This window comes from Paenibacillus polysaccharolyticus, from assembly GCF_900102085.1.
Lineage (GTDB): Bacteria > Bacillota > Bacilli > Paenibacillales > Paenibacillaceae > Paenibacillus > Paenibacillus polysaccharolyticus.
Map to the genome: position 1 here is coordinate 115,343 of NZ_FMVM01000017.1, position 57,671 is coordinate 173,013.

Sequence of the window (57,671 nt, forward strand, 5' to 3'; positions counted from 1 at the left end):
AGACCGCAAAGAAATGCAGAATACTGCCTGCCAGTACAAACAGATGCCAGATCGCGTGGTGAAACGGGAAACCTCTCCATACATAGAACAATGTCCCCAGCGTATACATCAGGCCTCCTGCAACCAATAGTACAATCCCCCCTGTGGGAATTGCTGACACAAGCGGTTGCCAAGCAATTACGATCAGCCACCCCATCGCAATATAGAAGATCGTCGACATAAACAGAAACTTCTTGGTGAAAAAGGCTTTGAAGATCACTCCGGCCAGTGCAATGCCCCAGATGACACCGAATAGCGTCCAGCCCAGCGTTCCGCGAACTGCGACGAATAAAAACGGCGTATATGTGCCTGCAATAAACAGATAGATGGAAGAGTGGTCAAAAAACTCAAACAAGTCTTTTGCCTTGCCCTCTTTGAGCGCGTGCACCAACGTTGAATTCGTATAGAGCATCAGCATGGTAATACCATAAATTGTAAAACTAACAACATGCCAGGCCGTGCCTTTCATACTGGAAAATACAATTAACAACACTAACGCAGCTACACTAAGTGCAGCACCGATTCCATGTGTCACGGCATTGGCGACCTCTTCACGGCGGGAATAGGTATAGGTATTGGCCATATCAACCTTCCTTTCTAACCCATTACAATATCAGTTACCTTTCATTATACACGTATTGCCGATGACATTACACGTGAGCTCTCACATGATGCAGCGGCAATACGGTGAACATGATTATTCATTTACGACCCAAGATCAGGATTGTGTATTCTCTTCTTCGGCATTCTCTGCCGGTTGCTCCTGAATTAATCCTGCGAACAACGCGTGAACAAATTGCTCAGAATCAAATTCCTGCAGATCATCAATTTTCTCCCCAAGACCAACGAGCTTCACAGGCAGGTCCAGCTCCTGACGGATTGCCACTACAATACCACCTTTGGCTGTTCCATCAAGCTTGGTCAACACAAGACCCGTTACTCCACTTTTCTCTCCGAAAAGTTTGGCCTGATTCAGCGCATTTTGTCCCGTCGTCGCATCCAGCACCATGAGCACTTCATGCGGCGCACTTGGAATCTCACGCTGAATGACACGATAGATTTTGTTCAGCTCGTCCATCAGGTTACTTTTATTTTGCAAGCGGCCTGCCGTATCACATAACAACACATCGGCTCCGCGTTGTTTCGCGGCCTGCACCGCATCGTACATCACAGCAGCCGGATCAGAACCGGATTGCTGTTTGATCACATCAACGCCTGCACGCTGTCCCCATACTTCAAGTTGCTCGATCGCTCCGGCGCGGAACGTATCTCCAGCGGCCATAATTACTTTTTTCCCTTGCTGCTTGAAACGGTGAGCCAGCTTGCCAATCGTCGTTGTTTTACCAACACCGTTCACACCAACAAACAAAATAACCGTAATGCCATCCAGATTCATTTTCAGTTCATTGTTTTGTTCCCCACGAAGCAAATCTGTCAGTTTCTCGGACAACACAGGCTGTAACTCAGCCGCATCCTCAATTTTGCGTTTCTTCACTTCTGCGCGCAGGTCTTCGATCAGATTCATGACCGTATTGACGCCTACGTCTGCCCCGATCAGAATTTCTTCAAGTTCCTCGTAAAATTCCTCATCAATTTTTTTGCGGCGAATGACCAGATCGGTTACTTTTTCCACAAGCCCTTTGCGTGTCTTTTCCAGGCCATCCTTAAACTGTTTAGTAACCGACTCCGTTTTACTTGCAATGCTGTCCCGTAGCTTTTTAAAGAAACTCATAAAGCCCCTCCATCGTGTAGATAATTAAATCGTAAATGGTCATGATTTTGTAAAATTAAATGAATCCTATTTGAAGCACACAGCAATCTCCATGCAATTAGGCGATGTCTGCTTCCTCATCATCCAGTTTAACCGAAACGAGCTTGGATACTCCGCCCTCTTCCATCGTAACTCCGTATAAGACATCTGCCTCTTCCATCGTGCCTTTCCGGTGCGTAACCACAATAAATTGGGTTTGTTCAGAGAACTCACGCAAGTATTGGGCGAAACGAACGACGTTCGCCTCATCCAGGGCAGCCTCAACTTCGTCCAATACGCAGAATGGCACAGGTTTCACGTGCAGAATGGCAAAGAGCAACGCCATCGCCGTTAAGGCCCGTTCTCCCCCCGACAACAGTTGCAGATTTTGCAGTTTCTTACCCGGTGGCTGGGCTACGATATCAATGCCTGTTTCAAGGAGTCGCTCAGGGTCCATCAGAACCAGATCAGCACGTCCACCGCCAAACAGCTTCGTAAAGACGGTACCAAATTCACGACGGATCGCGTCAAATGTAAATTTGAAACGCTTCGCCATTTCATCTTCCATTTCCTTGATAACCTGATACAGTGTCGTTTTGGCTTCCACCAGATCATTCTTCTGTTCGTTCAGGAACTCATACCGCTCATTCACCCGCTGGAACTCTTCGATTGCACCGAGATTCACATCGCCAAGAGCCGATATTGCACGTTTTAACTTCTGTACCTCAGCTTGTGTGCTCTCCACATCTTCAGGCACTGGATAACGTTCTTTGGCAAGCTCATAGCCTAACTCATATTCATCTGTCAGCTTACGCAAAATATTTTCCAGTTCAACATCCAGACGGTTCACGGAAATTTCAGTCTGACGCATCTGCTCTTCCACCGCTTTGAGCTGTGTGCGCTGCTCCTTCGTTTCACTCTCGGCCAGCTCCAGCTTTTTCGACAGTTCACTGCGCGCGGCACGTTTGAAGTCCAATTCTTGAGATGCCTGTGCCTTTTTAAGCTTGTACTCGTTTAAATCTTCAATCTGTTTTACACTTTCACTCTGTGTTTTCTTAAAATCAGCTTCCATCGAAGCGAGCAACGTACGATTCTGTCGCAGATCTTTGACTAGTGAATCAACCTCTCGCTCCAATCTCCGCAATTGCTCTTCATTTGAGAAGCGTTCCTGATCCAGCTTACCTTCCCGGACTTTCAGTTCGGTCAGCTGTGTTTGCAACTCTTCTTTTGCAGACTCATTGGCCTTCCGGGCAAACTCTGCTGCATGAATAGCGCGATGAGTTGCTTTCTCCTCTTCCTCAAGTTGCTCAAGTTTTTTCTCCGCTTCAACCCGGGATTTGTCCAGTTCCTTAATTTCTTCCGTAAAGCCGTTCTTTTCCTGACCTGCCACAGCGACCTGCTCCAATACATGGCGCAGTTCATGCTCAACCTGCTTCATCTCCATCGAGGCCTGTTGCTCTGCATTTCGGGTATCGTCACCAGACTGACGTAGCTGATCCAGCTTGTCCTGACACTGCTCCAGCTGAGCTTTGACATCTTCCACACTGCGATGCAGTTTCACAATCTGCTGCTCGGTATCCACAATATCTTGATCCAGCTGATCCAGTTGCCGCTTGCGGCTGAGCAGACTGCCATTTTTTTTGTGCTGACTGCCGCCAGTCATGGAACCGCCAGCGTTGACGACATCCCCTTCGAGGGTTACAACACGGAAACGATACTGACAACGTGCCGCAATTTTATTCGCAAACTCCAACGTTTCTGCAATGATGACATTTCCGAGCAAGCTACCGATGATCGAGGCATATCTTGAATCATACTGTACAAGTTCAGCACCGATGCCAACAAAACCGTCCATACCCTCAACCATCGAGCGTTCACCTGCACCGATTGAACGAGGACGAATAACGTCCAGCGGAAGAAAGGTTGCACGTCCCAACTGACGTTGCTTCAAGAAAGCAATAGCCTGTCTGGATACGGCCTCGTTCTCCATGACGATATGCTGTAGCGCAGCCCCCATCGCTGTTTCTACCGCAAGCTCGATCTTTTCGGGAACTTTAACGAGTTCTGCCACAGCACCATGTACTCCGTTTAGCGTCCCCTTTCGAGAAGCTTTGAGCACTTCTTTTACGCCCAGCATGAAGCCGTCAAAATCATCTTGCATTTCTTTCATCGTATCCCGGCGGGACACTTGTGCTTCGCGCTTTTGCTCCCATTTACGTACAGTACCACGGCTCTCTTCCAGGAGTTTTTGCAAAGACTGCAGCCGTTCGCTTTCCGAAATATAACCCCCACGCAGTTCACTGATTTCCTTACCTAACCGAACCACTTTTTTCTGAATCTCTGCTTTACGGCCTTCTAACGTCTCTTTCTGTTCTTCCCATTTGCCGGATTCTTCTGATGCACGGTTCATTCTGCGCTCCAGCGTTTCTTTTTGCTGGTCCACATACCGTATTTCGTTTCGTGCCTGCGCCATCTGATTCATCAGTTCCAGCAAGTTCCCTTTGAGGCTCTCCTCCTGCTGCTGACTTATTCCACCCGTAACACCGATAAGCTTAGCTTCTTCTTCAGACAAACGATTTTTTACATCAGCCAGTTCCAGTTCAAGCTTGCCAAACTTCTCTCGCAAGGCAATCAGCTCAGCTTCACGTTCCTGATGTCTCTGCTCGCTCACCGCCAGCGTTTCCCTCAGTTGCTCCTGATTCGCTTGCAGATTACGCGAACGTTCCCGAAGAAGTTCTCCATGCCCTTCGCTTTTCTCTGTTGCCTCACTAAATTGCAACAAAGCAGCCTGAAGTTCTTCTGTCTCCGTTTCCAGCAGACGCAGTGCATTGCGATCATTCTCCAGCTTTGCATCATGTGTGGATACAATCGCCGCCAATCCAACTTCTTCGTGTTTTAGCAACTCCAGGCGTTCACTCGCTTTGCTCCAGGAAGCATGAATCTGTTCAATCTGATACACATACATCGAAATTTCCTTCGATTTGAGTTCGGAACGAAGTTGCTTGTAATGCATGGCTTTCTCGGATTGTTCTTTCAGCGGGCCAATCTGATCTTCCAGTTCGGTTACAAGATCGTGAATACGTAGCAGATTTTGCTCTGTCTCATCCAGCTTGCGCGCTGCATCCCGTTTGCGGGATTTATATTTAACGATTCCTGAAGCCTCTTCAAAGATTCCACGGCGATCCTCTGAACGAGTACTCAAGATCTCCTCAATGCGTCCTTGTCCAATAATCGAGTAAGCCTCTTTACCGATCCCCGTATCCATGAACAGTTCTGTGATATCTTTCAAGCGACAGGATTGTTTATTGATAAAATACTCACTGTCCCCGCTGCGATGAACACGACGGGTCACGGTTACTTCACCGAAATCCAAAGCGAGTGCATGATCCTCATTGTCCAGTGTAAGGGAAACCTCTCCGTAGTTGACAGCTTTACGCGCATCACTGCCTGCAAAAATAATATCTTCCATTTTACCGCCACGCAGTGACTTGGCACTTTGCTCCCCGAGTACCCAGCGGATACCATCGGATATATTACTTTTACCGCTTCCGTTCGGACCTACAACCGCTGTAATGCCACGAACAAATTCCATTTCCGTTTTGTCGGCGAATGACTTGAATCCACCCAATTCTATTCGTTTCAGAAACATAGGGCTTCTCGTCACCTCCTCTTGCAAATTTCAAATAATACTTTAAGCACTTAGTTAAAAATCCGATAATGCCTCCCGAGTCTCTTTACAAAAAAAAGAGCAAAAAGCAGTCCGGCCGATTACTTCCGCCGGGGCGGGCCCGCGGGCTGCTCTTTGCTCTTCGTTTGTCTAAGCGCTGCCTGGTACAATTCAGGCCTCCGGAAGCTTCAATCGTTCAAGCGCCGCAGATGCTGCCTGTTGTTCCGCCTCTTTTTTGGAGCGTCCTGTACCTCGGCCAAGTCGTTCTTGGCCCATATGGACCTCCGAGACAAACTCACGTTCATGGGCTGGTCCCCGCTCTTCGACGATCCGGTACTCCAGAGCCCCCATATTGTGATGCTGTGTGAGTTCCTGCAACTCTGTTTTGTAATCACTCATTTGCAGCTTGCTGCCAACAACGATTAACGGAAACACATGCTGATCCAGAAATGCTCGCACAGGTTCAAGACCCTGATCCAGGTATAATGCACCTATAAATGACTCGAACACATCCGCCAGAAGAGCTGGACGTGTACGTCCTCCAGTTAACTCCTCACCTTTTCCAAGAAGTACATATTGTCCAAAACTAAGCGCTTCAGCAAATTTGACCAGGGAAGGTTCACAGACAATGGATGCCCGCATCTTTGTTAGTTCTCCTTCCGGACGGTTAGGATACAGATGATACAAGTACTCCGATACAGTCAACTCCAATACAGCATCGCCCAGAAACTCCAGACGTTCGTTATCCTGATGTTGACTGAATCGGTGTTCGTTTACGTAAGAAGCATGGGTAAACGCTTGTTTTAGAAGCTGCCTGTTGTCAAATTTGATTTGAAGTTTTTGTTGTAACTGCTTCAGATCTTCACTCAAACGAACTAGCCCCTTATGCTTCAAATTTTTTGAGAATAATGGTAGCGTTGTGACCGCCAAATCCAAATGAATTGGACATTGCTACATTCACTTTGGTTTGACGTGGAACGTTAGGCACGTAATCCAGATCACATTCAGGGTCCTGATCTTCCAGGTTGATCGTTGGAGCCAGTGTCTGATGTGTCAGGGACAATCCGCAGATAACTGCCTCTACACCACCCGCAGCGCCAAGCATATGGCCTGTCATGGACTTGGTGGAACTTACGGCAAGCTTGTACGCATGATCGCCAAACGCCTTTTTGATGGCTAACGTTTCGGAACGGTCACCTACTGGTGTTGAAGTTCCGTGTGCATTGATGTAATCCACTTCTTCCGGCTGAATGCCTGCATTGCGAAGCGCCATCGTCATACAACGTGCTGCTCCATCTGGATCTGGTTCTGTCATATGGTGTGCATCACCTGTCAGACCGTAACCGATTACTTCACCGTAGATTCGTGCGCCACGAGCCTGAGCATGTTCCAGAGATTCCAGAATCAGAATTCCGGCACCTTCACCCATAACAAATCCGTCACGACCTGTATCAAAAGGACGGCTTGCCTTTGTAGGATCGTCATTACGTGTAGACATCGCACGCATCGCGCAGAAACCTGCAAGTCCAGTTGGCCTAATGGTTGCTTCAGCACCGCCGCAGATCATCGCATCTGCATCGCCATTGGCAATCAACTTGAACGAATCTCCAATGGAGTGTGTTCCTGTCGCACAAGCGGTAACAACGTTGATGTTCGGTCCTTTGGCACCAAGTGAAATGGACATCTGTCCAGATGCCATATTCGAAATCATCATCGGAATAAAGAACGGGCTCACACGTTTAGGGCCTTTTTGCAAAAGCGCATTGTGCTGATCTTCCCAAGTTCCCAATCCACCAATACCAGAACCAATTGATACACCAAAACGTTCTGCATCAATATTTTCGTTGATTTTCAGACCACTATCTTCAACAGCTTTGAAACCAGCTGCCACAGCGAACTGTACAAAACGATCCATCTTCCGTGCGTCTTTTCGATCCATATATTCTTCCGGGTTGAAATCTTTGATCTCGGCTGCAATCTGTGTCGTGTATTCACTAACATCAAATGCCTCAATCTGAGAAATTCCGGACTTTCCTGCCATTAAACTGCCCCAGAACGTCTCTATATCTTTTCCGAGCGATGTCATTACGCCCATTCCGGTAATTACAACTCTTTGTTTCAACCGACTCACCTCTATATCGACTGCATTACGCAAGTATTTTGTGGGAATATCCGCAGACTCGAATGCAAGACGCCTCTCCAAAGATCAGCAGGCACCTTGTCTGCGGGATGTGAAAAACCAATGAATGATGAGAAGTCCCGCCTGTTCGAAAACAGGAGCGGGACTGAATTGACTTTAGGTATGAGATTGTATGTAGTTTACAACTTCACCTACGGTCGTAATTTTTTCTGCATCTTCATCAGAGATTTCCAAATCGAATTCATCTTCCAATTCCATGACCAATTCCACTACATCCAAAGAATCAGCACCCAAATCTTCTTTGAAAGATGCTTCAAGTGTAACTTCAGCTTCGTCTGCGCCCAAGCGGTCGACGACGATGCGTTTTACACGCTCCAATACATCGGACATCCGGTTCACCTCCTCCTTGGTATTATACGAGAATCGCAGGCAAAATGCCATAGAAGACATATGCGGCTCCCGGCCGGGGAACCCGGCCTTTTTCCGGCATTTCGGATCGTCCAGCGCCTGTTCCCCGACTTTGATTCAAAGCCCAGGAAATTTACATGTACATGCCGCCATCGACATGCAGTGTTTGACCTGTCATATAAGATGAAGCTTCTGATGCAAGGAATGTAACCACACCAGCAATTTCATCCGGCTGTCCCAGACGGGACAACGGAATGCCACTAAGCATACCATCGACCAGCTCCTGAGACAATTCCTTGGTCATATCGGTTTCAATGAAGCCTGGTGCAACACAGTTCACCGTAATTCCGCGAGAAGCAAGTTCTCGAGCAGAAGCCTTCGTTAAACCGATAACTCCCGCTTTGGCAGCCACGTAGTTGGCTTGACCCGGATTACCCAGCACACCAACGACAGAAGAGATGTTAATAATTCTTCCTGAACGTTGTTTCATCATTGGACGTGTTACTGCCTTCAGACAGTTAAACACCCCTTTAAGATTCGTTTCGATAACTTGATCGAACTCTTCTTCTTTCATCCGCATAATGAGGTTGTCCCGTGTAATCCCCGCATTATTCACCAGAATATCGACATTGCCCCATGCTTCAAGCGTTGTTTTCACCATCTGTTCCGCTTCAACCATCTGACCTACATTCGCCTGAATCGTAATCGCCTGAACACCTTTTGCACGAATCTCTTCGGCCACTTCCTCTGCCGCAGCCTGACTGCCCGCATAGTTTACAGCAACATTCGCTCCGGCTTCAGCCAGGGCAAGTGCAATACTGCGGCCAATTCCGCGGGATGCTCCGGTTACTAATGCATTTTTACCTTCTAACGGTTTAGACATAACCATTCCTCCTCTCCCTGAATCTACACAAGTTGAACTTCGATTATTTACACAGCCACTCCGATGACAGAATAACCTTTCAATCGCTGTTATCCCCAGGTTTTTTCTGTCCTCTCCGTTAAAGTGTAAATAAATAGTTTTGCTTATGTGATTTAATTATTATTTTTCAGATCAGCTGCGGTTGCTTCCAAGGTTTCAAGACTGTTTACATTGTATAATTTTACGGTTTTATCTGTTTTTTTAATCAAACCGGTTAATACATTGCCTGAACCAATCTCAACAAACGTATTCACACCTTGCTCAATCAGCCATGTCACACTGTCTTCCCATAAAACCGGAGAATAGACCTGGGTGGTAAGCAAGTTCTGAAATTGTCCATCTTCAGCAGGTCTTGCGGTTACGTTAGCTACCACAGGAACCTTCGCAGGTGAGAACGTCGCTGTACTCAGCTTATCGGCCAGCTTATCGGCAGCGCCTTTCATCAATGAAGAGTGGAACGGACCACTTACTTCAATTGCAATTGCGCGCTTGCCACCTGCTTCCTTCACCCGTTCTGACACGGCAGCAACGCCCTCTTTCACACCCGAAATAACGATTTGTCCAGGACAGTTAATGTTGGCAAGTTCAACTGTATCTCCGCTTTCTGACACTTCACGGCAAAGCACCCCCAGCGCTTCCCGATCCGCACCCAGTACAGCAGCCATTGCTCCCTGTCCACCTGGAACAGCTTCTTCCATATACTGACCACGTGCCCGGACAATTTGCACAGCATCCTCAAAAGAAAGAACACCCGCTGCCACTAGTGCACTGTATTCACCCAAGCTATGACCTGCAACGTAGTCTGCCTCAATTCCTTTTTCTTTGAAAGCTTCCAGCAGTGCGATACTCGCGGTGAGCAGTGCCGGCTGGGTATTGGATGTCTGTTTCAGCTCCGTGTCTGGTCCTTCGAAGATCAGATTGCTCAGCGAGAAGCCCAGCGCCTCATCTGCTGTGCGAAAAACTTCCGTGGCTGCAGGTACAGACTCATATACATCTTTGGCCATACCTACTTTTTGTGATCCCTGTCCAGGGAATACAAAAGCGATTTTACCCATTTCATTCATCCTCCAGCTGTCTAGTTTACCATACGAGTACGGATGCGCCCCAAGTCAAACCGCCGCCGAAACCAACCATCAAAACAGTATCTCCTGCTTTCATACGGCCTTCTTCTGCAGCTTCAACCAGTGCAAGTGGAATGGATGCCGCCGACGTGTTCGCATACTTGTCTACATTGACAACCACTTTCTCCTCTGGAAGTTCCAGTCGTTGCATAGCCGATTGAATAATCCGAACATTCGCCTGATGTGGAACGAACAAATCAACATCCGTGCGATCCATGCCAGCTTTGCGAAGAACTTCAATCGTTGCTGTACCCATGACACGAACAGCAAATTTAAACACTTCACGGCCGTTCATATAGATATAATGCTTTTTGTTCTCAATCGTTTCCGCACTTGCTGGCAGACGTGAACCACCGCCTTCAATGTTAAGAAGACTGCCTCCTGCCCCTTCTGCACCGAGATCAAATGCTTTGAAACCACGGCCTTCCGGAACTTCACCAACAACGACAGCTCCTGCTCCATCACCGAAAAGAACACAAGTGTTGCGGTCTGTGTAGTCTGTAATACGTGACAAACAATCTGCACCAATAACAAGCGCGTTGTTGTACATGCCGCTTTGAATGAAACTGGTTGCCGTTGCAAGGCCGTATACAAACCCGGAACAAGCAGCAGACAAATCAAATGCAGCAGCGCCCTTGGCTCCCAGTTTATCTTGCAGAATGCAAGCTGTCGACGGGAAAGAGGAATCCGGTGTAATCGTAGCAACGATAATCAGATCCAGATCACTGCCTGTCATGCCAGCAGATTCAAGCGCTTTTATTGCTGCCTCATAGGCTAGATCAGAAGTAGCTTGATCCGGTGCAGCGATATGCCGCTCCTTAATTCCTGTACGACTGACAATCCACTCGTCATTCGTATCGACCATTTTTTCCAAATCACTGTTTGTCAAAATTTTCTCCGGCACATATTTACCTGTACCAATAATCCCTACCGGGCGCAAATTATTCATATCGTCACTCACTTCCCACTAATTTCCTTAGATATGCTCTCCACCAACTGGTTTTGTACTGCAATCCGTGCCTGACGCACGGCATTTTTGATCGCATTGCCGTCAGCGGAACCATGGCTTTTGACGACCAGTCCACTCAAACCTAACAATGGGGCACCACCGTGCTCCGTATAATCAAGTTTGCTCTTTAACCCACGCAATTCTGGCATGAGTACCGCCGCAGCCAATTTATTTTTGAAGGATGAAGTAAATTTTTCTTTGAGCAGACCAAATATCGCTCCTGCCGCGCCTTCCAGTGATTTCAGCAGGATGTTGCCGGCAAACCCGTCACACACCAGCACATCACAGGCACCAGTCAGTACATCACGAGCCTCTACATTCCCCACAAAACGAATCGGAAGCTGTTCTAAGAGCGGATAGGCATGTTTGGTCAACTCATTTCCTTTGCCCGGCTCTGTGCCCACGTTGAGCAACCCCACTCTCGGGGAGGCAATGCCTTGTACTTTTTGCCGGTACAAACTGCCCATCAGCGCGTATTGTGCCAAGTGTTCCGGTTTAGCATCCATATTCGCACCGAGGTCTAGCGCAAGCACACCTACATCATCCATCGTGGGAATCATGGGGGCAAGTGCAGGACGTTCAATTCCGTCCATCCGGCCTACAACAAGCAAACCAGCCGTCATTAACGCCCCTGTATTCCCTGCCGAGATCATGGCGTCGGCTTCCTTCTCTTTGACCATACGTCCGGCTACAACCATGGAAGAATCCTTTTTGCGCCTTACTGCCTTTACCGGCTCATCATCTGAACCAATCACTTCTGAAGCGTGCCGAACGCTCAAATTGGCCGGTCTTGCTCCTGACTGACTTAAAAGAGGTTCAATCTTGGTTTCATCGCCAACCAGGACGATCTGTGTATCCGCCCATTCCGTAGCTGCGGCAATAGCCCCTTCTACGGTTGACGCAGGAGCATGATCTCCTCCCATGGCATCAATGACGATTCTCATTCCATATGACCTCCTTCTTTGCTGTCTTCTCCACCTGAATGATAGATCACAAAATTACCTTGGAACACCATTTCTTCACCAACATAGGTGAACACTTCAACTTTGGCTTTCCCCTTCTGACCGGGAATTGATTTCACATAAGCTTTGGCAATACACTTTTCTCCCAAACGAACAGAACGAACAAAACGTATATCTGCCGAAGCAGTTAACGCAATCTCATCATTAATGACAGCGACAGCAAGTGAATTCGCTTGTGCAAAGACATAGTGCCCACGGGCAATACCTGTTCTTGAAAAAACATGTTCCTCTTTGATCTCAAATAAGGATATCCCGCTCTTGTCCAGCTGTAAATCCACAATGTCACCGATAATCTCATGCAGGGGCAGTGATCGCACCTGATCATACGAGCGCTCCGCCATCAGTTTCATCCGTTCCCGAAGCTCCGGTATGCCAAGTTCCAGCCTGTCAAGACGGATCGTCTGGATACTTACCTTCAATTGACGTGTAAGCTCCTGATCGGTCACAAACGGATTCTCGTCTATCATTTTGGTTAACTGCTGTTGCCTCTGTCTCTTCGGTAAACGCTCGATGCCTGACACCCCCCGCTGTATCGTTTCCAGAACCTGCCTTTAGGTCAAGTTCGTTCTTTCAAACCTTACTTCATTATATGCTGTAGCCCTGCTTATTCAGGGAGCTTCTAAATAAAAGTGTATGATGATCTGTATGTAACGTCAAATCTTAGAACCTGGTACTAAACTATAGTATATCTCATCCTGTGTCAAAAAGAAAGGCTAGTATAACAAATTCACATCACTTCATCAAAGTGCTGATGAACATGTGTAACAAGCATACATACCCGCTTGAACAAGCTTATGCGTTCGCTTTTCTTTACACAAAAAAGCAACACCTCATCGAAATGAAGTGTTGCTTGATGTGTAGCTATTATTGAGAGATGATCTCTCTTGCTTTGTACGTTCCGCACACTTTGCACACGTGGTGAGCAAGCTTCAATTCGCCGCATTGTTCACATTTCACCATGCCCGGTACAGCCAATTTAAAGTGAGTGCGACGTTTGTCGCGACGCGTCTTGGACGTTCTCCGTTGAGGTACTGCCATTATTCCCACCTCCTTATCAAAATCAACCTTTGCAGGTAGTTGTTACGTTCGATTTTCAATCATGCTCATTTAAAAAAATCCTTGAGTCCTGCAAGCCGCGGATCAATAACCTGGTTATCGCAACCGCAGTCACCTTCGTTCAGCTCATGGCCACACTTGGGACAAAGTCCTTTGCATGTCTCGCTACAGAGCGGTACAAACGGAAGATCCAGCAGAAAAGCTTCCTCGGCATAACCTTTCAGATCAACGCTATCCTCATCCACATAGAGAGTATCGTCATCTTCAGATAATTCCTCTGGTTGTTTTCCCTGCTTGAATTGCTCATGAAAATCAATATGAAAATGTTCACTAAGCGGCTTGAGACAACGGGAGCATAACATGTCCACCCCTACTGTCAGTTTGCCATGAACATCCACAACGTTCTCCTCTCTGATCTCTGCAGACAAATCTGCAGTCAGCGGAGTAACGGCTGTGATATCTTGTCGGTTAGAAACCAGATGTTTGATATCCCACTGTTCGTTAAAGCGCAGGGGGCGATCACTGGTTGCCACTTTGCGAAATGGCATTATCATGTTCTATCACTCCAAACGAAACCAATTTCATAAATAGTTGTCTAACGAATGGCGGCAGTATACAGTTCAAGACGATCCTAATATGTGCGTTCATTCCTGACTGTATGTATGCTGTCTGTCACTCACAAAAGATTTATGAAACTGACTTAACAAACAAAAATCATTATACCGATTTTCCAAGAGGTTTGTCAACACTTTTAACTTTACACCCCTTTTGGAAAATGATCACTCCGATTCAACCGTCACATCTGATCTATTATAGACCTACTCCATCATAACTACAAGTCATCTATAGGATCTATACTTACGATTCTATCCCTTACTTATATCTGATGCTCTCCACTCCTTACATCGGTCACCAATCGTTAACGAATGGTGTGATCTATGTCACACAGGTCGCTAGACCTGATGCCTATACTTGTCGTAGATTCAATCACAAAGTAACTTTCACAATTATTTTTATAACAATCTATTATTGATATTCAAAGAAACTCGGGAGGGAAATTACATGTTAAGCCAACAAACGATTGACGTAATCAAATCTACTGTACCCGTACTTGAAGTTCATGGAGAAGCTATTACACGCCATTTCTATCAAACGATGTTTACGGCTCACCCGGAGCTATTAAACATTTTCAATCACGCAAATCAAAAACAAGGCCGTCAGCAAGCCGCACTCGCCAACATGGTTTACACCGCGGCAATGCACATCGATAACCTCGCGGCTATTTTGCCAGCCGTTCGTCAGGTTGCTCACAAACACCGCAGCCTCGGCATTGTACCTGAACAGTACGCTATCGTTGGCACTTATCTGCTTCAAGCCATCAAAGATGTACTCGGTGATGCTGCAACCGATGAAATTTTAGCCGCTTGGGGCGATGCTTATCAAGTGATTGCAGATGCCTTTATAGGCATTGAGCAGGATATGTATAGCGAAGCCGCAAATCAAACGGGTGGATGGGACGGTTTTAGAACCTTCAAAGTTGCGAAAAAAGTACAAGAAAGCGAACTCATCACTTCGTTTTATTTGATACCGGAGAATGGCAAGTCTATCTCTTCATACAAGGCAGGACAATATATCAGCATTAAAATCCAGCCTGCCGGACAGGAATTCACTCAGATTCGTCAGTATACCCTTTCCGACGCACCTGGCAAACCCTATTATCGTATATCCGTGAAACGTGAATCGGGTGGAACGGATCGCCCTGACGGAGTAATTTCCAATTATCTTCACAATCATATTACAGAGGGGAGCCTGGTCGAACTCTCCGCTCCTGCGGGTGATTTAATATTGAATATGGAAGATCCGCGTCCTGTTGTGCTGTTAAGCGGAGGTGTAGGGATAACCCCTATGGTCAGCATGCTGAATACAATGTTGGAGTCGGATAATCAGCGTTCCATTACCTTTTTACATGCTAGCCCGAACGGATTATCGCACGCGTTCCGCGATCACGTAAGTCAACTGGCTCAGGAGCATGTTAATCTCAACGCACACTATTGTTACACTTCGCCTGCTGATTCCGATCTGGAAAATGAGCTGGCTTATAAACAGGGATACATGGATGCGGCATGGCTTCGTCAAGTCATTCAAGAACCGGATGCGAACTATTATCTGTGCGGCTCTGTCACGTTTATGCGTTCGGTATATGCAGAACTTCTGTCCATTGGTGTTGCAGAAGATCGTATCCATTATGAATTTTTCGGGCCAAAAGCCAGTCTTGCTCCTGCTACGGAGAATGTGTGAGCATAAAATACAGTCGGAGAGCGTATAGAATTCATCTGGAAGGTACAAAAATAGATTCAGGGAAAGTGGCGCTTACTTCTTAGGTAGCTTCTTATGAAAGATTTTCTTAAAGATAATCAGGGCTATACTTCAGGTACAGGCAGCATCTGCGGATGCTGGTTCTGTGCCTTTTTTCATCATTTGCTCTAATGCCAGCTCTACTCTATGATGAAAGAGGTAAAATGCACTTTGCAGGTGAACAGACTAATTTATGCTATCCCTTATTGTAAAAATGTCATGACCCGCGTGATTAACGACCCAATGGGAGATTTCAACGCGGCAGGAAGGAGTAACGCTCATGAAAGCTGTAGGCGTTATTGTGGAATATAACCCGTTGCATAACGGACATGTGCATCATCTGAATGAATCGCGGCGGCTTAGCGGAGCAGACGCCGTTGTTGCCGTGATGAGCGGCCCTTTTCTCCAGCGTGGCGAACCCGCCATCGTTGGTAAAAGGGCACGCACCGAGATGGCGCTCCATGCTGGCGCCGATCTCGTGCTTGAACTGCCGGTTGCCTATGCGGTTCAACCGGCGGAGTGGTTTGCCTTTGGTGCGGTATCCTTGCTGCACCGCACCGGAGTTGTGGACTCGCTCTGCTTTGGCAGCGAGTCCGGCGACATCGACAGCCTGCAGCGCATTGCGCGCGTGCTGGCTGTTGAGCCCGCAGGGCTGCGCGAGGATATCGCGCGCCGCCTGCGGGAGGGCGCCAGCTACCCCGCCGCGTACGCAGGCGCGGCGGCAGCGCTGGCGCCCGGCGGCGTCGATGCTCACGACGCCGCGGCACTGCTGGAGCAGCCCAACAATTCGCTTGGGCTGCACTACCTCATCGCGCTGCAACGGCTTGGCAGCGCGATCCAGCCCTTGACGACGGCACGTACCGGTGCCGCCTATCATCAGGCGACGCCCGGACCGGGGGCGATCGCCAGTGCCACAGCTGTCCGCCGCCTGCTGCTGGCGGACGGGCCTAAAGCCGCCGCACCATATGTGCCGGCGGCAACCCTTGCCATTCTGCATCGCGAATGGCAAGAAGGACGCGCTCCCATGCACTGGGAGCGCTTTGCCCAGCCGCTGCTGCACATCGCGGCCACCCGCCGTGCCTCCGAGCTGGAACGTATCGCCGAAGTCACGGAAGGACTGGAGCATCGGCTCATACGTGCACTCGCCCAGCTCCCCGAGCCTTCAGTCGAAACTCTCCTGAATGCGCTCAAAACCCGGCGTTACACGCGCACCAAACTGCAGCGCATGCTCGCCCACCTGCTCCTGAACCACACAAAAGAAGAGTGTTCACCAGAGCGATTAGCCACCGGACCCGGATATCTGCGTATCCTCGGCTTTACTTCAACAGGCCAGAGTCTGCTCAAACAGATGAAAAAAACAGCCACCCTGCCTGTTGTAATGAAACCCTCAACGTTTGAACATGCTCAACTGGAATTGGATATCCAGGCGCAAGCCGCCTATGCTCTTGCCCATGACCAACAGGATTCGCGCAACATATCACGCATAATGTATAGCGACTACTACGAATCACCCGTGAGAATCTGACTCATCTCGCCCTACAAACTATAGAACCAGCAAAAAATCCCCTGTGTCCAGCCTTTGGCTGTCATCACAAGGGATTTTTTCATTTCGTTTTTTTAAAAGCAACGTCTTACACATGTATCCTACCAATGCATAACACTTATCGTATTATTCAACCTGACCTGAACACTTAATTTACATCCCTTTTTCTCATTGCTTTCTCGCTCTTTTTTATGAATCTCCTATAACTGTTTTTCCGAGCAATACCTTCTTATTTTAAAAGAGGTCACTGCCCAAGCTCTTCTAAGTCCAATCTTCTAGTAAGATACTCTTATTTCACTTAAGACTTCACAGACAGAGTTTTCAAGAAGGCTAACGCATCATCGAGTGTGCTTACGGGCACAAGCTTCATTGGAGTGTTGATTTCTTTTGCTTTGGCCTCAGCTTCTTTGTAGTTGTCTTTAGGTACAAAGAAGATTTCTGCCTTTTTACGGTCGGCAGCGACAATTTTATGTTGCACACCGCCAATGGCTCCTACAACACCATCTTTCGTAATCGTACCTGTACCAGCAATCCGATGTCCCTTGGTCAGATCACCAGGAGTCAACTGATTATAAATCTCCAACGTGAACATTAACCCGGCAGAAGGACCTCCCACTTGCGTGCTTGAAAATGTGATTTGTTTGTTTGGGTCTTCCGGCTTCACCTTCTGCACCGCACCAATCATCACCCCAAGTCCAGTACGCATCTTGCCTGTCTTGCTGTCTTTCACCTCAACCAGCGTGATATCCCGGCTAATCGTTTCACCGCCGCGCTCCAATTGCATCTCCACCGTATCCCCGGCTTTTTTTCCTTCCAGCTGTTTGGCAAGCACTGTATTATCCGGTGTAGCTGTACCGTTCACACCCAGAATAATGTCTCCGGGTTCAATATCTCCATCCGGTTTGGGATTTTCCGAAAGACCAAACACAAAGATGTTTTCAGGCACAATGGAGTATGCAATACCCGCTTTCTCATAGGCCGCTTCCATGGCAGAGGATTGCGAATCACTCATGAACCAGACCTGTTCAGCGGAGTATTCCGCCTCGCTTTTGCCACGCAGACGATCTTCTTTTTTATCCACCTGTGCATTTTTATCAAAATACGAAGTGCCTAGCAAAAATAAATTGGCATACGTTGCCGACACGGTGGTCATCATGAATACGCCTTTTTCATCTTTGTCACCGTCCTTCACGGTAACCATGGGTTTAACTTCATCCGCACTGCCAGGTTTATAAATAATATACGGCGTTGGCATGTACACCGTAAGATAGACAATAAGAGCCACCGCGATCACGTAGATCGAAGCTCTGAAACCACCTGTTTTCCGGAACCGATTCATCTCATGAGCCTCCGTTCTTTATCTCTATACAAGCTGAACCCACTCCACAAGAGTTGCTTTGTGTAATTCATTTAGCTCATCTTATTCCATATGATTACAATCCAAGTCTAACACCTTGTTGTTCCTGCATACAATGGTACAGGCCGGATAGGCCGCAGGATGATTCGCCGTCTATCCGGTCAAGGCCGAACCGTTTACGAACGTGATTCGGCCGTCCACTATAATCCCAATGCCCAAGGGGCGTTAATTGATATGAGGTGAAACGATGACCGTATCCAGTGAGGTTCGAAGTCCGGGTTTGGTACGAACCGTATTCCTGAGCACCAGTGCATTCATGCTGGTTGTTGCAATAGTTGCATCTCCGAAAGAAGCGTTCGACGCATCCATTCAAGGACTCGACATCTGGTGGAAAATTGTCTTTCCTGCCCTGTTGCCGTTCCTGATGTTATCCCAAATGCTGACCGCGTTTGGCTTTACCCACGCCCTGGGAGTTCTGCTAGAGCCCCTAATGAGGCGTTTGTTCAAGCTACCCGGCCATACCGGCTTCGCTCTCGCTGTGGGCATGTGTGGAGGTTTTCCAACCGCCGTAGATGCCGTATCTCGATTACTCAAGGATCAACAAATGACCGCCAGACAGGCGGTTATTATTACGGCAGCAGCTCATTTTGCCAACCCTATGATGATTCTGCTTGTTGTTGGAGGTGCTTTTCTTCATAATCCTGCCGCTGGATATTTTCTCCTCATTTCACACTGGATCAGTGGCTGGATTGCAGCCGCCGTTGCCATTCGTTTTATACCTGCATCCCGCAAAAAAAAACTTGTACCAGACTCTATGTCACCTAATACAGATGTCCATTCTCTCTCCCCAGCCCAAGATCACACAGAGACAGAAAAGAAACAATTGCCTCCCTTAGCTCCAGATTCTCAGAAACTCCGCATCGGTTCGCGCATGTTGCGAGCCGCTAGAGAAGCACATAGCCGGGACGCACGAGGGTTTGGAAAATTACTGGGGGACACCGTATCTCAGGCCGTACAAATTCTATTATTAACTGGAGGATACATCATCGTTTTTGCTGTATTTATCCGGTTACTCTCACTCTATCTGACTCCCGGTATTTCAGCTGCAGTTTGGCCTTCTGTGCTGGAGCTTCACCTGGGGACATACCACATTAGCAAAACAGCAATAGCACCCGCCCTACTGATGGCATTCCTGGCAGGTGCGCTTGGCTGGGGAGGCGTATGCTCGCATCTACAAGTCTCATCGATGCTAAGAACAGCCATCCCCGGACTGCAATCCATGCTCTTTTTCATTATCGTTCGATTAGGACATGGGTTAACCGCCTTTAGCCTTACCCTCTGGTTGTGGGAACCATTCAGCCGTTATAGCACAGAAGTATCGACCACGTGGCAGACCACTGCAGTAGAGCGCTCAAACTCTTTATTCTATTGGCCGTTTCTGCAATTTCCAGACACCACAAGTACATGGCAACTCATCTGGAACAGCTTCCCTGTAGCAGCCCTAAGTCTCGCTTTACTTCTTGGGGTAATGATTAGTCTCTCGGGCCTTACCTTATGGATTAACCGCCTTTTTTCTCGCTGATCTTCTGACGAAGTGCAGCTTCAACTTCAGGCGATACCAGATCCGTTACATCCCCATGATAGTGGGCGATTTCTTTAACGATACTGGAACTGAGGTAGGAGTATTTCGGGTTGGTCATCATAAAAATCGTTTCTGCATCCGGGTTCAACTTGCTGTTGGTTGACGCGAGTTGCAACTCATACTCGAAATCGGTTACGGAGCGGATGCCGCGAACGATAACCTGCGCTTCCTTTTGCCGTACATAATTAGCGGTCAGATCACGGAAGCTATCCACTTCCACATTCGGCAGGTGGCTGGTTACAGTAAGAATTAACTCTTTGCGTTCCTCTACCGTGAACAGCGGATTTTTACTCATATTGTTCAACACAGCGACGATGACACGGTCGAACTGTTTCGACGCTCTCGCAATAATGTCAAGATGCCCCATCGTTACGGGATCAAAACTACCTGGATATACGGCAATGCGTTCCTGCCGCTGAATCATTTCAGTCATGAGGAGCCTCCTCTTCTGTGATGCGGTTTTCTTGCTCATCTTCTGCTGCATCAGCTACATATTCGTATATGGATACCGCAGTCTCACCGTACACTGCTTTGCGCGTTTGTTCAAACGGGCCAAATTGCTCCGGGTATTCATGTTTGGATTCATACTCAAGCACCATGGTTGCGCCCTCTTCAAGCAGTTCCAGTTCGTGCATCGTCAACATTAACTCGTGTCCGTTCTTCATGCGATAGGGCGGATCGAGAAACACCAGATCAAAGGTTGTGTTACGTTTAGCCAGCGCTTTGAGCGCACGACCTGCATCATTCCGATATACAGCCGCCTGACCCTCCAGCTTCGTTGCCTTCAGATTTTCGCGGATCACTTCAATACTTTTCGGTTCCAGATCAACAAAAACAGCCTTGTCCATGCCGCGGCTCAGCGCCTCAATTCCGAGACCTCCACTGCCTGCAAACAGATCCAATGCTGCTCCGCCCTCAAAATAAGGACCAATCATACTAAACAACGCTTCCTTCACTTTATCAGTGGTCGGTCGCGTACCTGTGCCGGGAACAGCCTTCAGCGGCCTGCCCTTTGCACTTCCAGATACCACTCTCACGAATACGTCACCTTTTCTCTCTATGTACATATATTTATTCTTTAACCTATCCTAACACACTCCAGTTCCGTTTGAAAAACACTGCTTCTGCCTATACAAAAAATTGTTGACGGATTGTTGACAGATATGTATAAAAAGGAAACCCTTGGGCCATTCTATAATTATCGACATCACAAGTGTCGTAGACAACCGCGGAGAAGACTTACGTTTCCCCATAAGCTCTTCGTCCGGTTTCTCCTCTCCCATGAAAAAGAAGCTCTCGAAAGAGGGCTTCTTTTTGTTGAGCAATTTATCGAGAGAAAAATTGGGTTAATGTGAAAAGTACAGACCATAAAATGATCCCAACAAAGATAAAAAACAGGAAAACTTTAAAAGCATCGAAAACAGAATGAATCGTAAACCAGCCACTTAACAGCAGGATCGGATAAATGGTCACAAGCATTACAGTAAAATGGATACCGCTTTTTTTCGCCAAAGTCCAATGTTCTATGTTATAAATAACAGTTGCAGCACCGACAAAAAGAGCAATCAGACTTGCAACAAATGTGCCTTTAGCGTCAGCATATTTTCCTTGAGAATAAAGGATCAGAGCGATACCGTTCATAATCACGAAGGGTATTCCACCTCTTAATAGTGCATTCATCACCAAGATTTCCAACCTTCTTTCTCAAAAGAACTAGATAATAATCCATTTTGGATAAATTGCTGGCCATTTTCCATCTTTCTTCTTTATACGGTAATCATTCCTTACAATGATTTAATGTCCTCTTCAATTTTACGAACCGGAATCCATACTTCAGTGATGAAATCCTTCTCCCGTTCATCCACCCAGTAATATTTTTCTATACAGGGTCCTTCCACTTGTTCAAAATTCGTTGACGGGAACCACTCGGTGTAGATCCGTTTCCAAATATCCTGAATGCTTACATCAATTTCGACATCATCTGGCATCGTCCCTCGGCTGTCAAAAACAGCATAAGTTTGATCAGGTATAGGAAGGACAGTAAATTCATCCGGTACCTGAATGCCCTCTGGCACTTCTGCTCCCATCAAATACCGCCTCGAACCATTCTCAGCAAAATCATAATGATACCCATATAACAATGATCCATCCGGTTTCTCTAACAACTTGAGTATCTGACCATGGGTCCCATCTTTCCAAATGCCCTCCACAAATACGGGTATCTCTTTATACGCATCTTCATGGATAGTAACGCTTTTCCCAAATACAATAGAGCCTTTTTCCTCGACAAATCGATAATTCATCTCTGATTCCCCTCTAACCTGAATTTGAAAGGAGATTCGAGGAAATGCTTTAAGTTTCACATTCATTTTCTTCGCCTCAAGAGGTGTTACCCCATGCATCCTTTGGAACGCTTTTGTAAAAGCTGCTGGACTTTCATAACCATACTTAAGTGCAACATCAATAACTTTACAGTTTGTTCCTGCTAACTCCTGAGCCGCAAGTGTGAGACGTCTGTTTCTTACGTACTGGGTAACCGTTACGCCGGTTACTGCATGAAACATTCGCTGAAAGTGATACTTCGAACTCATGCCTGCCCTAGCAATATCTTCAATCTCAATTGGCAAATGAAGATGTCGTTCCACATAATCAATCGATTGGTGAAGCAGTTTAAATATTTCCAGGATCTCTCATCTCCTTTCTTTTACAGTGTAAAAGAACCCTCTGGAATCTTCTTGCTCAGAAATGCTCTGATTTGTCTATTATTAAAAGAACCGACTAATCAGTCGGCCAGATACTGCTATTTTGACACTTAACTTATTTCTTATAGGTTACTCTAAGAATGATTGAACTCACCCGTTTCTACTCATACTTCTCCTGCATCTCATTCAACTCTGCTTCCTCTTCCGTCTGCAACCATCCAATTTCTTTAAGCCACGCACCCATATCTGCAATAAATGCATCCCTATCCAGATGATCTATCTTATACTTCTTCATCTTGTCGCTCACAAACGTATAAAACGCATGGCTTAATGCATATCTCTGTTTACTTTTGCTCCAGGTCTTATAACGGTCTTCACTAACCGTCATATCGAAATAGATTACCTTTTCTGCCTTCACATGTCTGACGTTTGATTTGCGCCCATATTCATCGGGAAGGCAGCGGAACACAAAGTACAGTTCAATATCACACGAAGCATATTTTTCAGTGGCTTTGTCGAAAACAGGCTGCAATTCATCAGATAGGTCAACAACTTGTGTCAGCCCTGACGTATCGCTTGTTTTGTCCAGAATCAAAGTACAACCTCCTTGTCCCGACAACTCAAGTACATTCCTGTTTAACACGTTCTCTTGCTTTTCGATTCGAGATTCGCATATTCATTAACGTTATAAAAAGTAGGACAGACGGCAAGAACATAGAAGATGATCCTGATCTGATCGCGTAGAAAGCAAAAAAAGTCAGTGCAAGCCAAGTTATGATTTCAATTATCTCCAACTTCGTTAACGTCACTTTAAAAGTCTTTTTTGATATTAAACGAATCAGGAGGTAAGCAATTAAACTATAGAAAGCAACCATACCCAGCAAGGAAAGAGCAACGATTAACATCATCATTCTGAATCACTCAATTCTCATACTTTTCCTTAATTTTACTACAGAAGTAGAATTATGTCTCCTGATCTATCTACGTACTATGGATCACCAGAGTACCTGTCACTTCACTTCTCTTCACTTCTCCTCGGTCACAATCGTAGCATTGTAGATCACAACCCGTTTCCCGTTCAGGTCAAACAGTACTTTGTTGCCATACTCCGTATCCTGTACGTCAATCTTGCCTTCGTAAGTCTGAATCAGCTCACCCGAATTACTATATACCTTAACTACACGTTCCAAACCGCCAGCATTATTTGATCTCATCGTTTTGAGTGCACGTTCACCTGAAGCCGTATTAAAATACCATATAAATGATCCAACAATGATGCCCAGAACGGCGATCACTGTCACCCATACCCCTGTTTTTGCTTTTCTGCTCATCCTGTCCCCTCCTCAGTATCTTTGTGCAGTACTCTACGAGAATGAAGCGAGAACGGTTTCAATAAGGGAAAGCAAAAAAACAGAGGCCCCCATCCAAGGGAACCTCTGCCTCTGATATAATCACGTTTCAATTGAAGTTACCACTGCATTGACACGGGTGGCAACATCACTTGTTGTTCTTACCGTATACTTCCCTTTTACAGTGAACGAATAACGAATTCAAAGCTCAGTTCACCATTGGAAGGAATTTGATATTCCGGATGTACCGGAGCGCCCCAGCTATCGTCACCGCCAACACCCATTTGTTTACCGGCTACCGTAACGACAGTGTAATGCACTGGTGGCAACTCATACACATGCTGCGCATTCTCCAGTTCAAACGCTGTATATGGTGACACATTCAATTCAACCGGTGCACCGGAAGCTTCGATTTTGAAACCACGTCCTGCATTGTCCGTCAACTTAGCCCAGCGTACCCCTGTACGGTTACCCGACTCTTGTGGTACAAGATATGGAGCCATCGTATCTGCAACCTTACTACCATGGATACCCAGACGAGCGCCAAATGCGCGATCCGAATAGTTTTCCTCTGGTCCCATTGCCAGCCATTCCACGTTCTCATAATCCGGAGACGTTCTGAACGACAGTGCGTGGATCGGCAAGTTTGGCAATCCTTCGGTACCTTTGTACGTGTTATGCACATGTACACTTCCATCAGCAAGCACAGTATAGATCACTTTCACCTCTACATCGGCCGAGATGTTCAATTTATAGGTGAACTCAATCCGGTACTGATCCGATTTTTGTTCATGTTTCCATTCTACAGAACGTGGCAACAGGCTGGCAGCATACCATGCACCAAGCTCGAAGCCCATTGCTGTACCCTTATCATTGTCTGTCGTTGCACGCCAGAACAGTGGTGCAGGTGGGATCGCAATCGTTTCACGACCGGAGAATTTCAGGGAAACGAGTGTTCCAAACTGCTTGGAGAACAACGCATGCGTTTGACCAACGCGAACGCCGATGTTTACGTCACCTTCAACCACCCGAATATCGCTCACAATGTTTTTATCCGTTACAACAGCCGCTTGGCTACCTTCTTGTGTGAAAATAAATTGGCCAAATGCTACTTCGTCACCTTTGTCAGCCCACAGCGTTGCTTCTTTCAGTACAAACGCCACGTTAACAGCATATTCGCCACCTTCAAGAGCCTTTGCATTCAAAGGAAGTTCTACCACAGTTTCACTTTCCGTAGCAACATTTACATCCAGTGTACCGCGCAATACTTCATTTCCTTCGCGCTCCAGGCTGTACACCAGTTCATACGCGGAAGTGTCTGCGAACAGGTTCTGGTTCACGATTTTAACACCGTCAAGGCTTGGGAACAGTTTAATGTTTTGATACAGGAATTTAACCTCCTGCATTTTAGCTGTCACTTTACGATCTGCGTGCACAATCCCGTTGCCACAGAACGAATAGTCTGATGGACGATCCCCGAAGTCCCCGCCGTAAGCCAGATACTCTTTACCGTAACGGTCTTTTTTGTAGATCGATTGATCGATGTAATCCCAGATGAATCCACCTTGATACATCGGGTACTTATCTTCAAGTTCTGTGTATTTATGCATACCGCCAATGGAGTTACCCATCGCATGCATATACTCACAGCTGATATATGGTTTGGTCGGGTTATCGTTCAGGAATTCCTCGATGTCAGCCGGTTTTGCATACATCCGGGATTCCATGTCACTTGTGTCATTGAAACGGCGGTCGTGGAACACACCTTCGTAATGAACCATACGTGTTGGATCTGCCGATTTGAAGTATTGTGATACTTTGTAGATCACTTCACCACCATGGGACTCGTTACCACAAGACCAGATCAGAATGGACGGATGGTTTTTGTCACGCTCTACCATCGAAATTGCACGATCCATAACAATATCATGCCATTCCGGCTTATCGCCAGGGATTACCCATGAAGGCTCAACAGCCCCAAGCTTTTGCCAGGAACCGTGTGTTTCCAGGTTCATCTCATCAATCACATAGAGTCCGTACTCATCGCAGAGCTCATACCACAAACTTTGGTTCGGATAATGTGATGTACGAACAGCATTCATATTGTTTTGTTTGATCGTACGCACGTCCCACAGCATGTCTTCCTTCGTTACAGCACGACCACGGCGCGGGTTGAACTCGTGACGGTTTACGCCTTTGAACACAATACGCTTGCCATTAATGTGCATCACTTTGTCGATCATTTCGAATTTACGGAAACCGACGGCTTGAGGAACAACTTCCACAAGGTTGCCTGCTGCATCATATACACGGATGTACAGACGATACAGATACGGAATCTCTGCACTCCAGAGGTTAACTTGGCCAATTTCTTCACGCAGTTGTACCAGCCCATTATCAACTACATTACCGCCAAAACTTTTGACTGTATTTCCGTTCTTGTCCAGAAGCTCGGCTTCGATCCGTGCACCTGTTGCCGCTTTTCCTTCCAGTTTCAGATCGAGCTCCAGTGTACCGTTTGTATATGAAGCATCCAAATCGGTACGAACATGAACATCACGGATATGTGCAGCCGGAACTGTGTACAGATATACATCTCTGAAGATACCGGAGAAACGCCAGAAGTCCTGATCCTCTAACCAGCTACCTGTGCTGCGTTGGTACACTTCAACCGCCAGTTTGTTCTCTCCATCTTGAAGGAACGGTGTCAGGTCAAAGTCAGAAGGTGTGAAGCTGTCTTCCCCGTACCCTACGAACTGTCCGTTCAGCCATACATAAAATGCGGATTCCACACCTTGGAACGAAATGTATACCGGATTCGCTTCCCAGCCTGCTGGCAGATGGAATGTGCGAATGTAACTACCCACCGCGTTTTTATCCTGCGGCAGAGCTGGCGGACGAAGTTCATTCAATCCATCCCATGGATATTGCGTGTTCACATATTGAATCTGTCCGTAACCTTGAAGTTGGATATGTCCCGGTACTTCAATATCATCCCAGCCTTCGCTGGAGTACTCGGATGTATAAAATAGTTCAGGACGGCAATCCGGACGGATTGAGTAGTTGAATTTCCATGTTCCATTCAGATCGTAACGAAGTGCCATCTCAGCGGAAGCCACAGCTTCTTCCATCGTTTGATAATAGCGGTGATCGGAATAAGCATGAAGACGGTTTACCTCAAATACACTTACGTCACCTAACCAGTTGATATCTGCCTTTGTTGCTTTCATCGGCTCTCTCTCCCTCTGTAGTACGAATTTCGTGATAAATTTGCATCTATACAAAAAAGATAGAGGTACGCCTGTACAGGCGTCCTCCCTTCTTTCCTGCATTCGTCCAGTTGGACGTGATATGCACTTATACTTATTTTACGGAACCAACCATACCTGCAACAAAGTGTTTTTGCATGATGAAGAACACCAGTGCAGTTGGAAGTGTTGCGATAACAACTGCTGTCATAATAACGCCGTAATCTGGAGCATAACCTGCGCCCAAGTTGGAGATCAGGAGCGGAATGGTTTGCTGATCTGGCGTTTGCAATACGATGAGTGGCCATAGATAGTTGTTCCAGCTGCTCATGAATGTAATGATCGCTGCTGCTGCGTATGTTGTTTTCATCGTAGGCATGTAGATTTTCAAGAAAATACCCAGCTCGCTCAGACCGTCAATCCGACCTGCTTCCAGCAAATCTTTCGGGAACATTTTGGTGTTCTGACGGAAGAAGAAGATCAGGAACGCTGTTGTGATGGTCGGGATAATAACCGAAGCCATCGTGTTAATACCGATTGCCGGTGCTGCACTCGAAATGGTTGCAAACATCCGATAGAGCGGAATCATAATCGCTGCAAACGGGATCATCATCGACATGAGCAGGATGTTAAACACGATATCGCGGGATTTTGTCCGAAATACTTCAAACCCGTAACCCGCCATGGAACCAATCAAGAGAGCAAGAATGGTTGACACGATGGAGATAATCGCTGAGTTGCTCAGTGCCTGAATCAGATTCGTAGTGTCGAGCAATTTGTTGATGTTTTCAATCAAAGCGGAGCCCGGCAGCAACGTGCCTCTAGTTACGTCTACTGATTTGTTTGTAGCGCTGACGATCATCCAGAAAAATGGGAAGATGGAAATAAAAGCGACGAGGGACAGGAAAACATATGTGAAAATGCGTTTTGCTTTTGAATTAGCCATTTTTATTATCACCTGCCACTTTGAACTGGATGATGGACAAAATAATGATCAGAATTACGATGGAATACGAAACGGTTGCTGCATAACCGAAGTCCGGTGAATATTTGAACGAAAGGTTGTAGATGTATTGTGAGATCGACATGGTCGCGTTACCTGGACCACCTTTGGTAATATTCATAATTTCATCAAAGATTTGCAATGTACCAATCGTTGATGTAATGGACGTAAAGAGAATGATCGGTTTGAGCAATGGTACAGTAATCTTGAAAAATTGAGTGAAAGCATTGGCTCCGTCAATCTTCGCTGCTTCATAGATCGATTGATCGATGTTTTGCAAGGATGACAGATAGAAAATCATGTTATATCCGGTCCAACGCCAAGTAACGGCGATTATGATCGTAATTTTAGCCCAGAACGGGTCGGTAATCCATTGAATTGGTGTGCCGATAATGTGTAAACCCAGCAAAGCTTGGTTCACCATACCATCCGGTGCAAACAAATATTTGAATACAACCGAGTAAGCAACAAGTGAAGTTACACAAGGCAAGAAAATTGCAGTACGGAAAAAACTCCGGAAACGCAGTGTGCTGTCATTCAGCAATACGGAAATGAACAAACCGAGAATGATCATTAAAGGTACTTGAATGATTAAGTAAATGAACGTGTTTGATAATGCCGTACGGAACGTGGTATCAACGAGCAATCTTTTGTAGTTCGCTAGGCCCGAAAACTCAAGGTTGGCACCTTTGCCTGACTTGAATGATAAGAGCAGCGCTTGAATCATCGGATAGAAGTAGAATGCTACAATTCCGACAACAGCCAGCAAAACAAAAGCCCATCCAGTCAAATTATTTTTCTTTTGGAGACTGTCTCCTGTATTTATGGCTTTCACAGTATGGCTCCTCTCTCTCCATGCAACATGGTCAGAACCTACAGAGCCTCTCGCCATGTCCAGCTCGACTTGCGCCAGACAAGGGAGACGGCTCCGTTGTTTCCTAGGTTCTATAAGTTACCTTGGGATATTAGTTTAATTGTGCCTCAGCTTGTTTTTGTGCATCATTCAGAACGTCATCGATTGATTTACCGTTCAGGTATGCTTGCATTTCAACAACCAAGATATCTTCGATTGCATAAGTGTTGCTACCATAGTTTACTTTTGGAATTTCTTTTGTCCAGTTAGCGAAATCAGCGAAGATTTTTTGACCGCTGAAGAACTCGTCTGGTTTGTTGTATGCTTCACCATCAACAGCCGGCGTGTACGTACCGATTGCACCGATTTTAGTCAACAATTCTTGATACAACTCTTTGTCGGAACCGAAAGTTTTAGCCATAAAATCAGCCGCTTGATCTGCACCAGGAACATCATTCATGATGTACCAAGAGCTACCACCCAAGTTGGATGCGTGTACAGAGTTTGCTTGACCAGCCATTTTCGGCATTGGAGCTACAGCCCATTTACCGGATTGGGAAGCTTCTTGACGAACGGATGGTGAGAACCAGTTACCTGTAGGAATTGTTGCTACAGCACCGTTATTGGCGTTGGCAACGAATTGGCTCCAGTCGGAATGCAATTTAACAATGTTAGCATCCATCATTTTTTTGTATGTTTCGAACGCTTCTTTCAATGCAGGGTTGTTGTTCAGATCAGGTGTTTTACCATCTTCAGCTGTGTACCATTTACCTGCAGTTTGGATCATCATACGGATGATACCCAGGTCGTTCGGGTCAAGAGACAGAAGCTCTTTACCTGTTTTTGCTTTTACAGCTTCACCGATTTTGATGTAATCATCCCACGTGATATCTTGCAGGTCAGCAGCTTTGTAGCCTGCTTCTTCAAGCAAGTCTGTTCTGTAGTACAAACCAGCTACGCCGGAGTCAAACGGAATACCGTATTGTTTACCTTCGTAAGAAGTTGGTCCAATTTTATACTCTGCAAAATCGGATGCTTTAATTGTTGAAGACAAATCTTTGAACGCATCTGGATAAGCGCTCAGGAAGCTTTGTGCACGATAGTCTTCAATCAGAACTACGTTTGGCAGACCGCTGCTTGTTCCGGAGTTCAATCCAGTGTTCAGCTTCTGAATGATCGCATCTTGAGCATTTTCAATGATGTTGATTTTAAGATCAGGGTTTTCTTTTTGATAAATGGCTTTAGCTTGCTCCAGAGCAGCAACGTTAAATGCTTTATCCCAAGCCCAGATCGTAATTTCTTTTGCTTTCTCGCCGCCACCACCGCTAGCAGCTTCTTTACCTCCACCGCCGGATGAACATGCGGACAACAGCAATACGGTTACGAGCATCAATACCCACATTTTTTTCAAAACATTCAACTCCCCTTCGACCTCTTTGTTTGTAAATTTGTTTGCGTTTTCTGAAAGCGGTTGCTTCCGATGTATTCATCTTATCATTCCCATTTCTCCATTCGTTAGTAAAAATTTTGTGCAGATTTGTCTTCTTATTGCCACAATGAAAACCTTTACAGAAAACGGTTGCACTTAATTTGGTTTTTTGTACTTTCTTTTGATTTTGTACTATTTTGAGCTGAAAATTTTACAAATATGCAGTGAGTCCGTGATTTTGCATATGAAAAACCCCTCATCTCCGGGGATCAGAAATGAAGGGTTGTTGTATTTTGAGACTTTTTGTTATCTTTTTCAACTCGTAATCAACGGCAACGTTACAGTGACTCTTGTCCCCTCGCCAACGTTGCTCATAATCGTCACACCATAAGGTGAGCCGTACAACAACTCAATTCGATCATGCACGTTTCGAATACCTATGCCACTGAACAGTTGACGATTATTTTTCGGATTGGGTAGTGCTCCTTCTACATTAAGTCCTGCAATACCATCTCCATTATCCATGATCTCACACACTAATGATTCTCCCGCGCGGGAAACCATCACATGAATCGTGCCCGTTTCTTTTTTGATAAACCCATGGAAGAAGGCATTTTCGATAAAAGGCTGAATCACCAGCTTGGGAACCTGATAGTGTGTGCAGTCCGGAGCTACGTAAAAGGCCGCTTTGATCCGTCCTCCATAACGTACATGGTTGATGAAGACATAATTTTTCAGGTTCTCGACCTCTTGCTCTACCGTCACCGTTTCCCTCACATCACTGATCGTATTTTGCAATAAACCAATCAGTGCATTAATCGTCTCGGCGGCCCGATCTTTATTGCCTTGTTGTACCAGAACTTTGACAGAAGCCAGGGTGTTATACAGGAAATGGGGATTAATCTGGCTCTGAAGCGCCGCAAGCTCAGCATTACGTTGTTCCCGTTGCGTCTGTACAAGCTGATCCACGTAATCATGCAATTCATCTAGCATGTAATTGTACGCATGACCTAACTGCCTGCTCTCATAACTGCCGCTGATCGGGATATAGTTATCCAGATCACTCTTCGTAATGTTGGACATCTGTTTGACCAGTCTGCGTAGCGACTTCGTCATCTGACTCGTAATCAGGAACACCAGCAACAGAGCCGCAAACACAATCGCAGCACAGATCAATGCGACCGTCTTCATATCAATGAGCTGTCCCATCGCAGATTCCTTATCCACGATGTTTACCATATACAAACGGTAAAATGGTAAATATTCAGATAATATGATGCTATCCTGCCCCATGACTCGTGCATTGATGTTTTTGGGTGCCGTTTCATTTATGGTTTCGGCATATGATAACAGTTCAGATTGAGTCGTGCCAATCCAGTCTTCCCGGTTAGAGGATACGATCTCCCCTTTTTCATTCATAATGACGACATCATTGCCCCGGCTTGTAAAATTGGCGTAGAACTGACGGAATGACTCTTCCCTCATCGTGATATAAACCGTACCATAGATTTTGCTCCGCGTTCGATCCGTCAGCGCTTTTGTTGCAGAGATCATTCGCAATGTGCCCTCTTTGGTCTGGGCCTGGTAGTCATCGAAGATCAGACGACTCGGTGACTCAGTCGCTGCCTTTGTGATCTGATCCTGTTTTAATTCGTCGGCTGTTTTCTGGATGTATGAGGGATTGGTCGAAAAACTTCGTCCATTTACCCCCGCGATCGTAATACCCACTTCATAAAACTCAATGATGGACTGAACCCGCTTCATCGTTTCCCGCATACTATAGTACGATTTGGACATGGTAACCGAATCCCCATCCCCATCCGATAGAAACCCTCGAATAGCCCCACTTTGGGCCACATTGTTCGTCACCGCAGCGATGGAGTCGTTAAACGCATCAAAATTCGTTTTGATCTGGCTCAGCACCTTCGAATTCGTGATGCTGAACGTTTCAGTAAACAGATTGGTTGACATATGAATTGTTGTCCACAATATAAGCACTGACACCAGGACTATACTGACAACCATAACCAGAATTAGCTTGGGGAATAATCCGAGACGCGACAAGCCATTTTTCCACTTTTTCATGAAGTAATCTCATCCATTTCTATTTTAAGCCCAAAATTTACGCCGATAGCGACTTGGAGATAGTCCTGTGAATTTTTTGAACACTTTACAGAAGTAACTGTGATCTGAATACCCCACCATACTGCTAATTTCAGATATCGTGACATCATCCGATCGTAGCAATTCCTCCGCTTTCTCAATGCGAATCTTGTTCAGATATTCATTAAATCCTTCTTTTTTATGTGACGAGAAGTAACTGGATAGATACGACGGGTTAAAATGAAAATGTTTGGCCACTTCGGACAGCCCCAAGGGCTGGTCATAGTGCGCATGCATGTAATCCAGCAACATGGTCATATTCGGATCACTTCGTTTGCCTCCTGAACCGGAAACACATTCCTGAACCTCCGTCATGAATTGATCCAGAACCAGCATCACTTCGGTAAGCGTCGAGGCTCCATCCACATTTTTAAAATACGTATATTTACTCTCTTCAAGCCCCGCTGACTGCACATCCATATCTGCCAGGGTAATCGTGACATTGAAGATCAAGTTACCCAGAAATGATTTGATCTCGAACACATCAGCAATATAGTCTCTCCCAAGTGTCGCGGCATGTTCATGCAAATATTCTTTGGCTGTCTCCACCCGATTGCGTTTTACATGTTGCAAAAACATATTGACGTTGAATTGATACCCTGCAGGATGCATTGGCGGAAGCTCGCCATCAATCAGAATTGCACGATTCGTATAATAGAAGCAAAACTCCATTAATTTAAGCAAGCGCTCGCGATAGATGTCTCCCATCTTTTCAAAAGAAAGAAATCTCTCACTAAGCACCCACACCGGAGCATTCTGTCCTGCCCCTGCTTCCGCTGCCCATTCCCTGATCTGCTCAACCTTAGCTTCATCTTGCTCAGGTTTCATGTTCAGCAACATAACAGACAATCGGCTTTCTGCTGGTAAAATAGCACATTCAATCTCAGGCAAGCGTTTTCGAACCTCAGCTTCAATCTGATCCTGATTTTTCAAACTACTTTCAGTAATCTGAAATGCGAGCAAGCGAAAAGCGCCTAACGGGAAGTTTTCCCGAATAACAGGCATTTCGTTGTCTTCGTCCAGCGTGAATCCGGATAACATTTTCTCCATTAATTGACCAAGCCGCCAGCCATCATGGGATGGCTCGTATTGAAGCTCCGGTATTTTGCCGGCCGTACGTCTTAACACTTCCAGAAGTTCATTCGTATCCAGCTTGGGCTTCAATATGTAATCTGCCGCTCCATGCTGCAATGTAGATCGAACATATTCGAATTCACTGAAACTGCTCAGCACAATGACCTCAATATGCGGATAACCCGCTTTGAGTGTACGAACAAAAGTTTCACCGTCCATAACAGGCATCACGATGTCGGTAATGACGATATCCGGTTTTAACAACTCCACCTGTTGCAGACCTTCTTCGCCATTGGATGCTTCCCCTACAATATTAAATCCTTCTGCTTCCCAGTTCATGTGGTGCTTAATACCCTGTCTAACCAGAAATTCATCGTCAACAATCAGCACCTTGCACAACCGGTTCATGATCGCGACCCCCCTGTCTCTTCTATCACTCTATATCTATACCGTTTAACCCTCTATATGTTGGTTATTGAAGTTGTTCTTGTTAGCGGTTACATGAACATTATAATAATCGTACATATTGTTATATCTTAAATCCTATGTTTAAGCAATAGTAACTACTTATAGTTTACACTATATTTCGACAAAACAAGAAGTCCCAAAAACGCCACGACCTACTCAGGCATCTTGAGACCTCTTGTTCATTATTATTTTCTCAATTCAATCATGAACCGAATGTTACGGCTCCATTCCCCATTCAAGTTGACCCGCAACATATCCAGTTACTTTGGACCAGTCAGCATAAGAGGTATGCGTTCCTTCAAAGGAGTAATCATCCGTTTGAGTGTAATTGGTCCAATTGTCTTTGGAAAAGCGAGTCTGGATTTCCGTGCTCTGTCCTGCGTTTAACGTTCCCGCAGTTGCCTTGAATCCAACCTCTAACACATGATCCGCTCCTGGCAACGCAGGATTAATGGAACTGAACGTACCGGTAACATTGGCACTTCCCACAGCAGCCCAATCGCAGAAGAAATTTTGAGGTTGACTACCGTCAATCGTATAGTAATATCGAATTTTCACATCGGACAGATGTAGTGGAGTTGTACCGGTATTGGTCAGTCTGAATTTGGGAGTGATGGAACTGCCCGTAGCTGCCGTTGTTCCATTGTACATCTCGATACGAATTGTTCCACCTGGGATGACCACAGTTGTATCCTTAACGGTCAGGTTCAGCACCGCAGGGTTGCCTGCACTGAACTGAAAAGTTAACACAGCTGCACCTTTAGACAATGTGGCTAAATAATTTTTGGACAGCACAACCTGATTACCCGCAACGGTATAGTCGGTTCCGGCTACAAGTATCGCGTTTCCGTTGCGAATAGAGGTCAGTGTATTGCCATTAAGTGTTAACGTGACAGGAATATTGGCCTGATGATCCACATTCAGATCAAATTGAGCCGTTACCGGGGTGATGGTCGAATTAGGTACTGTAGGTGTGCCCCCATTGCCATTAACCGGGTCCGCATAGAGTATTCCGCGTCCGTTGGTACCTAGATATACTCTGCCATAAATACGTGGGTCACCTGTAATTGTGGTCACACGGGCGTACTGATGCTGATCATCGTTAATTCGCACCCAGTTCGTGCCACCATCATCAGAACGGAAAAATCCGCGAGTCCCATCAATCTGTGCAACGGCATACAAAGCGACAACACTCTGCCCAGGAGCTGCTTTACCAAAACCGATGCTGTCCGCTTCTTCTACATTGGCGAGCTTCGTAAAGGTCGCTCCAGAATCTGTTGAGTGCCACAAGCCGTAGGGCCCTTCTTCTTCATTGCCTCCAGCAAACCACAGTTCTCCTTCCACACCTGGCACAGCGTCGAGGTCTGAATTACCTGAGGCAGGAAGCCCAGTAGCTGGAGATACAGTGAACGATGCTCCACCATTAACACTGACGTAAATTTTCCCTGCAGCGAAGCCATAGAACTTGTTCGGGTTAACTCTGTCGGAAATGACTTTGGCACCTGCTGGTATGCCCGTACTTGCCGTCCAGGAATTACCGCCTACAGAGTGGAATACCCCGCGATCCGATGTGCTCCAGACCAGACGGTTTCCTGTCGCCGAGATGGCGACGGTTCCGCCTCCGGCAGTACCTGACGGCTCTGCGCTTGCTTTATACCACGTTTTTCCTCCGTCGCTGGATAAACCAATGGATCTCGCATTGGGATCAACCGTGTAATCTGCTTTCCCCACCCGTACCATGGTGTTTGGGCTCAATTCGGCAAAATCAATACTCTCTGTTGAAGGATAATTCGGATTCGTAAACATCGTTGCTGGAGCTTTGGTGAGATCATCATGACGGAACCCGGCAACATCACCGAGTGCACTAAGCAGATTCGCTCCGCTTGGCGGGCTAATCAAATCCATGACATTGGTTTCTTCAATGCCTTTGGCCATAACGGAAATGTTAATTTTCTTATCCTCGTCCCAATCCGTCAGATTGTTGGTTCCGTAGATGGTTGCCCCCGTTCCATACATCAATCGGTCGGAATCAAACGGATCAATCTCCAGAGCAGCAATCATCCAGCCCAGCTTAGGCGAAATTTCCGGCGGTGCAGGATTCACACCGAAGGTTAACCAAGGCGCCGCGGAAATATCCTGCGTATATCTGAATTTTCGGTCAGGATACCCTTCAAAGTCCCATATTCGTGTCCAGGTATCTCCACCATCTTTACTACGGAACAGAATAGCATCAGGCCACCAGGAATTCAGCGTTGCGACCATTATCGTTCCAGGCTCCTGTGCATCAATAGCCAAGCCGCCATAACCATAATAGTTATCCGAACTGCTGCTCGGAACTGGGCTGATGTTCTTCCATACTCCGGTTGCTGTGTTTAGCTTCCAGACATCCCCTTTCGTTCCGTCGTAGGGTCCCGCACCATTACTGTAGGTAATATACAAACTTCCATCTACGTCCATTTTCCCATGATGAGGCAGATAACCCGTAGGTTGTCCGGGAACAGCAGTCCAGGTCAAGCCGCCGTCGGTACTGCGATAGATGCTTTCACTTTTATCAGCTACGCCGACATAAATGGTTTGTGAAGCCTGTCCCGCAGAGCCGCTTGTTTCATCAAAAGTAATCCAGGCGAGACCTATAATGTCACTTGTGTATTCATTAGCAGGGTTCTCAACATAGTTACCCGGATTCGGAAAACTGGTTACTTCACTCCAGGTTACGCCAGAATCTGTACTTTTCCATAATCCGTTACCACTGCGGGCTCCGAAATACAATATGCTGTTATCATTCGGGTCCACAACCAGACGCTCACCCATGGAACGTCCGGGCATGTTTCCCCCTACCTTGAAGGGTAGCTCGGTTTTCTCCCACGTATCTCCGCGATCCGTGGAACGGAAGATATATCCGTTGTCCTTCACCCATGAGTTCGTATACGTCCCTACAGCCATGTACACCCGATCTGGATCAACAGGGTCGGAGGCGAGCGCATCTACCCCGTTATTGTTCCAGTCGTCCCAGCCTACAAAGTCAGTAAGCGGAGTCCAGCTACTATCCACCGGATTCCAGCGATAAGCTCCACCTATATCAGTGCGCGCATAGATCAAGTCCTTTTCAGATTCATTAAAGATAATGCCGGGTATAAAACCTCCGCCTCCGCCAGTAACGACGCTTTTCCATTCGTAGGCCTCACTCGGCGCAGCCTCTGAAGTTCCTGCCATCCCCAGACCACCCAGTGAAGCCGTAACAATAGCCACACTTAAACTCAGGATTCGTAACTTGCTCATCCACCTTTTCATCTCAACTACTCCTCCTTTTCGCGTTTGTACATTTTGGCAATTCGTTCTATCCCCGCTGTCTCACCTGCTGATGATGGCGTATCAGACGAATCCATACCTTCTCCCTTAGAGGAGATCCACCTCCCTTCAATTTGTGGTTAAGCGCTTACAAAATTTTTCGAACGCCACCACAAAATGGATAATACTTTCAATAATAACATTCGATAGAAAACGTTTTTCCCCTCTGTGTAAATATCCACTTTTCAAAAAAAATTTGTAATCCTCTGGTAAAATAAAAAAAGATGCTGTTCACACAGCACCTTTAAATCCACTATGATTTTTCCTGCTCACTTTGCTTACGCTTTTCGTCCGTAGACATGTGTTTCCTGCCCTTTAACACCCGGCTTAACGACAAATAATGCACCTGCTTGCGGCGTTTCCTGCAAGCGCTCTTCCTTAATTCCTATACGTGCAGTAGTAATATATAAATCTTCGAGATCCGGGCCGCCAAAACAACAGGAAGTCACCTGATCTGCAGGCACTTCGATCTGCTGTAACAGTTCCCCTGTCTCCGGGTTCCAGCGGGTGACTCTTCCTCCACCCCAATGGGCAACCCACAGCATACCTTCAGCATCCACAGTCATGCCGTCCGGGAATCCCATGTCTTCCGGCACTGAGATGATACTCATCCGATTGGAGATCGTACCCGAGGCCAGATCAAAATCAAAACGATCCACGGAACGTGTCGGCGTATCGATGTAATACATGAGCTCACGATTCGGGCTCCAACCCAGACCGTTGGAGGTGGATACTTGTTGCACCATATTGCGTACAGGCTTCCCTTCCTCCAGACAATATAATGATCCAGCCTTTTGTTCGTTGTTCAGGCTCATCGTACCGGCCCAAAAACGTCCGTATGCATCACATTTTCCATCATTGAACCGATTGGTAGATTTGTCTTGTTCAGGGTCCGCGATCGCTTGCTTCTCACCCGTGAGCAGATGATATGTATAGAAGCCGCTTCGGAGTGCAACGATCACTTCATCCCCACGATAGGGCACCACCGCTCCGACATGTTCACCCACATCATAAGCCTGATCCTCACCTGTCTCGGGATCGTATGCATGTACTTTAAACCCTTCAATATCTACCCATAACAAACGACTATTTTCCGCATCCCAGCTTGGTCCTTCTCCCAATTGTGCTGGTGTATCCACAACTACAGTTACATGACTCATATTATCGCTCCTTCTTAGGATTTCGTATTTCTCGTCCATTCAAATCCAATCGCATCTAGAAAAGCTTTGCTAAGTACCATGTGACCCGTAGCATCCGGGTGTACTCGATCATGTGTGAGAACCGATGTATAAAAATGATCCCACAGTGGCGCAAATGCTGCCTGCGTATCTACAAACAGCGCGTCATATTCCGATGCTACTCTGCGAACCGCTTCTCCGTAGATGTCCATCGTCGCCCGCATCGGATCTTCCGGGTTCGCTTCCAGATAATACGGGGTCATAAGCACAAGCCCTTTCAGATTCGGGCGCACGGATGCGACCAGCTCACGCAATGTTGCCTCGTATTCCTCCAGAAACACCTGTGAGTCAGCCAGCGGGTGATCGAACTGCCGCCACACATCGTTAATACCGATCATAATTGTGAGCCAGTCCGGTTTTAGATCAAGTACATCCTGTTGCCAGCGTTGCTTCAAGTCACGAACGGTATTCCCACTATTACCCACATTCTGCAATCTCAGCATCAGTTCGGGATAAATGGACCGCAATAAAGCATACACCTGTGCCACATACCCATGTCCCAGCCCTGAACTTCCTTCACCTACAGGATGTGCTCGTCCGCAATCGGTAATGGAATCCCCGATAAAAAGAAGTCTGTCATTCTTTTGCAATTTCATGGCGTTGTTCTCCTTTGCTCGATATTGATCCGTTAGTTCACTGGCAAAATAGAGTTTGTGCCGTTGCCGACGTCACCAACCTTGATTTTTAAGCCAAGTGAGACATAGATCTGACCACACTCGAACCGTAGCATCATGCTCCGCCAGTCCTAACCCATGTGGACCTTTTTCAAAGATGTGAAGATCATATGGAATCCCATGTGCACCCAAAGCCAAAGCGTACCGTAAACTGTTCTCCACGGGTACAGCCTGGTCATCACTCGTATGCCAAATAAATGCTTCAGGAGCATCTGCTCTAACCTGTCGCTCTGCACTGAACGCTTGAACCTGTTCTTCGGTTGCATCCTCGCCTAGCAAGTTGATACGCGAGCCTTCATGTCCATAAGACTCCATCGTGATAACCGGATAACAGAGAATGACACGGTCCGGCCTAGAGCTTACCTGTTCAATCGGATCCTCATGGCCCGGTTGTCCATCATCATACTGCGTACCCAATGTTGCTGTGAGATGGCCACCTGCCGAAAACCCAAGTACTGCAATTTTGGACGGGTTGATCCCATAGTGTTCCGCGTGAGCTCTTACATAACGGATTGCACGTTGCCCATCCGCCAGAGGCGCCGGATGACTGTGCGGTGCTACTCGATATTTGAGTACAAAAGCACTAATGCCAGCACGATTGAGCAACTCAGCAACGGGCGCACCCTCATGGTCAGCGAGATGGCCATAACCGCCCCCTGGACATACAATGACAGCGCTCTCGGAACCTGGTTGAATAAAAGGAATCAGATGTGGCATTTCGTTTTCATGGCCTGTAGCCGCGTATGGGGCCACCTGCTCCCACAAAGGAATAATTGAACTCATGATCGGACTCATCCTCTCTCATGTATATGGAATAGATTCGTTTAATCGTTTTCGATTCTAGGATTCGATACCATCATAACGGCAACAGGAAGAAGCATCAATACCCTTCTGCATATCTTTTTGTTCAACCTTGGCGTAATTAGTACAAGTTGCGAAACTGTTCAGGTGTGACCCCTTCAATCCGGCGAAATGTGGCAACAAAATGACTGGCATCCCGGAACCCGGCCCGTGCCGCAGTCTCCTTGATCGTAAGTTCCATACTGCCCGTCAGCATTTCTTTGGCTTTACGTATGCGAAGCAAAATGAAGTAACTGTAGGCCGTTATGCCGAAGGATTGTTTAAACAGCGTATTCATATGCCTGGATGAGATTCCGATAATGCATGCCATTTGTTCTAGCCCGATGTCCGGGTCGCCGTAATGTTCCTCCATAAAGGCAAGCAGCGGAGCAAGTCTTGCTACAGCTTGGGAGATGGAGGAGCGATTGCCGGTCATTCCGTGTTTTTTAAGCAAAATCAAAAAACGATACATGTCCGCCGAGGCTTCCAATCCGGATAAATCCTGATCACTCCCGATCGAACTCAGCACATGCTGACCATAATCGTTTAGTGGACTATCTGTCTCCCACTGGCGAATATCGGCCTCACCCAACCCAAGTGAATCTACGATGGCGGCACACTGCGAACCACCAAATGTAATATAAATGGTCTCCCACTCGTTTTGAACACGAGCATATTCATGAGGCAGGTTTGGGGGAAGCAAAATACCCGAGCTTTCGCCAACAATTGCTGAAGTCCCTGACAGCTTGAACTCTCCTGCTCCCTTGACCGTTTGCAGCCAGTGGTAATACGGATAACCCGCAGTTCTGGAGACTTTTTCCTGATTTCCGTTATAGCCTATACTCTCGATATATAGTGGGAGCGGCTGATCCCGCGGTGTCATAAAAAAACGCTGATGCCCCGGTGAGATGAGCATGATAACCTCCTTAAATACAATAGAATCCAGTTCCATATTCTTATATGCATCATCACTTTTATTATATTTTAAAAGTCATATGTATCATATAGTATAGGATTATTCTTATACAAGAGGTGAGCACATTGATCAGCAACAAATTACCCAAAATGTTTTATGGAGGCGATTACAATCCTGAACAATGGGATCATGAGACCCACCTGGAAGACCTCCGCATGTTTAAACTGGCGGGCATTGATATGGCCACGATTAACGTTTTTTCCTGGGCACTAATTCAGCCTGACGAGGTGACGTATAATTTTGAATATCTGGATCAATTAATTGATCGTTTGTATGAAAATGGGGTTTATATCTGCCTTGCCACAAGTACCGCCGCGCACCCAGCATGGATGGCCAAAAATTACCCCGATGTCCTGCGCGTAGACGCGGACGGACGCAAACGGAAATTTGGCGGACGGCATAACTCTTGCCCGAACAGTCCGACCTACCGGAAGTACTCCGAAATCATCGCAGACAAACTGGCCGAGCGATACAAAGATCATCCCGCAGTCCTTGTCTGGCATATTTCCAATGAATATGGCGGGGATTGTTATTGTGAAAACTGCGAAAAAGCATTCCGTGTATATCTCAAGAAACGTTATAAAACCATAGAACAGGTCAATAAAGCATGGAACACCAACTTTTGGGGCCATACGTTCTATGATTGGGACGAGATTGTGCTTCCAAGCAATCTGAGTGAACATTGGGGTCACAACAGTTCATCATTCCAAGGTATCTCACTGGACTACTCCCGTTTTAACTCGGACAGCATGCTCGAATGTTATCTGCTGGAGTACAATGCCGTTAAAAAGCATATTCCCGATTCTGTCGTCACAACGAATTTGATGGGCTTTTTCAAACAGATTGACTATTTCAAATGGGCTAAATATATGGATATCGTGTCCTGGGACAGTTATCCCGGTCTTGCGACACCCATCAGTTATACCGCCATGGCTCATGATCTCATGCGCGGTCTCAAAGACGGTCAGCCGTTTATGCTAATGGAACAGACACCCAGTCAGCAGAACTGGCAACCGTATAACTCACTGAAACGCCCTGGTGTCATGCGTCTATGGAGTTATCAGTCTGTCGCACACGGCGCGGATACCGTGATGTTCTTCCAGCTTCGCCGTTCCATCGGTGCATGCGAGAAATACCATGGTGCCGTCATTGAACATGCAGGACACGAAAACACAAGGGTGTTCAGAGAGGTCGCACAGCTCGGCAAGGAACTGCAGATCCTCGGCGACACCACGCTTGATGCCAGAGTTCAGTCCAAGGTAGCGATTGTATTCGATTGGGATAACTGGTGGGCAATTGAAAAATCAAGCGGGCCAACGGTGGCTCTGAAATACGTCGAGCAAATTCACAAATACTACGCGGCATTTTTCCACCGCAACATTCAAGTGGACATTATAAGTGTAGACAGCGATATAAGCTCATACGATCTGCTTCTTGCGCCTGTGCTATATATGGTCAAACCAGGCTTTGCTGCAAAATTGGAGCAGTTCGTTGCGGCCGGCGGCACCTTCCTGACCACCTTCTTTAGCGGAATTGTTAACGAGCATGATCTCGTGACCACTGGTGGTTACCCCGGTGAGCTTCGAAACCTGCTTGGCATCTGGGTCGAAGAGATTGATGCTCTCCTACCCGAACAGAAGAATAGCATCGTTCTGAAGGAAACATGGGGCGCACTTGAAGGCGTATACGAATGCGGTATGCTGTGCGACCTCCTTCACAGTGAAGGTGCAGAAGTGATTGCCGAGTACGGTGAAGACTTCTATCAAGGCATGCCTGCACTTACATGTAATACCTTTGGTCAAGGGCAAGCCTGGTACGTCGCCACTGATCCGGAAAACATTTTCCTCGAAGGTTTACTCGCAGAGCTTGCGGCCGAAAAAAATATTAAACCTTTGCTCGAAACCACGCAAGGTGTAGAGGTAAGCGCACGTACGAAAGACGGGTTAACTTATCTTTTTGTCATGAACCACAATGCTTCCCCGCAGTCATATGATCTCGGTGATTCAAGGGTCCGTGAGTTGTTATCAGGCAAGGAATACACTGGAGAGATTAGTATTGAAGCCCGCGGAGTGCACATTTTAGAACGCACAATGTAGCGGTATAATCTATATTGTTGCACCGCTTCGCGTGCATAAGACTTCGAAACGAAATAAAAAACAATCCGGCAGTTTATTACAACTCGCCGGATTGTTGTCTTGTTTTATTTTGCAACACGTAGATGAGGTTTAGAGAATAACTCCGTCTTTGAAGATCGCGATCTCCCGGAAACCATGCTGTTCGCTAAGAGTCTGCGCACGTCCTGAAGCAATGTCAATAATCTGGCTGAATAATTGCTCTTTGACCTGTTCCATCGTCTGTCCTTCAAGCAGCTGACCGGCATTAAAATCAATCCAGTGCTTTTTACGGTTCGCCAGGTCCGATTGCGTTGCAATTTTGACCGTAGGTACCGGACCGCCAAACGGTGTGCCGCGTCCTGTCGTAAACAGCACGATATGTGCTCCTGCCGCAGATAAAGCCGTCACGGAAACGAGGTCATTGCCGGGTGCCTCTACAATGTTCAGGCCCGTCTTGGTTACTCGTTTACCGTAGCGCAGCACATCAACAACGGAGGAACGTCCTCCCTTTTGGGTACATCCGAGTGATTTCTCTTCGAGTGTTGTAATTCCGCCAGCTTTATTGCCTGGTGAAGGATTTTCATAGATATTTTGACCATGGTTTACGAAATATTGTTTGAAGCCATTCACCAGATCCACCAGATCGTTAAACACCTTCTCATCTGCAGCCCGGTTCATCAAGATCGTTTCCGCTCCAAACATCTCCGGAACCTCAGTCAGAATCGCTGTTCCACCCGCAGCAACGAGCAGATCTGCAACAGCGCCTACGAGCGGATTCGCTGTAATGCCGGATAAGCCATCTGAGCCTCCGCATTTCAATCCAATTTTCAGTTTGCTCAGTGGCAGAGGCTGACGTTTCTCTTGCTCAGCAATCTCAACCAGCTCTTCCATTAAACGCAATCCTTCTTCCAACTCGTCCTCGGTCTCTTGCGCTTTGAGGAAACGTACCTTCTCCCGATACTCCGGTGCGATGCACTCACGGAACTGATCCACCTGGTTATTCTCACAACCTAAACCAATGACCAGCACACCACCAGCGTTTGGATGCTCGACCAGTGAGGCCAGCAACTGTTGAGTATATTTCAGGTCGTCCCCCAGCTGTGAACAGCCGAAAGGATGCGGAAAATGAAACACACCGTCCACCCGACTGCCAAATTGGGACTGCCCCATCCGTGCAAGAGCTTCACACACCTTGTTAATGCATCCAACGGTATTGACGATCCAGATTTCATTGCGAATTCCCGCTTCCCCGTTCGGACGCAAATACCCATCGAACGTTCGCAAATGTTCAGGAGGCATGTCTATCGTCATCGGTTGTCCTGGCTGATATTCATATTCAAGCAAACCATGCAGACCTGTCTTCAAGTTATGGCTGTGTATCCAGCTCCCCTGTGCAATTGCTTCCTGGGCGAGGCCGATGGAAAAACCATATTTCATCACATCTGCTCCCTGTGCAAGATCATGCACAGCGATTTTGTGCCCTTTAGGTACATCATCTTGCAGTGTGAACGAGTGACCATCCGGCAGATCAATACGCTCTCCCTTCACATAATCGCGAAGTGCTATGATGACATCGTCCTGAGGCTGGATCGCAATCCAGTCGTTGATTGTGCTTGTTGTACTCATTTCACTTCACCTTCCAGTTTACTGATTTCATGTACGAGTGCTGCTCGCAATCCTTCTTTGGCATCCAGATTCTCTCCCCAGATCACTTCATCGGAGAGAAGCGCAGCAACCCTCTTCTCCAATTCAGCCGTTCCACTAGTCAAGTGATCGTATCCTTCCCAATGAGTAGCCAAAGCTGCCAGTACATCAGGGTCATCTCTTAGTGGAATCGTTTCTCCGCTCAAAAGCTGCGCTCTGTAGCCCTCTTGCGTCTGCAATGGGCGATATAAATAGAGGAATCCGGCAAAACCTTGTATTAACCGCTCAGGCCAGCTTCCCTGACTCTGTTCATAGGCGAGCAGGGTTGGCAGTACACGTACTTTGAATTTACCGGCCGTATTCAGTGCAATGTCCTGCAACTTGTGATCAATATATGGATTTAAGAAACGTTCAAAGACTTCTTCCGCATATGGCTCCAATCCCAGCTCAGGCATATCCATGGCAGGCACAATCTCTTCAAGCACCGCCTGCCTAATCCAGGAACTAAACTGCGGATCTTCCATGGTTTCTCTTACATGTTGTTTACCGCGAAGCAAGCCCAGAGAAGACATCAGTGTATGTGAGCCGTTCAGGATGCGCACTTTACGAAGCTGATATGGCTTCAAATCTTTAACCCAGTGCACATTGAGCCCTGCTTGTTTCAATGGAAGGCGCTTGTCCAGTGACTCCTCGCCTTGTATCGCCCAGAAATGATAAGGCTCTGCCGTATTAATCAGTTGATCCTCATAACCCCAGCGTTCCGTGAGTGCATCTGCCTCTTCCTGAGTTGGCGCACCCGTCACAATACGATCTACCAGATTGTTCAGGAATTGATTGTGATGTTCGATCCAAGAGCGGAAGCTGTCCGAGAATCCGAAATCTTCACTATGACGGAGCACGCATTCTCGCAGAACATCACCATTGCCCTCCAGCAATTCACATGGCAGGTGAATGAGTCCTCTCGATGGATCTCCAGCAAAACGTACATATCTTTGATGCAAGAAAACCGTCAATTTACCAGGAAAAGATTGAACGGGCTCTCCTGGGATATAGTCTGATTGGATATATTTCAAGCCGGATTCTGTCGTATTCGAGATTACAAATTCCAGCGATGGCAACTCCGCAAGTTCCAGAAACGTCTGCCACTCCTCGTATGGATTAATAAATTGAGAGAAGACAGAGACCATTTCCGTACGTTCCACACGTTTCCCTTCAGAGAGACCACGCGTAATCATTGTATATAATCCATCCTGATCACGAATCTGCTCCAGTTTGGCCTTGCCCCCAGGCCGAGGCTGTGTCACGGCTACAGAGCCGTGAAATTTGCCTTGCCGAGCACTCTCATGAAGCATCCAGTCTGCGAATCCCCGTAAAAAATTACCTTCCCCGATCTGCAAAACTTTGACGGGACGTTCAATCATTTCTTTGCATTTGCGCTGACTATCATTGCCGAGCAGATGCATCTTCAATCTTGGCCGCTTTGTGCTTGCAGACATGGACACTCACCTCACCGATTATTTGCGAACTCAGAATGCGAACAGCATATGCTGGCATCCTTTTATTGTAAACGCTTTAAATTCATTGTATCATCAATAAAAGGAAATTAAATTGCTTATATTGCGTTAAATATACTGTTTTTTGATCAGAATTGACATCTTATCTGAGACATTTGTCTCCCAAAGGAGTCCCAATGGAACATTCACCAGTTCGCACCACCATTCAGACCGAATCGGGCATACCGTTCCGCCTTGTCTATAGTGATACGAAATCTCCACAAAATGAATTACCGGATCATCTGCACGACTGGCATGAAATTATCTATGTCTATAGGGGACAGGGAAGTATTTTTATCGATGCAGGTCTCGAAGATATGCAGGAGGGAGATTTATTTCTTATTCCAGGCAGTACCGTGCACCGTGCATTGCCTGATGCAGGTAATCCGGTTACCTCTTCTGCACTGTTCTTCAGTCCGGGGTTACTGGCTTCAACCGCCGGAGGCATGTCCTCCTCCTTGCTACACCCATTTGAACGCTGTCGTAAACGGCGAATATACAAAAGGCATCTAAACCATGCCGAGCAGGCACAAGTGTCTGCCTTCATTGATGATATTCATGCCGAGTTCCGTTCCGATCATCATCTGAGTTCTCACGCCGCACTGCTCCGATTGCAGCTCTTGCTTATTTTCCTTGAACGTCTGGATTCAGCTACCGGTCCTGCCCTTGCTACATCATCACTACCTACTCCGTCATGGCTGTCCTCCATTCTGTCTGACATTGATCTTAAACTGCGCAATCGATTGACTTTACCTGAACTTGCACAACAAGCTGCCGTATCTCCTGCTCATCTTAGCCGGGCATTCAAGCGTTACACCGGAATGACGCTAACGGATTATGTACTCGCTCGTAGAGTTATTATGGCGAAGGAGCATCTTCTGAATGGGGATGAAACGATGGCTGCTGTCGCAGATGCTTGCGGATTTGATAGTTTGCCTCATTTTTACAGACAGTTCAAGAAACTGACGGGTACGACACCGGCCGCATATCGCAGAACGATGGTACAACATCGCTAGGATGTGAAACGGAGATATGCACACACATATTATTCCAAGAGAGGATATGGTATGATATTCAAGGTTTGCGCAACACGATTATATTGTTACTGGAGTTGAACCTGTGATTATTAAATTTCTTATTTTTGGCCTGCTCTGGCAGATCGTTGGCAATCCGTTCATCGCCATTCTGATTCTGCTCGTCATCCTGTATTTCCTGGATCGTCGTTTTGTCGGCGTATTTCCAAGCTTCACCAAACCCCTTAAACGGTTGCGTAACATTTCCAGGTTGAAACAACAGCTAGCGCTGAACCCTAACGAAGTATCTTCCAAGCTGGAACTGGCCCGATTGCTCATTGAACGCAAACGTTACAGTGAGGCACATGCCTTTTTGCTTGAACTGGAACGCCCTTACGAACAGTCTGCTGAGTACTGGGAAGCTTTGGGCACAACTGAACTGTATCTCGGCAAAATCTCGGAAGGCGAACGTCATATCTTGCATGCACTTGAGATTAACCCCAGAGTCAAGTACGGACAGCCTTATCTGAATCTGGCTACAGCCTTCAAGGATACGGATCGTGACAAAGCCCTTCATTATGTGCAGCAGTTTCAGGAAATCCATTCTTCCTCCAGTGAAGCCTTTTATCTGCTTGGCTCGGTATACCGTTCGCTAGGGCGTAATGAAGATGCCAAACAAGCATATGATCAATCCCTGAATGTGTATCGTTCCTTGCCCAAATATAAAAAACGTCAGGAACGGCGCTGGGCTGTCCGCAGTTGGTTCCGCAAACGTGCTTTGTAGATTGAACTACCTTCGTATATCAGCAAGCATCCTATAAAAGAAAGATAAATGTGCTGGTTCTGCTCTTTTGTCCGTAGCAGAACCAGCACACTTATTTATTTGCCACGCATGTTAATTCGTTAACAATTGACGTAATTGATTCTCATGCCGCCCCATCCAGTCCATTCGCTGTTTGAGTTTCACAATTTGCTCTGTAGCCACCTCTGGTTTATCCGTCCCTTCCAGCATCCGGCTGATAAAATGCATAACCACATCCAGACTTCGCAGCAAAATCAGCTGCGGGATTGCTTTCAGTTCGTCAGCGGTGAGTTCAACCTCTTCTCGAAAGCCCTGCACCAGATTAGCCTGCGCCTGCCACATCCATTCTTCGCTCTTGTCCATGGTCAGCATGTCAGACATCGGAACAGCCAGTTCCATGACTCGCAGATCCCAGGTGGCAAACTCAAAATCAAGAATCGCACTCATGTTGCCTTCTGGGTCTACCAGCACATTGGATGCGTTCACATCACCATGCACGATTTGATGCGGAAGTTGCTCCATTCCACGCAATGCTTTGAACAAACCTGGCAGTTCAACCAGCAACTGCTCTAACTCCTCGGCACAAACCTTCAGCGTTTCCGGTGGCGAAGCACACATTTCCAGTAAACGTTCTGGTGAACACAGTGGATAAGCCTCGTCGATCCGGTAATATGGCGGATATACCGGCTTAAGTTCCAATTCGAGCTTGGCAAGAGCTGTTGAGAGATTTCCCGCTGCCCGCCCCAAAGGACGCAATTGCTCGGGGGAATCCCATACCGGATTTACGCCTTCCAAATAACGAAACAGAGCCACGACTTTAAAAGTTCCCGTGATATGATCTTGTACAAGCTGGTAAGTCTGCCTATTCTCCTCATTAGAATGGTTACTTTCCTTCGATTCTTGATCCGCTGTCTTGCCGCTACTACTAGATAATGAAATGACTGGTGTTGGCGAATGAAGTTTAAAATCTGTATTGGACAGTGCGATAAGCACGCCATGTTCAAAAGCTATTTTCGCTTGATCATTATGTGTTTCGTATTGTCTCATAACATAGTCTGCATCACGGGTGTGAAGTACAAAAGTAGAGTTATTCATACCTCCATTGCTGCGCTTACCTTGCCAATCCGATCTGAAGCCGTATAAGGCTAACACTTCAGAGATTAATTGTTTTTCCTTTGGAAGAAGAGAATTTTGCTGTTTGTTAGACACCGATTTGAACTCCTCTGTTACGATGATTTGAATGAACTCTTTCATCATATCGGAAGTTGTAAGGCGGGTCTAGTTTTCTTCAGGCTTCAGGCAAAAGGAACATAGCCCGTTCGATTCAACTGCTCCGCGATAATCCGGTACCCTCTTGCGTTTGGATGGACTCTGTCCCAGAAAAGCAATTCTCGCTCACGTCCTTCAAACTTGTCGTACACCTGAGCACATGCATAGTTACCTGAACCTGCACCATTCAGATAAGAATTGTACTGTCGCACCCAGTATGCAGCCTCGGTTGATTGTGGATACGGGTTGTACAATCCAATGGAACGAACAAAGTACTTCTGATCCCCTTTTAACTGCCGAATTTGTCGCATAACCTGAGATACATGATGACGTGTTTCACCAAGCACTTGTGTCATTTTCCCGGCATTTGGAATACCTCCGCTAGCTTTAAATGTACGGATCAGATCGTTACCACCAATGGATACCGTAATCATATCTGCTTCACGTATCGCTTGACGCACCCGAGGATGTCCGTTAATCATCTGCTGAAGTTCTGCCGATGTTAGTCCGTTCACACCCAAATTGTCCATAGATACAAATGTACGAAGGTTCATTTCCGCCATACGGCGATAGATTGGAACAAATCCGGTTCCGAGCAAAGCTCCTGTACCTACCGTCAAGGAATCCCCTATAGCTACATAACGATATACCATCCCGCCGCCCCTCTCTCTGCTGATCTCCCTGATCATTCATGAACTCCCTATATCCTATGAAGATCGATTCGACAAAGCGCGGGATAGTGTCCTTAGGCAAACACCAATCTTTGTGTCCATGATGAGTATTATAAAAAAGAAAGCCCCACCACATGATGCGGCAGAGCTTCCCTTCCATATGAAATATCAACATCAATGAGAATCACATACCAACGGTATGATTCGATTCGGAAGATTCCGACTGTTCCTTGTTGCGGAACGGCCACCAATTCGCCCGCCCGAACATCTTCACCATTACAGGTACGAAGAATGGCAGGAATAACAGGGAATACAGAATCAGACCGCTAAGCACAACGGTAGCGATTTGCATCATCGAGAGTACCCCGGACGGATACATCGCCGCAAACGTCCCGCTTAGAATGACCGCAGCGGACAAGATGACGGTTCCCATGTTTTTCATCGCGTATAACATCGCATCCTGTACTCTCATTCCTTTGTTTTCGTTAAATCGATCCATAAGGAAAATGCTGTAATCAACGCCAAGCGCAATCAGCATAACGAATCCAAAGAATGGCGTAACCCAACTGATTCCGGCATAACCCATGATATTCACAAAGACCACTTCCGTAAGTGCCATCGATGTGAAGTACGCAAGCAGAAGTGAAATAATGAGATAAATCGGCATGATGACGGAACGAAGCAGGATTACCAAGATGATAAATGTTCCTGCGAGCATCAGCATAACGGTACGTGTGTAGTCTTTGTTCGAGATCGACTGCAAATCGGCAAACGTGCTGGTTACACCGCCTACGGCAACATCGGCTTTTTCAAGCGCACTGCCCTGAATTGCACGATGCACTGCCGCTTCGATATCCGGCACACGGTCAATCGCTTCTGTACCATACGGATTCTCTGCAAAAATAACATCCAGTGTCATCGTCTTGCGATCCTTGGACAGATACGTATCGAATACCTTTTTGAAGTCCTTGTTATTCAAGGCTTCTTCAGGAACGTACCAGCCTGCGAGATCGGAATCCGGTGAATTTTGCAGTTGTGTCAGATAATCCTGAGCGGAATCGAGACCGCCCGACACCTTCTTGATTCCATCCACACTTTGATTCAAGCCATCTGTCAATTGTGTTAATTGACCACTGAGATCCGAGAAGCCCTTCTGGATCTTCTCCTGCCCTCCCTGAAGCTGACCCAGACCATTCTGGATAGAAGGGATTTCTTTGATCACTTTACCCTGACCATCGGCAGCCTGTTTCAATCCTGTCTCCAGTTGACCTATACCTGCTACAATCTGACCCAGACCATCGGCCAAAGCCTTCTGTCCGGATGCTGCGGAAGCAAAACCTTCATTGGCTTGATTGATTCCAGCCGCAGCTGAACTCAGATTCGTCTGAATTTGGGAAAGTCCCTGCGCAAGCTGCGCAGTGCCTGAACCGGTTTGACCAATCGTGCCTTTGATGCGTTGATAGTCAGCATCTTGCTGCAACTCAGGGAAACGCTCTTCCAGAGCAGAGAAAGATGCTGTAAGACTCGTCAATGCTGTTGAGACACCTGTCAGTTGCTGCTCCAGTTCCTTCGTTCCATCGCCCAGTGCAGCAACACCTGCTCCTGCCTGACGGTAGGCTTGCAACAACTGATCATTCGCTTTGGCAAGCTGGTCTGCACTGGTTTTGGCTTGTTGAAGTCCGGCTTTGAGATCCCCTGCACCAGACGATCCGTCCCGAATCCCTTTTTCAATGCGCTTTAGTCCGTCGCTAAGCTGCGTAATACCGGATTGCAGCTGGCTTGTTCCCTTGGTTAGCTGACCTGCTCCGTTTGCTGCCTCTTTAAGCTGTGGTTCATTTTTGCTCAATTCATTACTTGCTTTGCTAAGACCATCGCTGATTTTATCCAGACCTGTCTTGCCCTCACCCAGACCATCCGATAGTGTACCTACCTGTTTGGTTACTTCAAAATCTTTGATCTCATCCCCCGTTGGACGTGTCATACTACGAACACCCGCAACACCGGGAACCTTCTCTACTTCGCGGCTGATCTTCTCTGCCACAGCCATATATTTGGCATTATCCATCGTTTCGTCATTCTGAATGACGATCTGACCCGGCAGGGATTCTCCTGGCCCGAAGCTATCTGAAATAATATTAAAAGCTTTGACCGAATCGTATTTGTCACCAATCTCATCCAGACTGTTGAATGATAATTTCCCGTCATATGTTGACAAAAGAGGCACCGTAACTGCGGCAACTATCAACAGAGCTGCCCACGGACGTTTAAGTGAGAATTTACCTGCTGCACCGTAGATTTTGCTCTCGGCATGTTCGAGCGATCCTTTGGATGGCCAGAATAACTTTCTGCCCAGTACAGCCATAAAGAACGGCACAATCGTCACGAGTGCCAGCATCATCACGGCAATCCCTACAGCGACAGCGACCGCAGAACGGTACAACATAAACTGGGCGAAACCGATGGCCACGAATCCAACCAGCACTGCCAGAGCAGAGAAAAATACTGTTTTACCTGCGGTGCGATATGTAGCTATAATGGCATCCCATGTGTTCTCATGGTGCGCAAGTTCTTCCTTGAACCGGCTGATCAATAGAATGCAGTAGTCTGTACCGATCCCGAACATAACTGCAACCATAAAGATCTGTGTGAACGTAGAGAGCGGGAAGTTAACCCCATCGACCAGGAACGCAACAATCTGTTGGGATACGATATAGCTGATTCCCACCGTCAGCAGCGGTACAAATGGTGCCACGAACGAGCGGAACACGAGGAACAGAATAAGCAAAATAAAGACAACCGTAATGTATTCCGATTTCTTGAGTCCTTCCTGAGAACTCTCAATCGTATCTTCATCAATTAACCCTTTACCTGTAATATAATGCTCCACATTTACTGATTCCAGCGCATCATTCAGATCGTTCCGCATTTCCTTTACCGTGCGGTCACCCATCTCAATGGAGAGTGAAGTCAGAATGGTTTTACCGTCCTTCGAGATCATTTTGTCTGACAGTTCTGGCTGTGAGAATGGTTCCAGAACAGACAAAATGCCGAGTTTTTGTTTATCGGCCTCAAGCAGTTTAACCGCCTTTTCTGCCTCTTGTTTACCTGTTGTGCCAAGACCATCTGGATTATAAAACACCAGTGCAATAGAAGTTCCTTTTTGTTCTCCATTTTGGGCTGCGGCTTCATTCAAAATTGCCGCTGCGTTTGTGGAAGAGTACCCCTCCGGCACGGAAAACTGTCCTTTTTCACGAATTAATTCACTCATGTTTGGCGCGGTAAACATCAATACAGCTGCGGCGACAATCCACAGCCCCATGATCCACCAGCGTCCTTTTAATATCGCTCTCATTACTTCTCCAGCCCTTCTTCTTGTGTTAGTAACGCTGCAAGCTTCTCAAAAGATTCAATAAAGTTCTGGACCGCTTCTGGTGTAAAATGTTTCAAGTAAGGTTCAAGAACCTTCTGAATTTCCAGCTCAGTCTCCTTGTAAATCTGAAGACCAGCCTCGGTCAGAGTCAGATAGATAACACGACGATCACGTTCATCCCCTGCACGATGCACCAGATTCCGGTCAGCCAGCTTGTTGACCAGAGCCGTAATGCTACTCTTGCCCACACACAGGAGCTCCGCAAGATCCGACGGGGTGCAGGCAGGCTTTTCATGTATGAGGCGCAGTGCACAAAACTGATCCGTTGTGACCGTTTGCCCTACCTTTTCCCGTATCTGGGTATCAAATCGCTTGTTAACCAGGAAAGATGCATCCAGATAACGATTCACCAAACTTTTGGCATCTGGGATGTTCATATATTTTTCTCCTTTCAAAACTAGTTCACATAACGAACTATTCATCAGTAAAACTATTCTATAATGAAACTATGTTGAGAAGCAATACTTTTTTCCTACTCCTTAAACAAAAAAACAGGACATCTGGCTCAGCACTTTTGCCAAGCCAAATATCCTATCTGATTTAATCGTATATGATTATACGCAAAACGTTTTAAAGTACATCCCTTGCTAGGCTTCCTGCTCATCGTCCTCTTTCTCAAGCACACAGCGGAATCTCTCCACGCCTGGATACAGTTCACCGAGACTATAGACGACAAATCCCGTGTTTCGGTAAAACTCCACCGCTTCCTGGTCCGTTTCCGCAATCAAAGTATCTGGATTGTACTCTGCAAGAAGCTGTGAAATCATGCCCCGCCCGTAATTTTTGAAACGGTTCTCGGGCAGAACTGCAATGTGGCGAATGGTAATTTCGTTCGCTCCCGTATGTTCATAGCCAATTAGGCCAACCAACTGTCCTTCATCCTCATATCCTGTCAGAAACAGGTTACTCTGTGTCACATACTGCTGTACCGCCTGATTGACCTGATCAGGGTCAGGAAAGACAGCGTAAGAGAGCAGCTCCTGGACTTCCGGCTCCTGCAATCGTGGCTTCAAATTTTTCAACAAAACAATTCCTCCAATATAAGTACTTAGTCTTTCTGCACAGCAAACCGAAGCAACTCGCAACGAAACTCTGTCGGTTCATCATACTTCTCTTCTTGGATCGTCTGGGTTACATGCTCCTGAAACAAAATGTTCCAGCCCTCGTAGGCCTGTTCCAGTAAAGCCATGACTTCGGATGTCGGCAGGTTCAATTCAATCAATGGCTCAATCTGACGGCCTGTCTGGATTTCTTTTTCTTCCACACTGGTACTCATCATAATACAATGGATACCTCCGAGCCGGGTTCCCTCTTTTAATCGTTCCACTGTTTCAAGAAAAGCCTCTTTGCTAGATGTGTGTTCCAGACAGGAACAGGCCGCAATAAAGTCAAATGCTTTCGGTTGAATCCGGTAATGCTCAACATCTGCTTTTTCGGCCTGAACGATGTGATCCACCTCATACTGTTTCGCATACTTGCGAAGTCCGTCTACCGCTTCATCCAACAGATCCACGCCAATAACCTCGCTGTTTGTATCTGCCAGACGTTGTGCAATCGGAATCGTATGTCTGCCCACACCACATCCCAGGTCAAGTACACGTAATTCCTGTTTATGAACAAGCAAACGTTCCAACATCTCCATCACCATAGGCATGGGTCTGGACATCCATGTTCCGTCTTCAAACAATTCATTGTTTTTATAAAAGTTAGAATGATATCCCGCTTCGGCTTGACGAGCAGCCTCAAATTGTTCTTCCCGCATTTAGTTACCTCCTGCAATGGATTTAGACCTTTACAGTAACGTTCACCTAAAAACGAAGAAAAGAATCATATAAATTACTATCATAATTAAACTGGCCGTGACAAGTATTTTCCCCGCATCCCGTTTACTGGCATAGTCATTAAACAACAGTATTCCACCAATGGTCATCGCAATGGGCGCAAAAAATATCGTCATGATCACGAGCAGCACCATAGAATAACGATCCAATGTCGATTCTTCATACTCCGACATATATGGCTGATCTGGCTTGGCCGTTTTGGTCGTTACCATATTGCCGCACGACTTACATTTGAATTCATCTTCTCCCATAGGTTGATGACAATACGAGCATTCTCTTGAAAAACGTGGCATATCTATCTCCCTCCATCGGTGAACCGGTCTCAAAGTGGCATATGTTTCTGCAAAAAAGCTCCCAGCACCGCTTTATATTTCTCGCGATCAACCTGAAAGGCCGTTCCGTGACCTGCACGAGGAATCGTCAGCAGTTCCTTCTCTGACTTACACACTTCGTACAAGCGATACACCATTTCCGTTGGTACAAACAGGTCCGCCTCACCATGGATGAAGAGCACCGGTACGTTAACTTTGGCGAGTTGCTTCAGTGCAGATGCTTCTTTAAATGAGTATCCGGCCTTCCATCTTGTAATCAAGCTGGTCACCGGAATGAACGGAAAAGGCGGTAGCTTGTACAACTGTTTCAATTGGAATGTCAGTTCTTCCTCAACCGATGTATAGGCACAGTCCGATACAATGGCTCTGACCTGATCAGGCAGCTCTTCCCCGCCTGTCATCAGCACAGTCGCACCTCCCATCGATATGCCATGCAGAACAATATCTGTATTTAGTCCTACATGTCCCAGCACCCATCCGATCCACTGAACATAATCTTTCCGATCTAACCAGCCAAATCCGATGACCTCTCCTTCACTCTGACCATGTCCGCGATCATCCGGCATTAATACGTGATAACCCAGGGTTTCAGCGTAAAATCGGGCGAAGCCCGCCATTTCTCTGCCTTTCCCCGAGTAGCCATGAGCCAGAATAACTGTCTTTGCAGACTTGTTCTTTGAAGGAAGCCAGATGCCAGAGAGTCTCAATCCATCTTGAGACTGGATGGTCACCGTCTTGGTATCCTGAGCATCAAGCCATTGTAAATCACCAACAGTACTGATCAGTTCATCTTCCACTTCCGTTTTAAGATTCGGATTATCCGCCAAAAATGTTTTCGGCGTACGCCGAATCGCTGTCTTGAAGAAATAAAGTCCTCCAACCCACAGCAGAGCTATGATGATGATGATGAGAGCCGCCAGCCCGTAAAATATCATGTAAAAAATCCTCCATTTCAGTCTATGAGTTAAAGCGACTCCATATTTAAATCAATTATAATGCCGTCATAACCTAGCATGCTTCAACTTTTATTAGCCTGCTGCAGCGCTCCGCAAGCAGCCTGGTACGCGGGAAGTAGCTTATCAAGCAGTGGTTCTGCTTGATGGGTTAGTTCCTGTTTCGCGTATTTCTCAATCTGGCTGAACAACGTTGAGAGATAACTAATTCCGAGGCTTAGACTTCCTGATTTCAAGTCATGGGCAGTCTCGGCCGCCGCCTTATGATCGGCTGAAACAACATGTCTGCGCAAGTCCTCAATTTTACCTGGCGTCTCCGCCCGGTACATCTCCAGCAACATACTGAGCAACGTTTGGCTCCCATCCGTATTTAATTCAGCAATCTCACGGACAACGTCCATATTCAGAATCTGTACAGGTTTCGATGCCGAGTGCCACTTCCGAATGGTCGTATCGAGCACCTCTAAGGTAAATGGCTTACCGATAAAGTCATTCATTCCAGCCTCATAACACTTGTCCTTCTCACTTTGCATTACATTGCCTGTCATTGCAATAATCGGCGTAGCTGGACGCATCTCATCCTGCTCTATTGCACGGATCTGGCGTGCAGCTTCAATCCCGTCCAGAACGGGCATCATACTATCCATCAAAAT

The 57,671-nt window shown here is 46.7% G+C and carries 48 protein-coding genes (2 of these 48 running past the window's edge); 6 read left to right on the forward strand and 42 right to left on the reverse strand.

The window, feature by feature from the left end:
* From trhA to BLQ13_RS22435, 13 genes are all read right to left on the reverse strand, one after another.
* On the reverse strand, positions 1-622 hold the 5' portion of the coding sequence (gene trhA, locus BLQ13_RS22375; RefSeq protein ID WP_090923898.1) for a PAQR family membrane homeostasis protein TrhA. The gene continues 26 nt to the left of window position 1, outside the view; 622 of the gene's 648 nt are visible here — the first part of the coding sequence; its start codon is at positions 620-622; its stop codon lies off the left edge, out of view.
* A gap of 135 nt (positions 623-757) precedes the next feature.
* A complete protein-coding gene (ftsY, locus tag BLQ13_RS22380) occupies positions 758-1,771 on the reverse strand; it encodes a signal recognition particle-docking protein FtsY (RefSeq protein ID WP_090923899.1) in 1,014 nt (337 codons plus the stop codon).
* 97 nt (positions 1,772-1,868) lie between these two features.
* Positions 1,869-5,438 (reverse strand): chromosome segregation protein SMC, encoded by a 3,570-nt coding sequence (smc, locus tag BLQ13_RS22385; protein WP_090923900.1) that lies wholly within the window; start codon positions 5,436-5,438, stop codon positions 1,869-1,871.
* 189 nt (positions 5,439-5,627) lie between these two features.
* The gene (rnc, locus tag BLQ13_RS22390) at positions 5,628-6,326 is read right to left on the reverse strand and encodes a ribonuclease III (protein ID WP_090923901.1); all 699 of its coding nucleotides are present in this window, start codon (positions 6,324-6,326) and stop codon (positions 5,628-5,630) included.
* A 13-nt stretch (positions 6,327-6,339) separates the two neighbouring features.
* Positions 6,340-7,578 carry a beta-ketoacyl-ACP synthase II gene (gene fabF / locus BLQ13_RS22395; RefSeq protein WP_090923902.1) on the reverse strand — a complete coding sequence of 413 codons (1,239 nt, stop codon included), beginning with the start codon at positions 7,576-7,578 and terminating at the stop codon, positions 6,340-6,342.
* 174 nt (positions 7,579-7,752) lie between these two features.
* Positions 7,753-7,986: an acyl carrier protein gene (gene acpP, locus BLQ13_RS22400; RefSeq protein ID WP_024630176.1), complete on the reverse strand. Its 234-nt coding sequence runs from the start codon at positions 7,984-7,986 to the stop codon at positions 7,753-7,755.
* Between the two features lie 151 nt (positions 7,987-8,137).
* Entirely contained in the window at positions 8,138-8,887 is a 750-nt protein-coding gene (fabG, locus tag BLQ13_RS22405) for a 3-oxoacyl-[acyl-carrier-protein] reductase (protein WP_090923903.1), read from the reverse strand.
* 152 nt (positions 8,888-9,039) lie between these two features.
* Positions 9,040-9,981 (reverse strand): ACP S-malonyltransferase, encoded by a 942-nt coding sequence (fabD, locus tag BLQ13_RS22410; protein ID WP_090923904.1) that lies wholly within the window; start codon positions 9,979-9,981, stop codon positions 9,040-9,042.
* Positions 9,982-10,006: 25 nt separating this feature from the next.
* On the reverse strand, positions 10,007-10,996 hold the full coding sequence (locus BLQ13_RS22415) for a beta-ketoacyl-ACP synthase III (RefSeq protein ID WP_090923953.1): 990 nt from the start codon (positions 10,994-10,996) through the stop codon (positions 10,007-10,009).
* A gap of 8 nt (positions 10,997-11,004) precedes the next feature.
* Complete coding sequence (gene plsX, locus BLQ13_RS22420; RefSeq protein ID WP_090923905.1) at positions 11,005-12,000, reverse strand: phosphate acyltransferase PlsX; 996 nt, start codon at positions 11,998-12,000, stop codon at positions 11,005-11,007.
* Positions 11,997-12,545: a transcription factor FapR gene (fapR, locus tag BLQ13_RS22425; RefSeq protein WP_244159423.1), complete on the reverse strand. Its 549-nt coding sequence runs from the start codon at positions 12,543-12,545 to the stop codon at positions 11,997-11,999. The genes plsX and fapR overlap by 4 nt, the downstream gene beginning before the upstream one ends.
* 397 nt (positions 12,546-12,942) lie before the next feature.
* On the reverse strand, positions 12,943-13,116 hold the full coding sequence (gene rpmF / locus BLQ13_RS22430; RefSeq protein WP_090923906.1) for a 50S ribosomal protein L32: 174 nt from the start codon (positions 13,114-13,116) through the stop codon (positions 12,943-12,945).
* Positions 13,117-13,181: 65 nt separating this feature from the next.
* Positions 13,182-13,688 (reverse strand): YceD family protein, encoded by a 507-nt coding sequence (locus tag BLQ13_RS22435; RefSeq protein WP_090923907.1) that lies wholly within the window; start codon positions 13,686-13,688, stop codon positions 13,182-13,184.
* Between the two features lie 508 nt (positions 13,689-14,196).
* On the opposite strand from BLQ13_RS22435, the gene hmpA reads away from it, so the two are divergent.
* Together hmpA and BLQ13_RS22445 are read left to right on the forward strand one after the other, a co-directional pair.
* Positions 14,197-15,432 carry an NO-inducible flavohemoprotein gene (gene hmpA, locus BLQ13_RS22440; protein WP_090923908.1) on the forward strand — a complete coding sequence of 412 codons (1,236 nt, stop codon included), beginning with the start codon at positions 14,197-14,199 and terminating at the stop codon, positions 15,430-15,432.
* A gap of 337 nt (positions 15,433-15,769) precedes the next feature.
* On the forward strand, positions 15,770-17,014 hold the full coding sequence (locus tag BLQ13_RS22445) for a nucleotidyltransferase (protein WP_090923909.1): 1,245 nt from the start codon (positions 15,770-15,772) through the stop codon (positions 17,012-17,014).
* A gap of 316 nt (positions 17,015-17,330) precedes the next feature.
* Here BLQ13_RS22445 and BLQ13_RS22450 read toward each other — a convergent pair whose 3' ends face one another.
* Positions 17,331-18,371, reverse strand: coding sequence for a SepM family pheromone-processing serine protease (locus tag BLQ13_RS22450; protein ID WP_090923910.1), 1,041 nt, complete (start codon positions 18,369-18,371; stop codon positions 17,331-17,333).
* A gap of 265 nt (positions 18,372-18,636) precedes the next feature.
* Between BLQ13_RS22450 and BLQ13_RS22455 the strand changes: the two genes are divergently transcribed.
* Positions 18,637-19,971, forward strand: coding sequence for a nucleoside recognition domain-containing protein (locus BLQ13_RS22455; RefSeq protein WP_090923911.1), 1,335 nt, complete (start codon positions 18,637-18,639; stop codon positions 19,969-19,971).
* Here the strand turns inward: BLQ13_RS22455 and coaD are convergent.
* The 17 genes from coaD to BLQ13_RS22545 form a co-directional block, all read right to left on the reverse strand.
* Positions 19,949-20,455, reverse strand: coding sequence for a pantetheine-phosphate adenylyltransferase (coaD, locus tag BLQ13_RS22460; protein WP_090923955.1), 507 nt, complete (start codon positions 20,453-20,455; stop codon positions 19,949-19,951). The two genes, BLQ13_RS22455 and coaD, sit on opposite strands and share 23 nt — an antisense overlap.
* Before the next feature lies 1 nt (position 20,456).
* The gene (gene rsmD, locus BLQ13_RS22465; protein ID WP_090923912.1) at positions 20,457-21,068 is read right to left on the reverse strand and encodes a 16S rRNA (guanine(966)-N(2))-methyltransferase RsmD; all 612 of its coding nucleotides are present in this window, start codon (positions 21,066-21,068) and stop codon (positions 20,457-20,459) included.
* Between the two features lie 289 nt (positions 21,069-21,357).
* Positions 21,358-21,711, reverse strand: a complete 354-nt coding sequence (locus tag BLQ13_RS22470; RefSeq protein WP_338060891.1) for a DUF3021 family protein — start codon at positions 21,709-21,711, stop codon at positions 21,358-21,360.
* A gap of 104 nt (positions 21,712-21,815) precedes the next feature.
* Complete coding sequence (locus BLQ13_RS22475) at positions 21,816-22,658, reverse strand: AraC family transcriptional regulator (protein ID WP_244159418.1); 843 nt, start codon at positions 22,656-22,658, stop codon at positions 21,816-21,818.
* Positions 22,659-22,893: 235 nt separating this feature from the next.
* On the reverse strand, positions 22,894-23,328 hold the full coding sequence (locus BLQ13_RS22480; RefSeq protein WP_090923914.1) for a hypothetical protein: 435 nt from the start codon (positions 23,326-23,328) through the stop codon (positions 22,894-22,896).
* Positions 23,329-23,758: 430 nt separating this feature from the next.
* On the reverse strand, positions 23,759-24,064 hold the full coding sequence (locus BLQ13_RS22490; RefSeq protein WP_090923916.1) for a hypothetical protein: 306 nt from the start codon (positions 24,062-24,064) through the stop codon (positions 23,759-23,761).
* Positions 24,065-24,261: 197 nt separating this feature from the next.
* Positions 24,262-27,312 carry a beta-galactosidase, LacZ type gene (gene lacZ, locus BLQ13_RS22495; protein ID WP_090923917.1) on the reverse strand — a complete coding sequence of 1,017 codons (3,051 nt, stop codon included), beginning with the start codon at positions 27,310-27,312 and terminating at the stop codon, positions 24,262-24,264.
* A 133-nt stretch (positions 27,313-27,445) separates the two neighbouring features.
* A complete protein-coding gene (locus tag BLQ13_RS22500; RefSeq protein ID WP_090923918.1) occupies positions 27,446-28,276 on the reverse strand; it encodes a carbohydrate ABC transporter permease in 831 nt (276 codons plus the stop codon).
* Positions 28,269-29,168: a carbohydrate ABC transporter permease gene (locus BLQ13_RS22505; protein ID WP_090923919.1), complete on the reverse strand. Its 900-nt coding sequence runs from the start codon at positions 29,166-29,168 to the stop codon at positions 28,269-28,271. The genes BLQ13_RS22500 and BLQ13_RS22505 overlap by 8 nt, the downstream gene beginning before the upstream one ends.
* A gap of 130 nt (positions 29,169-29,298) precedes the next feature.
* A complete protein-coding gene (locus BLQ13_RS22510; protein ID WP_167375818.1) occupies positions 29,299-30,597 on the reverse strand; it encodes an extracellular solute-binding protein in 1,299 nt (432 codons plus the stop codon).
* A gap of 333 nt (positions 30,598-30,930) precedes the next feature.
* The gene (locus BLQ13_RS22515) at positions 30,931-32,700 is read right to left on the reverse strand and encodes a cache domain-containing sensor histidine kinase (RefSeq protein ID WP_090923920.1); all 1,770 of its coding nucleotides are present in this window, start codon (positions 32,698-32,700) and stop codon (positions 30,931-30,933) included.
* A gap of 24 nt (positions 32,701-32,724) precedes the next feature.
* Positions 32,725-34,260 (reverse strand): response regulator transcription factor, encoded by a 1,536-nt coding sequence (locus BLQ13_RS22520; RefSeq protein WP_090923921.1) that lies wholly within the window; start codon positions 34,258-34,260, stop codon positions 32,725-32,727.
* A gap of 276 nt (positions 34,261-34,536) precedes the next feature.
* Entirely contained in the window at positions 34,537-37,611 is a 3,075-nt protein-coding gene (locus tag BLQ13_RS22525; RefSeq protein ID WP_090923922.1) for a X2-like carbohydrate binding domain-containing protein, read from the reverse strand.
* Between the two features lie 335 nt (positions 37,612-37,946).
* Positions 37,947-38,828 (reverse strand): SMP-30/gluconolactonase/LRE family protein, encoded by an 882-nt coding sequence (locus BLQ13_RS22530; protein WP_090923923.1) that lies wholly within the window; start codon positions 38,826-38,828, stop codon positions 37,947-37,949.
* A gap of 14 nt (positions 38,829-38,842) precedes the next feature.
* A complete protein-coding gene (locus tag BLQ13_RS22535; RefSeq protein ID WP_090923924.1) occupies positions 38,843-39,502 on the reverse strand; it encodes an SGNH/GDSL hydrolase family protein in 660 nt (219 codons plus the stop codon).
* A gap of 72 nt (positions 39,503-39,574) precedes the next feature.
* On the reverse strand, positions 39,575-40,363 hold the full coding sequence (locus BLQ13_RS22540; RefSeq protein WP_090923925.1) for an alpha/beta hydrolase: 789 nt from the start codon (positions 40,361-40,363) through the stop codon (positions 39,575-39,577).
* A gap of 139 nt (positions 40,364-40,502) precedes the next feature.
* Positions 40,503-41,336, reverse strand: coding sequence for a helix-turn-helix domain-containing protein (locus BLQ13_RS22545; RefSeq protein ID WP_090923926.1), 834 nt, complete (start codon positions 41,334-41,336; stop codon positions 40,503-40,505).
* Positions 41,337-41,461: 125 nt separating this feature from the next.
* Between BLQ13_RS22545 and BLQ13_RS22550 the strand changes: the two genes are divergently transcribed.
* The gene (locus BLQ13_RS22550) at positions 41,462-43,492 is read left to right on the forward strand and encodes a beta-galactosidase (protein WP_090923927.1); all 2,031 of its coding nucleotides are present in this window, start codon (positions 41,462-41,464) and stop codon (positions 43,490-43,492) included.
* Positions 43,493-43,621: 129 nt separating this feature from the next.
* Here the strand turns inward: BLQ13_RS22550 and BLQ13_RS22555 are convergent, their stop codons facing one another.
* Together BLQ13_RS22555 and BLQ13_RS22560 are read right to left on the reverse strand one after the other, a co-directional pair.
* The gene (locus BLQ13_RS22555; RefSeq protein ID WP_208606819.1) at positions 43,622-45,136 is read right to left on the reverse strand and encodes a UxaA family hydrolase; all 1,515 of its coding nucleotides are present in this window, start codon (positions 45,134-45,136) and stop codon (positions 43,622-43,624) included.
* Positions 45,133-46,650 (reverse strand): tagaturonate reductase, encoded by a 1,518-nt coding sequence (locus BLQ13_RS22560; RefSeq protein ID WP_090923928.1) that lies wholly within the window; start codon positions 46,648-46,650, stop codon positions 45,133-45,135. Before BLQ13_RS22560 ends, BLQ13_RS22555 begins: the two co-directional genes overlap by 4 nt.
* Before the next feature lie 194 nt (positions 46,651-46,844).
* On the opposite strand from BLQ13_RS22560, the gene BLQ13_RS22565 reads away from it, so the two are divergent.
* Together BLQ13_RS22565 and BLQ13_RS22570 are read left to right on the forward strand one after the other, a co-directional pair.
* Positions 46,845-47,723, forward strand: a complete 879-nt coding sequence (locus BLQ13_RS22565; protein ID WP_090923929.1) for an AraC family transcriptional regulator — start codon at positions 46,845-46,847, stop codon at positions 47,721-47,723.
* A 103-nt stretch (positions 47,724-47,826) separates the two neighbouring features.
* The gene (locus BLQ13_RS22570) at positions 47,827-48,504 is read left to right on the forward strand and encodes a tetratricopeptide repeat protein (protein ID WP_186809553.1); all 678 of its coding nucleotides are present in this window, start codon (positions 47,827-47,829) and stop codon (positions 48,502-48,504) included.
* Between the two features lie 111 nt (positions 48,505-48,615).
* Here BLQ13_RS22570 and BLQ13_RS22575 read toward each other — a convergent pair whose 3' ends face one another.
* The 9 genes from BLQ13_RS22575 to BLQ13_RS22615 all read right to left on the reverse strand — a co-directional run.
* Positions 48,616-49,731 carry a phosphotransferase enzyme family protein gene (locus BLQ13_RS22575; protein WP_167375819.1) on the reverse strand — a complete coding sequence of 372 codons (1,116 nt, stop codon included), beginning with the start codon at positions 49,729-49,731 and terminating at the stop codon, positions 48,616-48,618.
* Positions 49,732-49,817: 86 nt separating this feature from the next.
* The gene (locus BLQ13_RS22580) at positions 49,818-50,480 is read right to left on the reverse strand and encodes a GDSL-type esterase/lipase family protein (RefSeq protein ID WP_244159419.1); all 663 of its coding nucleotides are present in this window, start codon (positions 50,478-50,480) and stop codon (positions 49,818-49,820) included.
* A 166-nt stretch (positions 50,481-50,646) separates the two neighbouring features.
* Positions 50,647-53,814, reverse strand: coding sequence for an MMPL family transporter (locus BLQ13_RS22585; protein WP_090923931.1), 3,168 nt, complete (start codon positions 53,812-53,814; stop codon positions 50,647-50,649).
* A complete protein-coding gene (locus tag BLQ13_RS22590; RefSeq protein WP_090923932.1) occupies positions 53,814-54,269 on the reverse strand; it encodes a MarR family winged helix-turn-helix transcriptional regulator in 456 nt (151 codons plus the stop codon). The genes BLQ13_RS22585 and BLQ13_RS22590 overlap by 1 nt, the downstream gene beginning before the upstream one ends.
* A gap of 210 nt (positions 54,270-54,479) precedes the next feature.
* Positions 54,480-54,917, reverse strand: a complete 438-nt coding sequence (locus BLQ13_RS22595) for a GNAT family N-acetyltransferase (RefSeq protein WP_090923933.1) — start codon at positions 54,915-54,917, stop codon at positions 54,480-54,482.
* Positions 54,918-54,940: 23 nt separating this feature from the next.
* Positions 54,941-55,654, reverse strand: coding sequence for a class I SAM-dependent methyltransferase (locus BLQ13_RS22600; protein ID WP_090923934.1), 714 nt, complete (start codon positions 55,652-55,654; stop codon positions 54,941-54,943).
* 42 nt (positions 55,655-55,696) lie between these two features.
* Positions 55,697-56,026, reverse strand: a complete 330-nt coding sequence (locus BLQ13_RS22605; protein WP_090923935.1) for a hypothetical protein — start codon at positions 56,024-56,026, stop codon at positions 55,697-55,699.
* A gap of 29 nt (positions 56,027-56,055) precedes the next feature.
* A complete protein-coding gene (locus BLQ13_RS22610) occupies positions 56,056-57,000 on the reverse strand; it encodes an alpha/beta hydrolase (protein WP_090923936.1) in 945 nt (314 codons plus the stop codon).
* Positions 57,001-57,083: 83 nt separating this feature from the next.
* On the reverse strand, positions 57,084-57,671 hold the 3' portion of the coding sequence (locus tag BLQ13_RS22615; protein WP_090923937.1) for an ATP-binding protein. 1,176 nt of this gene lie beyond the right edge of the window; 588 of the gene's 1,764 nt are visible here — the last part of the coding sequence; the start codon falls outside the window, past its right edge; its stop codon occupies positions 57,084-57,086.

Bases quoted from the DNA above. Each gene is read 5' to 3' on its own strand.
- ftsY (WP_090923899.1), bottom strand. From the start codon at position 1,771: ATGAGTTTCTTTAAAAAGCTACGGGACAGCATTGCAAGTAAAACGGAG.
- smc (WP_090923900.1), bottom strand. From the start codon at position 5,438: ATGTTTCTGAAACGAATAGAATTGGGTGGATTCAAGTCATTCGCCGAC.
- acpP (WP_024630176.1), bottom strand. From the start codon at position 7,986: ATGTCCGATGTATTGGAGCGTGTAAAACGCATCGTCGTCGACCGCTTG.
- fabG (WP_090923903.1), bottom strand. From the start codon at position 8,887: ATGTCTAAACCGTTAGAAGGTAAAAATGCATTAGTAACCGGAGCATCC.
- fabD (WP_090923904.1), bottom strand. From the start codon at position 9,981: ATGGGTAAAATCGCTTTTGTATTCCCTGGACAGGGATCACAAAAAGTA.
- BLQ13_RS22415 (WP_090923953.1), bottom strand. From the start codon at position 10,996: ATGAATAATTTGCGCCCGGTAGGGATTATTGGTACAGGTAAATATGTG.
- plsX (WP_090923905.1), bottom strand. From the start codon at position 12,000: ATGAGAATCGTCATTGATGCCATGGGAGGAGATCATGCTCCTGCGTCA.
- fapR (WP_244159423.1), bottom strand. From the start codon at position 12,545: ATGATAGACGAGAATCCGTTTGTGACCGATCAGGAGCTTACACGTCAA.
- rpmF (WP_090923906.1), bottom strand. From the start codon at position 13,116: ATGGCAGTACCTCAACGGAGAACGTCCAAGACGCGTCGCGACAAACGT.
- BLQ13_RS22435 (WP_090923907.1), bottom strand. From the start codon at position 13,688: ATGATAATGCCATTTCGCAAAGTGGCAACCAGTGATCGCCCCCTGCGC.
- hmpA (WP_090923908.1), top strand. From the start codon at position 14,197: ATGTTAAGCCAACAAACGATTGACGTAATCAAATCTACTGTACCCGTA.
- BLQ13_RS22445 (WP_090923909.1), top strand. From the start codon at position 15,770: ATGAAAGCTGTAGGCGTTATTGTGGAATATAACCCGTTGCATAACGGA.
- BLQ13_RS22450 (WP_090923910.1), bottom strand. From the start codon at position 18,371: ATGAATCGGTTCCGGAAAACAGGTGGTTTCAGAGCTTCGATCTACGTG.
- BLQ13_RS22455 (WP_090923911.1), top strand. From the start codon at position 18,637: ATGACCGTATCCAGTGAGGTTCGAAGTCCGGGTTTGGTACGAACCGTA.
- coaD (WP_090923955.1), bottom strand. From the start codon at position 20,455: ATGATTCAGCGGCAGGAACGCATTGCCGTATATCCAGGTAGTTTTGAT.
- BLQ13_RS22470 (WP_338060891.1), bottom strand. From the start codon at position 21,711: ATGAATGCACTATTAAGAGGTGGAATACCCTTCGTGATTATGAACGGT.
- BLQ13_RS22490 (WP_090923916.1), bottom strand. From the start codon at position 24,064: ATGAGCAGAAAAGCAAAAACAGGGGTATGGGTGACAGTGATCGCCGTT.
- lacZ (WP_090923917.1), bottom strand. From the start codon at position 27,312: ATGAAAGCAACAAAGGCAGATATCAACTGGTTAGGTGACGTAAGTGTA.
- BLQ13_RS22500 (WP_090923918.1), bottom strand. From the start codon at position 28,276: ATGGCTAATTCAAAAGCAAAACGCATTTTCACATATGTTTTCCTGTCC.
- BLQ13_RS22515 (WP_090923920.1), bottom strand. From the start codon at position 32,700: ATGAAAAAGTGGAAAAATGGCTTGTCGCGTCTCGGATTATTCCCCAAG.
- BLQ13_RS22520 (WP_090923921.1), bottom strand. From the start codon at position 34,260: ATGAACCGGTTGTGCAAGGTGCTGATTGTTGACGATGAATTTCTGGTT.
- BLQ13_RS22525 (WP_090923922.1), bottom strand. From the start codon at position 37,611: ATGAAAAGGTGGATGAGCAAGTTACGAATCCTGAGTTTAAGTGTGGCT.
- BLQ13_RS22530 (WP_090923923.1), bottom strand. From the start codon at position 38,828: ATGAGTCATGTAACTGTAGTTGTGGATACACCAGCACAATTGGGAGAA.
- BLQ13_RS22535 (WP_090923924.1), bottom strand. From the start codon at position 39,502: ATGAAATTGCAAAAGAATGACAGACTTCTTTTTATCGGGGATTCCATT.
- BLQ13_RS22540 (WP_090923925.1), bottom strand. From the start codon at position 40,363: ATGAGTTCAATTATTCCTTTGTGGGAGCAGGTGGCCCCATACGCGGCT.
- BLQ13_RS22545 (WP_090923926.1), bottom strand. From the start codon at position 41,336: ATGCTCATCTCACCGGGGCATCAGCGTTTTTTTATGACACCGCGGGAT.
- BLQ13_RS22555 (WP_208606819.1), bottom strand. From the start codon at position 45,136: ATGAGTACAACAAGCACAATCAACGACTGGATTGCGATCCAGCCTCAG.
- BLQ13_RS22560 (WP_090923928.1), bottom strand. From the start codon at position 46,650: ATGTCTGCAAGCACAAAGCGGCCAAGATTGAAGATGCATCTGCTCGGC.
- BLQ13_RS22565 (WP_090923929.1), top strand. From the start codon at position 46,845: ATGGAACATTCACCAGTTCGCACCACCATTCAGACCGAATCGGGCATA.
- BLQ13_RS22580 (WP_244159419.1), bottom strand. From the start codon at position 50,480: ATGATCAGGGAGATCAGCAGAGAGAGGGGCGGCGGGATGGTATATCGT.
- BLQ13_RS22585 (WP_090923931.1), bottom strand. From the start codon at position 53,814: ATGAGAGCGATATTAAAAGGACGCTGGTGGATCATGGGGCTGTGGATT.
- BLQ13_RS22590 (WP_090923932.1), bottom strand. From the start codon at position 54,269: ATGAACATCCCAGATGCCAAAAGTTTGGTGAATCGTTATCTGGATGCA.
- BLQ13_RS22600 (WP_090923934.1), bottom strand. From the start codon at position 55,654: ATGCGGGAAGAACAATTTGAGGCTGCTCGTCAAGCCGAAGCGGGATAT.
- BLQ13_RS22605 (WP_090923935.1), bottom strand. From the start codon at position 56,026: ATGCCACGTTTTTCAAGAGAATGCTCGTATTGTCATCAACCTATGGGA.
- BLQ13_RS22610 (WP_090923936.1), bottom strand. From the start codon at position 57,000: ATGATATTTTACGGGCTGGCGGCTCTCATCATCATCATCATAGCTCTG.